The organism is Streptomyces sp. NPDC004732, from assembly GCF_040609235.1.
Taxonomy (GTDB): Bacteria; Actinomycetota; Actinomycetes; order Streptomycetales; family Streptomycetaceae; genus Streptomyces.
This window is the reverse complement of the sequence record NZ_JBEXJR010000024.1, coordinates 38,417-93,743: the sequence shown is the minus strand read 5'-3', so window position 1 is coordinate 93,743 and position 55,327 is coordinate 38,417. Positions and strand designations below refer to the sequence as shown.

49 protein-coding genes and 1 pseudogene (1 of these 50 only partly in view) are annotated in these 55,327 nt (G+C 72.2%); 23 read left to right on the top strand and 27 right to left on the bottom strand.

Annotated features, from left to right (window positions below):
* The 3 genes in view from ABZV77_RS41285 to ABZV77_RS41275 are tightly spaced (each overlapping or abutting the next) and all read right to left on the bottom strand, a layout consistent with a single transcriptional unit that may run on beyond the window.
* A protein-coding gene (locus tag ABZV77_RS41285; protein WP_356268297.1) for an ABC transporter ATP-binding protein crosses the window boundary here: on the bottom strand, window positions 1-188 show its beginning. 532 nt of this gene lie to the left of the window's left edge; 188 of the gene's 720 nt are visible here — the first part of the coding sequence; its start codon is at window positions 186-188; its stop codon lies beyond the left edge, outside the window.
* Window positions 185-1,255, bottom strand: coding sequence for a peptidoglycan-binding protein (locus ABZV77_RS41280; RefSeq protein ID WP_356268295.1), 1,071 nt, complete (start codon window positions 1,253-1,255; stop codon window positions 185-187). The genes ABZV77_RS41285 and ABZV77_RS41280 overlap by 4 nt, the downstream gene beginning before the upstream one ends.
* Window positions 1,252-1,788: a hypothetical protein gene (locus ABZV77_RS41275; protein ID WP_356268293.1), complete on the bottom strand. Its 537-nt coding sequence runs from the start codon at window positions 1,786-1,788 to the stop codon at window positions 1,252-1,254. The genes ABZV77_RS41280 and ABZV77_RS41275 overlap by 4 nt, the downstream gene beginning before the upstream one ends.
* A gap of 138 nt (window positions 1,789-1,926) precedes the next feature.
* On the opposite strand from ABZV77_RS41275, the gene ABZV77_RS41270 reads away from it, so the two are divergent.
* Window positions 1,927-2,595, top strand: a complete 669-nt coding sequence (locus tag ABZV77_RS41270) for a response regulator transcription factor (protein ID WP_356268291.1) — start codon at window positions 1,927-1,929, stop codon at window positions 2,593-2,595.
* Window positions 2,596-2,621: 26 nt separating this feature from the next.
* Window positions 2,622-3,815 (top strand): ATP-binding protein, encoded by a 1,194-nt coding sequence (locus ABZV77_RS41265; RefSeq protein WP_356268315.1) that lies wholly within the window; start codon window positions 2,622-2,624, stop codon window positions 3,813-3,815.
* 49 nt (window positions 3,816-3,864) lie between these two features.
* Here the strand turns inward: ABZV77_RS41265 and ABZV77_RS41260 are convergent, their stop codons facing one another.
* Window positions 3,865-4,629 carry an SIS domain-containing protein gene (locus tag ABZV77_RS41260; RefSeq protein WP_356268289.1) on the bottom strand — a complete coding sequence of 255 codons (765 nt, stop codon included), beginning with the start codon at window positions 4,627-4,629 and terminating at the stop codon, window positions 3,865-3,867.
* 150 nt (window positions 4,630-4,779) lie between these two features.
* Here ABZV77_RS41260 and ABZV77_RS41255 point away from each other — a divergent pair, with 150 nt between their 5' ends.
* Together ABZV77_RS41255 and ABZV77_RS41250 are read left to right on the top strand one after the other, a co-directional pair.
* Window positions 4,780-5,472 carry a metal-dependent transcriptional regulator gene (locus ABZV77_RS41255; protein WP_356268287.1) on the top strand — a complete coding sequence of 231 codons (693 nt, stop codon included), beginning with the start codon at window positions 4,780-4,782 and terminating at the stop codon, window positions 5,470-5,472.
* A 660-nt stretch (window positions 5,473-6,132) separates the two neighbouring features.
* Window positions 6,133-6,996, top strand: coding sequence for an alpha/beta hydrolase (locus ABZV77_RS41250; protein WP_356268285.1), 864 nt, complete (start codon window positions 6,133-6,135; stop codon window positions 6,994-6,996).
* A 156-nt stretch (window positions 6,997-7,152) separates the two neighbouring features.
* On the opposite strand, the gene pdxH is transcribed toward ABZV77_RS41250, so the two are convergent.
* Window positions 7,153-7,788, bottom strand: a complete 636-nt coding sequence (pdxH, locus tag ABZV77_RS41245) for a pyridoxamine 5'-phosphate oxidase (RefSeq protein WP_356268313.1) — start codon at window positions 7,786-7,788, stop codon at window positions 7,153-7,155.
* Window positions 7,789-8,163: 375 nt separating this feature from the next.
* Between pdxH and ABZV77_RS41240 the strand changes: the two genes are divergently transcribed.
* Window positions 8,164-9,264: a citrate synthase 2 gene (locus ABZV77_RS41240; RefSeq protein WP_356268283.1), complete on the top strand. Its 1,101-nt coding sequence runs from the start codon at window positions 8,164-8,166 to the stop codon at window positions 9,262-9,264.
* A 198-nt stretch (window positions 9,265-9,462) separates the two neighbouring features.
* Here the strand turns inward: ABZV77_RS41240 and ABZV77_RS41235 are convergent, their stop codons facing one another.
* From ABZV77_RS41235 to ABZV77_RS41200, 8 genes and pseudogenes are all read right to left on the bottom strand, one after another.
* Window positions 9,463-10,056 carry a TetR/AcrR family transcriptional regulator gene (locus tag ABZV77_RS41235; RefSeq protein ID WP_356268281.1) on the bottom strand — a complete coding sequence of 198 codons (594 nt, stop codon included), beginning with the start codon at window positions 10,054-10,056 and terminating at the stop codon, window positions 9,463-9,465.
* Window positions 10,044-10,778 (bottom strand): enoyl-CoA hydratase family protein, encoded by a 735-nt coding sequence (locus ABZV77_RS41230; RefSeq protein WP_356268279.1) that lies wholly within the window; start codon window positions 10,776-10,778, stop codon window positions 10,044-10,046. The genes ABZV77_RS41235 and ABZV77_RS41230 overlap by 13 nt, the downstream gene beginning before the upstream one ends.
* Before the next feature lie 9 nt (window positions 10,779-10,787).
* The gene (locus tag ABZV77_RS41225) at window positions 10,788-11,978 is read right to left on the bottom strand and encodes an acyl-CoA dehydrogenase family protein (RefSeq protein WP_356268277.1); all 1,191 of its coding nucleotides are present in this window, start codon (window positions 11,976-11,978) and stop codon (window positions 10,788-10,790) included.
* On the bottom strand, window positions 11,975-13,867 hold the full coding sequence (locus tag ABZV77_RS41220) for a biotin carboxylase N-terminal domain-containing protein (RefSeq protein WP_356268275.1): 1,893 nt from the start codon (window positions 13,865-13,867) through the stop codon (window positions 11,975-11,977). The genes ABZV77_RS41225 and ABZV77_RS41220 overlap by 4 nt, the downstream gene beginning before the upstream one ends.
* A 29-nt stretch (window positions 13,868-13,896) precedes the next feature.
* Entirely contained in the window at window positions 13,897-15,501 is a 1,605-nt protein-coding gene (locus ABZV77_RS41215; protein ID WP_356268273.1) for a carboxyl transferase domain-containing protein, read from the bottom strand.
* On the bottom strand, window positions 15,498-17,204 hold the full coding sequence (locus ABZV77_RS41210) for an acyclic terpene utilization AtuA family protein (protein WP_356268271.1): 1,707 nt from the start codon (window positions 17,202-17,204) through the stop codon (window positions 15,498-15,500). The genes ABZV77_RS41215 and ABZV77_RS41210 overlap by 4 nt, the downstream gene beginning before the upstream one ends.
* A 31-nt stretch (window positions 17,205-17,235) precedes the next feature.
* The gene (locus tag ABZV77_RS41205) at window positions 17,236-18,033 is read right to left on the bottom strand and encodes a TIGR03084 family metal-binding protein (RefSeq protein ID WP_356268269.1); all 798 of its coding nucleotides are present in this window, start codon (window positions 18,031-18,033) and stop codon (window positions 17,236-17,238) included.
* Between the two features lie 276 nt (window positions 18,034-18,309).
* Window positions 18,310-19,158: pseudogene (locus ABZV77_RS41200) on the bottom strand (EamA family transporter); the annotation flags it as partial.
* Between the two features lie 241 nt (window positions 19,159-19,399).
* Between ABZV77_RS41200 and ABZV77_RS41195 the strand changes: the two are divergent.
* The gene (locus tag ABZV77_RS41195; protein WP_356268267.1) at window positions 19,400-20,290 is read left to right on the top strand and encodes a LysR family transcriptional regulator; all 891 of its coding nucleotides are present in this window, start codon (window positions 19,400-19,402) and stop codon (window positions 20,288-20,290) included.
* Between the two features lie 14 nt (window positions 20,291-20,304).
* Here the strand turns inward: ABZV77_RS41195 and ABZV77_RS41190 are convergent, their stop codons facing one another.
* The 3 genes from ABZV77_RS41190 to ABZV77_RS41180 all read right to left on the bottom strand — a co-directional run bounded on the left by ABZV77_RS41190 (window position 20,305) and on the right by ABZV77_RS41180 (window position 25,342).
* Window positions 20,305-21,228, bottom strand: coding sequence for a C40 family peptidase (locus ABZV77_RS41190; RefSeq protein WP_356268265.1), 924 nt, complete (start codon window positions 21,226-21,228; stop codon window positions 20,305-20,307).
* Between the two features lie 25 nt (window positions 21,229-21,253).
* Complete coding sequence (locus ABZV77_RS41185) at window positions 21,254-22,489, bottom strand: SPFH domain-containing protein (protein WP_356268263.1); 1,236 nt, start codon at window positions 22,487-22,489, stop codon at window positions 21,254-21,256.
* A 108-nt stretch (window positions 22,490-22,597) separates the two neighbouring features.
* Window positions 22,598-25,342, bottom strand: a complete 2,745-nt coding sequence (locus ABZV77_RS41180; RefSeq protein WP_356268311.1) for an FAD-binding and (Fe-S)-binding domain-containing protein — start codon at window positions 25,340-25,342, stop codon at window positions 22,598-22,600.
* Between the two features lie 319 nt (window positions 25,343-25,661).
* On the opposite strand from ABZV77_RS41180, the gene ABZV77_RS41175 reads away from it, so the two are divergent.
* The 7 genes from ABZV77_RS41175 (at window position 25,662) to serC (ending at window position 32,435) form a co-directional block, all read left to right on the top strand.
* On the top strand, window positions 25,662-27,245 hold the full coding sequence (locus ABZV77_RS41175) for an ATP-binding protein (protein ID WP_356268261.1): 1,584 nt from the start codon (window positions 25,662-25,664) through the stop codon (window positions 27,243-27,245).
* The gene (locus tag ABZV77_RS41170; protein WP_356268258.1) at window positions 27,242-27,688 is read left to right on the top strand and encodes a roadblock/LC7 domain-containing protein; all 447 of its coding nucleotides are present in this window, start codon (window positions 27,242-27,244) and stop codon (window positions 27,686-27,688) included. The genes ABZV77_RS41175 and ABZV77_RS41170 overlap by 4 nt, the downstream gene beginning before the upstream one ends.
* The gene (locus ABZV77_RS41165; RefSeq protein ID WP_356268256.1) at window positions 27,685-28,041 is read left to right on the top strand and encodes a DUF742 domain-containing protein; all 357 of its coding nucleotides are present in this window, start codon (window positions 27,685-27,687) and stop codon (window positions 28,039-28,041) included. Before ABZV77_RS41170 ends, ABZV77_RS41165 begins: the two co-directional genes overlap by 4 nt.
* Window positions 28,022-28,684 (top strand): ATP/GTP-binding protein, encoded by a 663-nt coding sequence (locus tag ABZV77_RS41160; protein ID WP_356268254.1) that lies wholly within the window; start codon window positions 28,022-28,024, stop codon window positions 28,682-28,684. Before ABZV77_RS41165 ends, ABZV77_RS41160 begins: the two co-directional genes overlap by 20 nt.
* On the top strand, window positions 28,681-29,940 hold the full coding sequence (locus tag ABZV77_RS41155; protein WP_356268252.1) for a cytochrome P450: 1,260 nt from the start codon (window positions 28,681-28,683) through the stop codon (window positions 29,938-29,940). The genes ABZV77_RS41160 and ABZV77_RS41155 overlap by 4 nt, the downstream gene beginning before the upstream one ends.
* Window positions 29,937-31,175 (top strand): cytochrome P450, encoded by a 1,239-nt coding sequence (locus ABZV77_RS41150; protein WP_356268250.1) that lies wholly within the window; start codon window positions 29,937-29,939, stop codon window positions 31,173-31,175. The genes ABZV77_RS41155 and ABZV77_RS41150 overlap by 4 nt, the downstream gene beginning before the upstream one ends.
* 141 nt (window positions 31,176-31,316) lie before the next feature.
* Window positions 31,317-32,435, top strand: coding sequence for a phosphoserine transaminase (gene serC, locus ABZV77_RS41145; RefSeq protein WP_356268248.1), 1,119 nt, complete (start codon window positions 31,317-31,319; stop codon window positions 32,433-32,435).
* 80 nt (window positions 32,436-32,515) lie between these two features.
* Here serC and ABZV77_RS41140 read toward each other — a convergent pair whose 3' ends face one another.
* Entirely contained in the window at window positions 32,516-33,385 is an 870-nt protein-coding gene (locus tag ABZV77_RS41140; RefSeq protein ID WP_356268246.1) for an ABC transporter permease, read from the bottom strand.
* Complete coding sequence (locus ABZV77_RS41135; RefSeq protein WP_356268244.1) at window positions 33,382-34,383, bottom strand: ATP-binding cassette domain-containing protein; 1,002 nt, start codon at window positions 34,381-34,383, stop codon at window positions 33,382-33,384. Before ABZV77_RS41135 ends, ABZV77_RS41140 begins: the two co-directional genes overlap by 4 nt.
* A 114-nt stretch (window positions 34,384-34,497) precedes the next feature.
* Between ABZV77_RS41135 and ABZV77_RS41130 the strand changes: the two genes are divergently transcribed.
* Complete coding sequence (locus ABZV77_RS41130; RefSeq protein WP_356268242.1) at window positions 34,498-35,277, top strand: TetR/AcrR family transcriptional regulator; 780 nt, start codon at window positions 34,498-34,500, stop codon at window positions 35,275-35,277.
* Between the two features lie 18 nt (window positions 35,278-35,295).
* Here ABZV77_RS41130 and ABZV77_RS41125 read toward each other — a convergent pair whose 3' ends face one another.
* The gene (locus tag ABZV77_RS41125; protein ID WP_356268240.1) at window positions 35,296-36,306 is read right to left on the bottom strand and encodes a WD40 repeat domain-containing protein; all 1,011 of its coding nucleotides are present in this window, start codon (window positions 36,304-36,306) and stop codon (window positions 35,296-35,298) included.
* A gap of 102 nt (window positions 36,307-36,408) precedes the next feature.
* Between ABZV77_RS41125 and ABZV77_RS41120 the strand changes: the two genes are divergently transcribed.
* Complete coding sequence (locus ABZV77_RS41120) at window positions 36,409-37,113, top strand: GDSL-type esterase/lipase family protein (protein WP_356268238.1); 705 nt, start codon at window positions 36,409-36,411, stop codon at window positions 37,111-37,113.
* On the opposite strand, the gene ABZV77_RS41115 is transcribed toward ABZV77_RS41120, so the two are convergent.
* Entirely contained in the window at window positions 37,094-37,990 is an 897-nt protein-coding gene (locus tag ABZV77_RS41115) for an MBL fold metallo-hydrolase (protein ID WP_356268236.1), read from the bottom strand. The genes ABZV77_RS41120 and ABZV77_RS41115 overlap by 20 nt on opposite strands.
* Before the next feature lie 89 nt (window positions 37,991-38,079).
* Between ABZV77_RS41115 and ABZV77_RS41110 the strand changes: the two genes are divergently transcribed.
* On the top strand, window positions 38,080-39,090 hold the full coding sequence (locus tag ABZV77_RS41110; protein WP_356268234.1) for an AraC family transcriptional regulator: 1,011 nt from the start codon (window positions 38,080-38,082) through the stop codon (window positions 39,088-39,090).
* 47 nt (window positions 39,091-39,137) lie between these two features.
* Entirely contained in the window at window positions 39,138-40,388 is a 1,251-nt protein-coding gene (locus ABZV77_RS41105; protein ID WP_356268232.1) for a DUF418 domain-containing protein, read from the top strand.
* A 17-nt stretch (window positions 40,389-40,405) separates the two neighbouring features.
* Here the strand turns inward: ABZV77_RS41105 and ABZV77_RS41100 are convergent, their stop codons facing one another.
* Window positions 40,406-40,912, bottom strand: coding sequence for a carboxymuconolactone decarboxylase family protein (locus ABZV77_RS41100; protein WP_356268230.1), 507 nt, complete (start codon window positions 40,910-40,912; stop codon window positions 40,406-40,408).
* A gap of 53 nt (window positions 40,913-40,965) precedes the next feature.
* Between ABZV77_RS41100 and ABZV77_RS41095 the strand changes: the two genes are divergently transcribed.
* Window positions 40,966-41,472, top strand: a complete 507-nt coding sequence (locus ABZV77_RS41095) for a MarR family transcriptional regulator (protein ID WP_356268228.1) — start codon at window positions 40,966-40,968, stop codon at window positions 41,470-41,472.
* A gap of 62 nt (window positions 41,473-41,534) precedes the next feature.
* On the top strand, window positions 41,535-42,527 hold the full coding sequence (locus ABZV77_RS41090) for an aldo/keto reductase (RefSeq protein WP_356268226.1): 993 nt from the start codon (window positions 41,535-41,537) through the stop codon (window positions 42,525-42,527).
* Window positions 42,528-42,663: 136 nt separating this feature from the next.
* Here ABZV77_RS41090 and thpR read toward each other — a convergent pair whose 3' ends face one another.
* Window positions 42,664-43,254: an RNA 2',3'-cyclic phosphodiesterase gene (gene thpR, locus ABZV77_RS41085; RefSeq protein ID WP_356268224.1), complete on the bottom strand. Its 591-nt coding sequence runs from the start codon at window positions 43,252-43,254 to the stop codon at window positions 42,664-42,666.
* 41 nt (window positions 43,255-43,295) lie between these two features.
* Here thpR and ABZV77_RS41080 point away from each other — a divergent pair, with 41 nt between their 5' ends.
* The gene (locus tag ABZV77_RS41080; protein WP_356268309.1) at window positions 43,296-43,826 is read left to right on the top strand and encodes a GNAT family N-acetyltransferase; all 531 of its coding nucleotides are present in this window, start codon (window positions 43,296-43,298) and stop codon (window positions 43,824-43,826) included.
* A 53-nt stretch (window positions 43,827-43,879) separates the two neighbouring features.
* Here the strand turns inward: ABZV77_RS41080 and ABZV77_RS41075 are convergent, their stop codons facing one another.
* Together ABZV77_RS41075 and ABZV77_RS41070 are read right to left on the bottom strand one after the other, a co-directional pair.
* Window positions 43,880-45,226 (bottom strand): MFS transporter, encoded by a 1,347-nt coding sequence (locus tag ABZV77_RS41075; RefSeq protein ID WP_356268222.1) that lies wholly within the window; start codon window positions 45,224-45,226, stop codon window positions 43,880-43,882.
* Between the two features lie 74 nt (window positions 45,227-45,300).
* Entirely contained in the window at window positions 45,301-45,738 is a 438-nt protein-coding gene (locus ABZV77_RS41070; protein ID WP_055568427.1) for a MarR family transcriptional regulator, read from the bottom strand.
* Between the two features lie 143 nt (window positions 45,739-45,881).
* On the opposite strand from ABZV77_RS41070, the gene ABZV77_RS41065 reads away from it, so the two are divergent.
* Complete coding sequence (locus ABZV77_RS41065) at window positions 45,882-46,064, top strand: ribbon-helix-helix protein, CopG family (protein WP_079075028.1); 183 nt, start codon at window positions 45,882-45,884, stop codon at window positions 46,062-46,064.
* Between the two features lie 33 nt (window positions 46,065-46,097).
* On the opposite strand, the gene ABZV77_RS41060 is transcribed toward ABZV77_RS41065, so the two are convergent.
* Entirely contained in the window at window positions 46,098-47,552 is a 1,455-nt protein-coding gene (locus ABZV77_RS41060) for an NCS2 family permease (protein ID WP_356268220.1), read from the bottom strand.
* 217 nt (window positions 47,553-47,769) lie between these two features.
* On the opposite strand from ABZV77_RS41060, the gene ABZV77_RS41055 reads away from it, so the two are divergent.
* Both ABZV77_RS41055 and ABZV77_RS41050 read left to right on the top strand, forming a co-directional pair.
* On the top strand, window positions 47,770-48,039 hold the full coding sequence (locus tag ABZV77_RS41055; protein WP_356268218.1) for a DUF2530 domain-containing protein: 270 nt from the start codon (window positions 47,770-47,772) through the stop codon (window positions 48,037-48,039).
* Between the two features lie 95 nt (window positions 48,040-48,134).
* Complete coding sequence (locus ABZV77_RS41050; RefSeq protein ID WP_356268216.1) at window positions 48,135-50,537, top strand: cation-translocating P-type ATPase; 2,403 nt, start codon at window positions 48,135-48,137, stop codon at window positions 50,535-50,537.
* Between the two features lie 25 nt (window positions 50,538-50,562).
* On the opposite strand, the gene ABZV77_RS41045 is transcribed toward ABZV77_RS41050, so the two are convergent.
* Both ABZV77_RS41045 and ABZV77_RS41040 read right to left on the bottom strand, forming a co-directional pair.
* A complete protein-coding gene (locus tag ABZV77_RS41045) occupies window positions 50,563-51,336 on the bottom strand; it encodes a calcium-binding protein (protein ID WP_356268215.1) in 774 nt (257 codons plus the stop codon).
* A 190-nt stretch (window positions 51,337-51,526) separates the two neighbouring features.
* Entirely contained in the window at window positions 51,527-54,799 is a 3,273-nt protein-coding gene (locus tag ABZV77_RS41040; protein WP_356268213.1) for a molecular chaperone Hsp90, read from the bottom strand.
* Window positions 54,800-55,327 lie beyond the last annotated feature (528 nt).

The following is a 55,327-nucleotide window of genomic DNA, read 5'->3' as shown; positions in this document are numbered from 1 at the left end:
GTGCCGACGATGTGCAGGAGGGTCGACTTGCCGGAGCCGGAGGGCCCGACGATGGCGAGGAGTTCACCGGAGCCGACGATCAGGTCGACACCGCGGAGGGCGGCGACCCCGCCCGGGTACTCCTTGGTGACGCCGGACAGTTCGACGACGGTGGGAACCGCGCTGATCGGCGTAGAAGAGTCGTTCATGCCTTCGGCACCCCGACCTTCGCACCCTCCCGCAGCCCCCCGCCGCTCACCTCGACCCTGCCCTGCCCGAACATGCCGAGCTCGACCTTGACGTCACGGGTGCGGCCGCCCTCGACGACCTGGACGCCGAAGCCGCCGCCGGGCAGCGCGAGGAGCGCGTTGACGGGGACGGAGAGGACGTTCTCGCGGGTCTGGCCGGTGAGGTTCACGGTGACCGGCGACTGGTCGAAGCCTTCGACCTTGCCGGGGTCGTCGAAGGTGACGGTGACGGGGATCTTGGGGGTCTTGTCGTTGGGGTCGTCGCCGGGCTTGGCGGTCTTGCCGACGGAGGCGACCTTGCCGTCCACGGTCGCACCGTCCGGGAGCGTGACGGTGACCTTGGTGCCCTTCTTCGCCGAGCCGCCCTCCGCGACGTCGAGTTGGATGCGTACGACCCGTTCGGACCCGGTCGTCGAGAGGACGGGCTTGCCCGGCGCGACCTGGTCGCCGACCGTCGAGCCCGCGGACTTCACGCGGACCGCGGACGGCTGGAAGGAGATCTGGTCGGGGCCGACGCGGCCGGTCTGCTTGCGGTCGTGGGCCTTCTGCCACTGCTTGACCGCGGCCGCGGTGCCGTCGGTGTAGGTGTTGTCGACGGCGAGCCCGGCGCCGTAGCCGAGGGCGACGAGGTTCTCTTCGAGCTGGCGTACGTCGTTGCCCTTGTCGCCCGTCTTCAGCGTGCGGTACATGGGCTCGGTGCCGTACATGAGGCGGACGGGGGTGCCGTTGACCTCGTAGAGCCGCCCGTCGCGCCCGATGGTGGAGCCGGACTCCGCGGACCAGGTGAGCGTGCCGGTCGTACCGGCGTTGACCTTGCGTTCCTTGGCGTAGCCGAGGGTGCCGTCGACCTGGGTGCCGCTGCTGAGTTCGCCGCGCTCGACGGACGCGGTGGCGGGCGGCAGGCCCGCGTCGCGCCGGTGGGAGTCCTGCTCGCCGCCCGCGTCGGCGAGGGCGCTGACGGCTATCCCGCCGCCGGTGACGGCGAGCAGGGCGACGACCGTGGCGACGACGGCGGTGCGGCGCCTCACTTGACGATGCCCTTGCACGCCTCGGCGGCCTTCTCCATCTTCTTGGCCTCGGCACCCTTGGGCATGGGCTGGGCCTGCATGGCGCCGCCGTCGAACTTCGGGTCCGGCATGTTGAAGCCGTTCTTGCGCATGCACTGGGCGTACTTGAGCATCTTGTCCTTGTCGGCCTGCGAGACGCCGCCGCCCTTGGCACCGCCGCCCATGCCGCACTTCTTCATGGCGGCCTCCATCTTCTCCTTGCTCATGTCGCCGCCGATGGTGAGGCCGCGGCTGTCCTCGCCGGACTTCGGCTCGGGCACGTCGAGGCCGTTCTTGCGCAGGCACTCGCGCTCCTTGAACGCCTTGTCGGCGTCCGCGCCCTTGCCGCCGTCGGCGCTGTCCGACGAGCCGGACCCGGAGTCCGAGTCCGAGCCGGACGAGCAGGCTCCGGCGAACAGGGCGAGTGCGGCGAAGGCCGACGCGAAGGCCACTGAGCGGGTACGGGCGGTCGGGCGGGTAGGACGGGTCGTGCGGGTCGGACGGGCGGTACTCATTCGGCTTCCCCTTCACATGCGGCGTGCGTGACGCTGTGGCGTGCGTGACGCGCTCAGGCTGGCGGGGAGCGGGGTTTCGTTTCTCTCAACGGAGACGCTTACACCGGCGAAAGGTCACTCTCGGGTACACAGGGCGGCATGCGCGTACTGCTGGTGGAGGACGAGGAATTCCTGGCCGAGATGATCGCCGACGGGCTGCGCCGTGCCGCGCTCGCCGTCGACGTCGCCGCCGACGGCCTCACCGCGCTGCGGAAACTGCAGCTCGGCGAGTACGACGTGCTGATCCTCGACCGCGATCTGCCGGGCGTGCACGGCGACGAGGTGTGCCGCAGGGTCGTCGAGCAGCGCCTGCTGACCCGGGTCCTGATGCTGACCGCGTCGGGCACGGTGCGTGACCGCGTGGCGGGTCTGGGGCTCGGCGCGGACGACTATCTGACCAAGCCGTTCGCGTACGACGAGTTGCTGGCCCGCGTCCTCGCCCTCGGCCGCCGTGCCCGGCCCGCGCTGCCGCCGGTGATCGAACGGGCCGGTCTCGTCCTGGACACCGCACGCCGCCAGGCCAGCAGGGACGGGCGGCATCTGGCGCTGTCCCGCAAGGAGTTCGCGGTCCTGGAGGCCCTGCTGCGGGCGGACGGCGCGGTGGTCAGCGGCGAGGATCTGATCGAACAGGTCTGGGAGGAGGACACCAGCTACCGCACCAACGCGGTCCGCGTCACCCTCTCCAAGCTCCGCGCGAAGCTGGGCGAGCCGCCGGTGGTGGAGACGGTGCCGGGGGCCGGATACCGGATCGCGGGGCGGTCCCTGTGAGCGGGCGGGCACCTCTGCGCATGCGGATGAGCAGCGAGCGGGCCCGGCTGACCTCGCTGTACGGCGGGCTGCTGGTGCTGGCGGGGGCGCTGCTCACCGGGCTCGTGTACCTGCTCGTGCAGCAGGGGCTGTATACGTCGATCAGCTCGGCGGTGACCACCGCGGTGCCCCGGGATCCGCGCCCGCCGTGGCGGTCCGTGCCGACTCCGGCCGCGTCGGCGGTGCCCGCCCGGCGGATCGAGGGCGTGCCGCTGAACCTCGACGAGGGCCTCGCCGTCACGAAGATCAGCGATCTGGCGGGCGAGGCCGCGCTCAACCGCCTGCTGACCGTCTCGGTGATCGTCTTCACCGTGTACGCCGTCCTGTCGATCGCCCTCGCCTGGTGGATGGCGGGCCGGGTGCTGCGCCCGGTCGCGGTGATCACCGGCATGGCGCGACGGCTCTCGGGGGCCAATCTGCACGAGCGGATCGCGCTGGACGCGCCGCCGGGCGAGCTGAAGCACCTCGCGGACACCTTCGACGAGATGCTGGACCGGATAGAGCGGCTGGTCGGCGCGCAGCAGCGGTTCGCGGCCAACGCGGCGCACGAGCTGCGCACGCCGCTGGCCGTGCAGCGGGCGGCCGCCGAGATCGGGCTCGCGGGGAGCCCGGACGCGGACCGGGTGGCGATGATCCGTACGAAGCTGATCGCCGTCGCCGACGACAGCGAGCACCTCGTCGAGGGGCTGCTGCTGCTCGCCGACTCGGAGCAGGGCCTGGAGCGGCGCGAGCCCGTCGCGGTGGACGTCCTGGCGCACGCCGTCGCGGAAGGCCTCGCGGAGGAGGCGGCCGGTCGCGGGGTCGCCGTGTCCGTGCGGGCCGAACCGCTGACCGTGGAGGGCGACGGCGTACTGCTCGACCGGCTGGTGCACAACCTGGTGGCGAACGCGGTGCGCTACAACGTCGAGGACGGCCGGGTGGCCGTGCGCACCTCGTCGGACGGCTTCCTGGAGGTGGCGAACACCGGCCCCGAGGTCCCCGCAGACACGGTCCCGCAGCTCTTCGAGCCCTTCCGGCGGCTGCAGGAGCGTACGCATGCGAAGGGCGAGGGGGCGGGCCTGGGCCTGTCGATCGTGTCGGCGATCGCGCGGGCGCACGGGGCGGAGGTGACGGCGGAGGCGAACGGGGCAGGCGGGGGACTTACGGTCCGCGTCGCCTTCGCCCGGGAACCGGCCGCGTGAGACGGGAACCGGCCGCGTGAGGCACTCAGTGCCGGTAGCCGTCGGAAGATCAGTGCCGGTAGAAGATCCGGTCCCCGTACTCCTGGAAGACCCGCCCGTTCCAGTCGTGCCCGCCGTCCACGTTCCCCGACCGCAGGAGGGGCGGCTGGATGCCGCGCTCGGCGAGCTTCTCGATCGCCGCGGCCGTCATCGCCTGCATCAGCGCATTGGTGACGACGCTCGACGCGGGCCCGAACGGAGCATCGACGCCGTCGAGGGAGAGCTCCGCGTCACCGACCGCGATCTTGGAGTCGACCACCACGTCGCAGTGGTCCTTCAGGAAGGTGCCCGAGACGTGCCGGGAGCGCGTCTCCGTCGCGTACGCCACCGATGTCACGCCGATGACCTTCAGGCCGAGGGCGCGGGCGTTCATGGCCATCTCCACCGGCAGCGAGTTCCGCCCGGAGAGCGAGATGATCACCAGTACGTCGCCGGGGCGGGCGGGCGAGGAGTCGAGGACGGCGCCCGCGAGGCCGTCGACCCGCTCCAGGGCGGAGCCCAGCGTGGCGGGCATCACGTCCACGCCGACCACTCCGGGCACGGCGAGGAGGTTGACGAGGGCGAGGCCGCCCGCGCGGTAGACGACATCCTGCGCGGCGAGGGAGGAGTGCCCGGCGCCGAAGGCGAAGAGCCGCCCGCCGGACTCGACGGCGTCGGCGAGCAGCGTGCCCGCGTCGGCCACGCTCCCGGATTCCTCGTCGCGGACCTTCTGGAGCAGTCCGATCGCGGCGTCGAAGTACCGACCTGCTGTTTTGCTCTCGCTCTTCGAGCTCATTCGCATCACGTTGCGGTCTGGACCAGCGCCCTGTCAACACCGTCTCAGGCCGGTACTGGGCGGGAATTCCACCGGCGCGGCACGGTTGTCAGTGGTATGCGTCAGAATTGAGGGCAGGGCCAGCGCACGAGCGAATTCTGAGGGGCACCCATGTCGGGGCTGATTGACACCACTGAGATGTATTTGCGCACCATCCTCGAGCTGGAGGAGGAAGGTGTGGTCCCCATGCGCGCCCGGATCGCGGAGCGGCTCGACCAGAGCGGACCGACCGTGAGCCAGACCGTGGCGCGCATGGAGCGCGACGGCCTGGTGGCGGTCGCGAGCGACCGTCACCTGGAGCTCACCGAGGAGGGCCGCCGCCTGGCCACGCGCGTGATGCGCAAGCACCGCCTGGCGGAGTGCCTGCTCGTCGACGTGATCGGGCTGGAGTGGGAGCAGGTGCACGCCGAGGCGTGCCGCTGGGAGCACGTGATGAGCGAGGCGGTGGAGCGCCGCGTCCTGGAGCTCCTGCGCCATCCCACCGAGTCTCCGTACGGCAACCCGATCCCGGGCCTGGAGGAGCTGGGCGAGAAGGACGGCGCGGACCCGTTCCTGGACGAGGGCATGGTCTCCCTGACGGAGCTCGACCCGGGCTCCGAGGGCAAGACGGTCGTGGTGCGCCGCATCGGCGAGCCGATCCAGACGGACGCCCAGCTGATGTACACACTGCGGCGGGCCGGTGTGCAGCCGGGCTCCGTGGTGAGCGTGACGGAGTCCGCGGGCGGCGTCCTGGTGGGGAGCAGCGGCGAGGCCGCCGAGCTGACCGCCGACGTCGCGTCGCACGTCTTCGTCGCCAAGCGCTGAACCGGGGCGGTTCGGCGCGCCACCGGGCGCGTTCGGCGTACTGAGGTCAACTCCCGTTGCTGGAGGGGAAGTTGACGGGTCTTCGCGATCTCTGTGAGTTCTTGCGGAGTCCAAGATTCAGTGTGCGGAATCGCAGCGGCCGAGCGTTTTGCGTGCCAGGCTGTCGCGAGAGGCATATGACCTGAGGACTCTCGATCATGTCGGCGCCAGGTCTGGCCCGACGGCCGGGGAGGGGGCTGGAGGATGTGCCCGTCCGGTGAGCGCGAACGCCCGCCCGGCGAGCGCCTGAGCGCGCCCCGCTGCCGGGCCGGACGAGGCGCCGGACAAGGCGCCGGACAAGGCGCCGGACAAGGCGCCGGACAAGGCGCCGGACAAGGCGAGGGCCCCGGCGCTCAAGAGCGCCGGGGCCTGTCCTCCCCTGTGCTGACCCGGAGCCCCGAGCTCCCAGGGTCATTCCCCACGGGCCGGTTTCCCCGAGCGGCCCGCCTCCCGATGAAGATCTCCCCTCGGCCGCGGCGGTCAATCCTTGAGCGTGGTCACCCGAACGAGGGGTGTTACCGGCGAACCGGCCGCTTTCGAAAACAGGTTCGATAGCGTGCGGGGGTGTGGAGCAGGACCAGGCGTGAAACCCGGGCGGAACCAAGGGGGGTGCCAGGAATCATGGTGCGGCGCATCGACGTGACGGGCGCGGGCGGCGTACGCCTCGCCGCCTGGGAGTACGCCGACCCTCCCAAGCTCAGGGAGGCCGAGGGATCCTCCGGAGGGGTGCTGTTACTGCACGGCCTGATGGGCCGCGCCTCCCACTGGACGGGCACCGCCCGCTGGCTGTCCGAGCGGCACCGCGCGGTCGCCCTCGACCAGCGCGGCCACGGCAGGAGCGAGAAGCCCGCCGACGGCCCCTACAGCCGCGATGCCTACGTGGACGACGCCGAGGCCGCCCTCGTCCAGCTCGACCTCGCGCCCGCCGTCCTCATCGGCCACTCCATGGGCGCGCTCACCGCCTGGCAGCTCGCCGCGCGCCGCCCCGATCTCGTCCGCGGCCTGATCATCTGCGACATGCGGGCCTCCGCGCTCGGCGCCGCCTCCCAGCGCGAGTGGGAGGACTGGTTCAAGTCCTGGCCCGTGCCGTTCGCGACACTTGCCGACGTGCGCAAGTGGTTCGGCGAGGACGACCCCTGGGTGGAGCGCCCCAACCCCGCGCGCGGGGAGTTCTTCGCGGAGGTGATGGCGGAGGGCCCCGACGGCTGGCGGCCCGTCTTCGACCGCGACCAGATGCTCCGTTCCCGCGAGACGTGGGTGCACGACGCGCACTGGGAGGAGCTGATCCAGGTCCGCTGCCCCGCGCTCGTCGTGCGCGGCCAGGACGGCGAGCTCGGCCGGGCCGAGTCCCAGGAGATGGTCCGCGTCCTGCCCCGCGGGGAGTACGCGGAGGTGGCCGACGCGGGGCACCTTGTGCACTATGACCAGCCGGCGGCGTGGCGGGCCGCCGTCGAACCGTTTCTGGACGGGGTCCTTACGGGGTAGCTGCGCCTTGCTCGGGCGGCGTCGAATCGTGGCCTTCGGCCTACTCGTCCTCAATCGCCGGACGGGCTCAAACGGTCCTGCCTGAGCCGGACGGGCTCAAACGGTCCTGCCCGCGCCGGACAGAATCAAAAGGTCCCGTCTGCGCCGGAACAGGATCTAAGGGCTCAGGCGTTCCACCCGCCAGCCCTGGCCCGCCTCCTCACGCACGTACCTCAAGCGGTCGTGCAAGCGGTCCGCTCTGCCCTGCCAGAATTCGACCGATTGCGGGCGGACCCGGAAGCCGCCCCAGTGCGGGGGGACCGGGACCTGTTCGCCCTCGGGGTAGCGCGCCGCCAGGTCGGCGTACGCGCGGTCGAGTTCCGCGCGTGAGGTGAGCACGGAGGACTGGGCGCTGGCCCAGGCGCCCAGTTGGGAGCCGTGCGGGCGGGTGCGGAAGTAGGCGACCGTCTCCTCGCGGCCGACGCGCTCCGCCGTGCCCGAGACGATCACCTGGCGGGCCACCGCGTGCCACGGGAAGAGCAGCGAGACGTACGGGTTGGTGTCGAGCTCACGGGCCTTGCGGGACTCGTAGTTGGTGAAGAAGACGAAGCCCCGCTCGTCGAAGCCCTTCAGGAGCACCGTGCGGGAGCTGGGGCGGCCCGCCGCGTCGGCCGTGGAGACGACCATGGCGTTCGGCTCGTGGACGGCGTCCCCGTCGCGCGCCGCCTCCTTGAACCAGAGCGCGAACTGGTCCATGGGCGCGGCCGGCAGCTCGGTTTCGGACAGCCCGCCGGTGGCGTACTGCTCACGCATCTCAGCCGGTTCCGGAAGAGGGGCACTGGAGTCGGTCACGCGGTCATCTTGCCGTATTTGCCACGGCCACAGGGGCTTCCGAAGGGGCGCACCGGCCCCCGGAGAGGTGACGTGTGGCACTGAGTGCCGCATTCCATCGCCAAAGGTGGCACCAACAGATATCGTCCTGCTGCCGCATCGGTTGGGTGACCACCAGCCTCACGGGGCATCACCGGGAAGACCGTTCCGGACCGCGAGTCGCCGGATTCGCCGCACATCGGCGGACACGACCGTGGAACCGGACCGGAAACGCCCACTTTTGACACATGGTCATGAGCTGATCGCAACCCCGTCTCTCGCAACCATCATGTCGAACCCATCTTGAGGAGCCGCCTGATGTCCGACTTCGTACCTGGCCTTGAAGGAGTCGTCGCGTTCGAGACGGAGATCGCCGAACCGGACAAGGAAGGCGGCGCGCTCCGCTACCGCGGCGTCGACATCGAGGACCTGGTCGGCCACGTCTCCTTCGGAAACGTGTGGGGCCTGCTCGTCGACGGCGCCTTCAACCCCGGTCTGCCGCCCGCCGAGCCGTTCCCGATCCCGGTGCACTCCGGCGACATCCGCGTCGACGTCCAGTCCGCCCTCGCCATGCTCGCGCCCGTCTGGGGCCTGCGGCCGCTGCTCGACATCAGCGAGGAGCGCGCCCGCGAGGACCTGGCGCGGGCCGCCGTCATGGCGCTCTCCTACGTTGCCCAGTCGGCCCGCGGACAGGGCCTGCCGATGGTCCCGCAGCGGGAGATCGACAAGGCGGGGACGGTCGTCGAGCGGTTCATGAAGCGGTGGCGCGGGGAGCCCGACCCCAAGCACGTGCAGGCCGTCGACGCGTACTGGACGTCGGCCGCCGAGCACGGCATGAACGCCTCCACGTTCACCGCCCGTGTCATCGCCTCCACCGGCGCGGACGTGGCGGCGGCGCTGAGCGGGGCCGTGGGCGCGATGTCCGGCCCGCTGCACGGCGGCGCCCCGTCCCGGGTCCTCGGCATGATCGAGGAGATCGAGCGCACGGGTGACGCGGTGGCGTACGTGAAGCAGGCGCTGGACAAGGGCGAGCGGCTGATGGGCTTCGGGCACCGGGTGTACCGGGCCGAGGACCCGCGGGCCCGGGTGCTCCGCCGTACCGCCCGTGAGCTGGGGGCGCCGCGCTTCGAGGTCGCGGAGGCGCTGGAGAAGGCGGCCCTCGACGAGCTGCACGCCCGTCGGCCCGACCGCGTCCTCGCCACGAATGTGGAGTTCTGGGCGGCGATCGTGCTCGACTTCGCGGAGGTACCGGCGCACATGTTCACGTCGATGTTCACGTGTGCGCGGACCGCGGGGTGGTCGGCGCACATCCTCGAGCAGAAGCGGACGGGCCGCCTCGTCCGGCCCTCGGCCCGCTACACCGGCCCCGGCAGCCGGTCTCCGCAGGCGATCGAGGGCTTCGACGAGATCGCCCGCTGAGGCCTGGCCTCCGGCGGTCATCTCCCCAACCCCGCCCCTTCCCGAATATTGCGGCTCCGCCGCCCGGGGCTCGGTCGATCGCGCTCCGCGCTCGTCCTCAAACGCCGGACGGGCTGGAAAATCCAGCCCCTCCGGCGTTTGAGGAGCGGGGTCTGGGGCGGAGCCCCAGCTTCGGGAAGGGGCGGGATCGGGGAAGACTCAGGCCTCCAGCGACGACTCCACCAGTGCCGTCCACTGGGCCACCACCCGCTCCCGCCGCGCCCCGTCGTCCGTCAGCAGGTTCGCCAGGCCCAGGCCGCGGGCCATGTCCAGGAGGCCCTGGATGGTTTCGCGGACTCCGGGGACGGACTCGTCGGCGTCCAACAGTTCCACCGCGATGCGGTGCGTCTCGCGGCCCACGCGGGATTCCAGTTCCGTGACCCGGGAGCCCAGCGCGGGCTCGTTCGACGCGGCCACCCACAGGTGGAGCGCCGCACGGAAGAGCGGGCCCGTGTAGAGGTCGACGAGGGCGGCGACCACGGAGGCCCGGTCCTGCGCGGGCAGGGCGCGCAACGCGGTCGAGCGCTGCTCGGCGACGTACTCCACGGCCGCCGTGAACAGGTCCTCCCGGGTGGGGAAGTGGTGCTGCGCCGCGCCCCGCGAGACACCCGCCCGCTCGGCGACCACCGAGACCGTCGAGCCCGCCCAGCCGTGTTCGGCAAGGCAGGACACGGCGGCCTCCAGGAGTTTCTGCCGGGTCGCGCGGCTGCGGTCCTGCTTGGGTGCCCGGTCGGCGGCGGTCACAGCACCCATGGGCGCTCCCGTCGTTCGAGGAACGCCGTCATCCCCTCGCGCGCCTCGGCGGAGCCGAAGAGCCGCGCGGACAGGGCCGTGAGGGCGTCCGATTGGTCGTCGAATGCGTCGAGCACCCTAGCCGTGAGCAGCTTCTTCGTCTCGGCCAGGGCGCCCGGCGCCGCCGCGCGGAGCCCGTCGAGGAGAGGTGACAGAGCCGCGTCGACGTCCGTACCGGACACCGTGACCAGGCCGATCCGCGCCGCCTCCGCCGCGTCGAAGCGCTCCCCCGTGAGGTAGTAGCGGGAGGCCGCGCCCGGATCGAGGCGGGGCAGGAGGGGGAGGGAGATCACGGCGGGGGCCACGCCTATGTGCACCTCCGTGAACGCGAAGGACGAGGCAGGACCTGCGGCCGCCAGGTCGCAGGCGCCGAGCAGCCCGAGCCCGCCCGCCCGCACATGGCCGTCCACCCGCGCGACGACCGGCTTGGGCAGCGCCACGAGCTGCCGGAGCAGCGCGACGAACGCGGCGGGGTCGGGCGGCGCCTTCAGGTCGGCGCCCGAGCAGAACGTCGTGCCGGTGTGGGTGAGCAGGACGGCGCGGGTGTCGCCGTCCTCACCGAGGTCGGCCAGCGCCTCGGCGAGGGCCTTCACCAGGTCCGCCGAGAGCGCGTTCCGCCGCTCGGGCGTGGACAAAGTGACGGTGGTGATGCCGCGGGACGGTGAGGAGACGGAGAGGCTCATGGGGGCTCCTCAGTAGGACTTGGGCAGGCCCAGGGTCTGGTGCGAGACGTAGTTGAGGATCATTTCCCGGCTCACCGGGGCGATCCGCGCCACGCGTGACGCGACGATCATCGAGGCGAGGCCGAACTCCTTGGTCAGGCCGTTGCCGCCCAGCGTGTGCACGGACTGGTCGACGGCCTTCACACAGGCGTCGGCGGCGGCGAGCTTGGCCATGTTGGCGGCCTCGCCCGCGCCGACGTCGTCGCCCTCGTCGTAGAGCCTGGCGGCCTTCTGCATCATCAGGCGGGCCAGTTCGAGCTCGACGTGGGACTGGGCGAGGGGGTGCGCGATGGCCTGGTGGGCGCCGATCGGGGCCTTCCACACGCTGCGTTCCTTGGCGTACTCGACGGCGCGGGACAGCGCGTACCGGCCCATGCCGAGCGCGAACGCGGCCGTCATGATGCGCTCGGGGTTGAGCCCCGCGAAGAGCTGGAGCAGCCCCGCGTCCTCGTCGCCGACGAGCGCGTCCGCGGGCAGCCGCACGTCGTCGAGGACGAGCTCGAACTGCTTCTCCGCGGCCTGGAGTTCCATCTCGATCTGACGGCGCTCGAAGCCGGGGGCGTCGCGCGGGACGATGAACAGGCACGGCTTGAGGCTGCCGGTGCGGGCGTCCGACGTGCGACCCACGATGAGCGTCGCGTCGGCGATGTCGACGCCTGAGATGAAGACCTTGCGGCCGGTCAGCAGCCAGTCGCCGGAGTCCGGGTCGCGGCGGGCCGTGGTGGTGATGCGGTGCGAGTTGGAGCCCGCGTCGGGCTCGGTGATCCCGAACGCCATGGTGCGGGTGCCGTCGGCGAGGCCCGGCAGCCAGGTGCGCTTCTGCTCCTCGGTGCCGAAGCGGGCGATGACGGTGCCGCAGATCGCGGGCGAGACGACCATCATGAGCAGCGGACACCCGGCTGCCCCCAACTCCTCGAGGACTATGGAGAGTTCCGCGATGCCGCCGCCCCCTCCCCCGTACTCCTCGGGCAGGTTCACGCCCAGATAGCCGAGCTTGGCGGCGTCCGCCCACAGCTCGTCGGGGTGGCCGCCGCTGCCCGCGACCTTGGCGAGGTAGTCGCGGCCGTACCGGCGTCCGAGCGCGGCGACGGCGGCCCGCAGGGCCTGGTGCTCTTCGGTTTCGAGGACGGTGCTGCGAGCGGTGCTGCGAACAGTGCTCATGAGGCTTCTTCCTCTGGGGCGGCGGCCGGGGCATCGGCCTGGACGACGGCGAGCAGCGCGCCGACCTCGACCTGGCGGCCGGGCACGGCGTGCAGGGCGGTGAGCGTTCCGGAGGCGGGGGCGCAGATGCGGTGCTCCATCTTCATCGCCTCCAGCCAGACGAGCGGCTGCCCGGCCGTGACCTGCTGCCCCTCGGCGATCCCCGCGGCGACGCGCACGACGGTGCCGGGCATCGGGGCGAGCAGGGAGCCGGGCGCGCGGCGGGTGGTGGGCTCGGGGAGCAGGGGCAGCGGGGTGAGGGAGGTGTCCCCCTCGGGCGTGCCGACGTGCACGCGCTCCCCGTACCGGGAGACGGTGAACTGCCGTCGTACGCCGTCCACTTCGAGGACGACGAGTCCGGCGCTCACACTGATCACGGTCACCCCGTCGGCGGCCGGGCCCTGCCGGGTGTGGTGGTAGCGGACCTCGTGCTCGGTGCCGTCGGGCTCGGTGCGGTAGCGCTTGAGGTGGGGCTGCGAGCGGAGGTTGCGCCAGCCGCCGAACCGGGAGCGGCCGTGCGCGTCGGCGAGGGCCGCGGCCAGCGGTGCGTGCGGGTCGGGCGCGGCGGCCGTGAGCGAGGCGGTGTGCCGGTCGTAGAAGCCGGTGTCCATGCGGGCCGCGGTGAACTCCGGGTGCCGCAGGGAGCGTACGAGCAGATCGCGGTTGGTGACGGGGCCGTGCACGGCGGCGCGTTCCAGGGCGCCCGCCAGCTTGCGGAGCGCCTCGGCGCGCGTCGGGGCGTACGCGACGGCCTTGGCGAGCATCGCGTCGTAGTGCACGCCGATGGTGTCGCCCGCGGCGTATCCGGTGTCCAGGCGCACCGCGCCGGGTACGTCGATGCGGTGCAGGGTGCCGGTCTGCGGGGCCCAGTCGGCGGCGGGGTCCTCGGCGTAGAGGCGGGCCTCGACGGCGTGTCCGTGGGCGGCCGGAGGATCCTTCTCCAGGGCGAGTCCTTCGGCGATCCGAATCTGCAGCGCCACGAGGTCGAGCCCGAACACGGCCTCGGTGACCGGGTGTTCGACCTGCAGCCGGGTGTTCATCTCCAGGAAGTGCGCCCGCCCTCCCGCCACCAGGAACTCGACGGTGCCCGCGCCGCGGTAGTCGGTGACGCGCGCGGCGCGCACGGCCTGCGCGTGCAGTTCGTCGACGAGTTCCGGCGCGAGGCCCGGGGCCGGTGACTCCTCGATGACCTTCTGGTGTCTGCGCTGGAGGCTGCAGTCGCGGGTGCCGAGCGGCCAGACCGTGCCGTGCGCGTCGGCCATGATCTGCACCTCGACGTGCCGCCCGCCCTCGACGTACGGCTCGACGAACACCTCACCGTCCCCGAAGGCACTGGCGGCCTCCGCACGGGCGGCCGCCAACTCCTCTTCCAGCAGCGCCAGTTCACGTACGACACGCATGCCGCGCCCGCCGCCGCCCGCCGCCGCCTTCACGAGGACGGGCAGGTCGGCCTCGGTGACGTCCCCGAGCGGCTCGACGCCCATCAGCTCCTTGGCGCGCGTCTTGGACGCCATCGCCTCGATCGCCTCGGGGGGCGGCCCGATCCAGCCGAGGCCCGCGTCCAGGACGGCGCGTGCGAAGCCCGCGTTCTCGGAGAGGAAGCCGTAGCCGGGGTGGATCGCGTCGGCGCCCGCGGCCTGGGCGGCCTTCACGACGAGGTCGCCGCGCAGGTACGTGTCCGAGGGCGCGGACCCCGGCAGCCGGACCGCCGTGTCGGCCTCGCGCACGTGCAGGGCGTCCGCGTCGGCGTCGGAGTACACGGCGACGGTGGCGATGCCGAGCTCGCGGCAGGTGCGGAAGACGCGGCAGGCGATCTCGCCCCGGTTGGCCACCAACAGGGAAGTAATCATGGGGAGTTCCTCAAGAGTCATGGGAGCCCTCACATCCGGAAGACGCCGAAGCCGCCGCGCGCGCCCTCGTAGGGGGCGGTGTGGATCGCGGAGAGGCAGAGACCGAGGACCGTGCGGGTGTCGCGCGGGTCGATGACCCCGTCGTCGTAGAGCCGCCCGGACAGGAACATCGGCAGCGACTCCGCCTCGATCTGCTGCTCCACCATGGCGCGCAGCCCGGCGTCCGCCTCGTCGTCGTAGGGCTGCCCCTTGGCGGCGGCGGACGCGCGGGCGACGATCGACAGGACGCCCGCGAGCTGCTGCGGTCCCATGACCGCGGACTTGGCGCTGGGCCAGGCGAAGAGGAAGCGGGGGTCGTAGGCGCGCCCGCACATGCCGTAGTGCCCGGCGCCGTAGCTGGCCCCCATGAGCACGGAGAGGTGCGGCACCCGCGAGTTGCTGACCGCGTTGATCATCATCGCGCCGTGCTTGATGATGCCGCCCTGCTCGTACTCCTTGCCGACCATGTAGCCGGTGGTGTTGTGCAGGAAGAGCAGCGGGATGTCGCGCTGGTTCGCCAGCTGGATGAACTGGGCGGCCTTCTGCGACTCCTCGCTGAAGAGAACGCCCTGCGCGTTGGCGAGGACGCCGACGGGGTAGCCGTGCAGGGTGGCCCACCCGGTGACGAGCGAGCTCCCGTACAGCGGCTTGAACTCGTCGAAGTCGGAGCCGTCGACGATGCGGGCGATGACCTCGCGCGGATCGAAGGGCTTCTTCAGATCGCCGGGGACGATGCCGAGGAGCTCGTCCTCGTCGTACTTGGGCTCCGCCACGGACACCGGGTCCGGATCGGCGTACTCCTTGCGCCAGTTGAGGCGGGAGACGACGCGGCGGGCCTGGCGCAGCGCGTCCCGCTCGTCCTCGGCTAGGTAGTCGGCGAGGCCGGAGGTGCGGGCGTGCATCTCGGCGCCGCCCAGCGACTCGTCGTCGCTCTCCTCGCCGGTCGCCATCTTCACCAGGGGCGGGCCGCCGAGGAAGACCTTCGCGCGCTCCTTGACCATGATCACGTGGTCGCTCATGCCGGGCACGTAGGCGCCGCCCGCGGTGGAGTTCCCGAAGACGACGGCGATGGTCGGGATCCCGGCCGCCGAGGACTGCGTGAGGTGTTTGAAGAGGGCGCCGCCCGGGATGAAGATCTCCTTCTGGGAGGGCAGGTCGGCGCCCCCTGACTCCACGAGGTGGATGGACGGCAGCCGGTTGGCGTGCCCGATCTCGTGCGCCCGGAAGGCCTTCTTCAGCGTCCAGGGGTTGGAGGCACCGCCCCTGACGGTCGGGTCATTGGCGGTGATCAGGCACTCCACGCCCTCGACGACGCCGATGCCGGTGACCATGGAGGCGCCGACGGGGTAGTCGCTGCCCCAGGCGGCGAGCGGCGACAGTTCGAGGAACGGCGTGTCCGGGTCGAGGAGCAGCTCGATGCGCTCCCTGGCGAGGAGTTTGCCGCGCTTGCGGTGCCGGGCGACGTACTTCTCGCCGCCGCCCGCGAGCGCCTTGCCCTGCTCGGTGCCGAGCTCTGCGAGCCGGTCCAGCATGGCCTGTCGGTGCTCGGCGTACTCGGCGCCCGATGGGTCGAGCGCGGAGGCGAGGACGGTCACAGGAGTACCTCCGGTATGTCCAGGTGGCGGGCGCGCAGCCACTCCCCGAGGCCCTTGGCCTGCGGGTCGAAGCGGGCCTGCGCGGCCACGCCCTCGCCGAGCAGCCCCTCGACGACGAAGTTCAGGGCGCGCAGGTTGGGCAGGTCGTGGCGTGCGACGCGCAGGTGGGCGGCCTCCGGCAGGAGTTCGCGCAGCCGCTCGACGGTGAGCTCGTGGGCGAGCCACCGCCAGGCGTCGTCGGACCGCACCCATACGCCGACGTTGGCGTCGCCGCCCTTGTCGCCGCTGCGGGCCCCGGCAATGAGGCCGAGGGGGGCGCGGCGGGTGGGGCCGGGCGGGAGGGGCGGGGGCAGGGGTGCGGGGTGCGGGTCTTCGAGTACGCGGGTGTCGGCGCCGTGAGCGACGGCTCTGCGCTCCCCGTCGGGCAGCACGGCCACGTGCTCGACGGTCCCGCGCTCGACGTACGCCGCCTCGAAGACCCCGTACGGCGAACCCTTTCCGGGCGGGGCCGTCACGTGGAAGCCGGGGTAGCTGGCGAGGGCGAGCTCGATCGCGGCGCCGCTGAGGGTGCGGCCCACCGTGTCCGCGTCGGTGTCCCGTACGACGAGCCGGAGCAGGGCGCTGGCGCTCTCCTCCGTGGGGGCGTCGGCGCGGTCGGTGCGGGCCAGCTCCCAGCGGACGTCGGCGGGGCGGGACTTGGCGCGGTCGAGGGCGTCCTCGATCTGGGCGCGGGCGAGGGCCGCCTTCGCCTCGATGTCGAGTCCGGTGAGGACGAAGACGACTTCGTTGCGGAAGCCGCCGAGGCGGTTGAGGCCCACCTTGAGGGTCGGGGGCGGCGCCTCGCCGCGCACCCCGTCGATGCGGACGCGGTCGGGTCCTTCCTGGGTGAGGACGACCGTGTCGAGGCGGGCGGTGACGTCCGGGCCCGCGTACCGGGCGCCCTGCGTCTCGTACAGGAGCTGCGCGGTCACCGTGCCGACGTCGACGAAGCCGCCGGTGCCGTCGTGCTTGGTGATGACGGACGAGCCGTCCTCGTGGATCTCGGCGAGGGGGTAGCCCGGGTGCCGCAGGGCGTCGGGCCCCCGCCCGTGCTCGGCGAAGAAGGCGTAGTTGCCGCCGGTCGCCTGGGAGCCGCACTCCAGCACGTGCCCGGCGACGACGGCTCCCGCGAGCCTGTCGTACGCGTCGGGGGCCCAGCCGAAGTGGGCCGCGGCGGGCCCGGTGACCAGGGCCGCGTCGGTGACGCGTCCGGTGACGACGATGTCGGCGCCCGCGTCCAGGCACGCGGCGATCCCGGCGCCGCCGAGGTAGGCGTTGGCGGTGAGGGCGCCGGGGAAGCGGGCGCCGAGGTCGTCGCCCTCGACGTGCGCGATGCGCAGCCCGCCGAGCCCGAGCCGGTCCGCCAGCTCCCGCACGGCGCCCGCGAGCCCGGCCGGGTTGAGCCCGCCCGCGTTGGCGACGATGCGGACGCCCCGCTCCTGGGCGAGCCCCAGGCACTCCTCCAGCTGCCGCAGGAAGGTCTTGGCGTAGCCGCGCGAGGGGTCCTTGAGCCGGTCGCGGCCGAGGATGAGCAGGGTGAGCTCGGCGAGGTAGTCACCGGTGAGGACGTCGAGGGGGCCGCCGGTGAGCATCTCGCGCATCGCGTCGAAGCGGTCGCCGTAGAAGCCGGAGGCGTTGCCGATGCGCAGGGGGCGTACGGTCACTTTCCGCCTCCCGCCGTCAGGAAGTCGCAGGTCACCGGTGACCCCCCTGGGCCGCCCGCCCCGCGCCGGGCGGTCCCGCGAAGGCCTGGGCGATGTCGAGCCAGCGGTCGGCGTCGGGGCCCTCGGCGCGTACGGCGAGGTCGGCCCGGTGCGCGCGCTGGGTGACGAGCAGGCAGAAGTCGAGGCCGGGCCCCGTCACGCGCTGGGCGGCGTCCTCGGGGCCGTACGCCCACACATCCCCCGTGACCGGCGAGGTCAGCTCGACCCGGAACTCCTCGCCCGGAGCGCTCAGTCCACGTACCGCAAAGGCGAAGTCACGCGCCCGCACCCCGATCCGTGCCACGTGCCGCAACCGGTCGGTCGCGCCCCGCGCCACACCGAGCGCGTCGGCCACGTCCTGGCCGTGCGCCCAGGTCTCCATGAGCCGTGCCGTCGCCATGGACGGGACGGCCATGGGCGGCCCGTACCAGGGCAGGCGCGCACCGGCCGGGGCCTCGCGCAGGGCCCGCCACAGCTCGTCACGGCCGGTCCGCCAGCGGGCGAGCAGCTCGCCGGGCGGCAGCGCGGCGCCCTCCGCCGCGCCCTCGTCGACGAACGAGCCGGGTGCCGCCACCGCCTTCTCGACCTCGGCGGCGAACGCGTCCGGGTCGGTGGCGGCGAGCAGCGCGGCCCGGTCCGTCCAGGTCAGGTGCGCGATCTGGTGGGCGACGGTCCAGCCGGGCGCGGGTGTCGCAAGGGACCACCTCTCCCGGCTCAACTCCGCGACAAGGCCGTCGAGTTCCTCGCTCTCGCTGCGCAGGTCGTCGAGCACGGGCAGGGCATCGGACACGGAACGCTCCCCTCGGGGGCACGACAGTGCCTGGGAGCATGGCAGCGCTCGCAGAAACAAGCAAGCGTGCTTGCATTACTTTCCGGAGCGCGCCGAAGACTCCGTGAGCGCCTCGACATCGGCGCCCGCGGCGGGCCCCGCGCCCATCTCCACGATCGGATTCACACCCGCCTCCGCGACGGGACCCGTCTCCGAAGCCGCCCCATCAACTTCCTCATCGGCCGCCTGACCAGCAGAACCCGCAACCGCCCCCGCAGCCGGATCCGCCTTCGCCCGCCGCCCCACCTGCGTCCGCACCGCCCCCATGCTCGCCGCGATGACCAGCGCGATCGCCAGCGCCTCGACGACGGACAGGGCCTGGCTCAGGATGAGGAACCCGGCGATGGACGCGATGGCCGGTTCCAGGCTCATCAGGATCGCGAAGGTGTGCGCGGGCAGCCGCCGCAGCGCGAGGAGTTCGAGGGTGTACGGCAGCACGGACGACATCACCGCGACGGCCGCGCCCAGCGCCAGCGTGCCCGGCTCGATCAGCTTCGACCCGGCCACGGCGATCCCGAGCGGCATGAACAGCACCGCCGCGACCACCATCGCGAGGGCCAGGCCGTCGGCCTGCGGGAAGCGCCGCCCGGTGCGCGCGCTGAAGAGGATGTACGTCGCCCACATGGCGCCCGCGCCGAGGGCGTAGGCGACACCGACCGGGTCGAGGCCGTCGAAGCCGCCTCCGCCGCCGAGCAGGAAGACGCCGCACAGGGCGAGCCCGGCCCAGATCAGGTTCACGGCGCGGCGCGAGGCGAGCACGGAGAGCGCGAGCGGTCCGAGCACTTCGAGGGTCACGGCGGGACCCATGGGGATACGGGCGACGGACTGGTAGAAGAGCCCGTTCATGCCCGCCATCGCCACGCCGAACGCCACGACCGTGCCCCAGTCGGCGCGCGAATACCCCCGCACCTTCGGCCGGCACACGACGAGCAGCACGAGCGCGGCGAAGGCGAGCCGCAGCGCCACGATGCCGACGGCGCCGACCCTCGGCATCACGCTCACGGCGACCGCGCCGCCGAACTGCACGGAGATCCCGCCCGCGAGGACGAGTCCGACGGGGCCGAGTGCGCCGATGCGGCCGCGGATGCCCGCCGTCCCCCCAGGGGTCGCCGCGGGTGTTGCCTGGTCGCTGCGGGAGACGTCCACGGGCGAGCCTTCCCCTTACTCCGGAGTTCAAGGTGCTGGACTCACTCGTCCAAGGTAATGCACTAGGACAGGATTGTGGGGCCCTTTTACTGCTGTACGCAACCCACGTCCACATATCGAAGCTACGGCGCCCGGCACGGCTTGTGAAATGCCGATTGCGCTCCCGTTATGCTCCGCGGACATGACCGATCCGACCAGGCCGACCAGGAACTCCGTCGAGCTGCGCCACCTGCGCTGTTTCCTCGCCGTCGCCGAGGAGGGCAGCGTCACCCGCGCCGCCGCCCGCCTCCGCATCACCCAGCCCGCCGTGTCCCGCACGCTCGCCGCCCTGGAGGACGAGCTCGGCTCGCGCCTGGTGGACCGCTCCACCCATCACCTGCGGCTCACCGCGGTGGGCCGCGCCTTCCGCGACAAGGCGGCGGTCGCCGTCGCCGCCTTCGAGGACGCGCTGGACGCGGGCCGATCGGTGCACCGTCCGCTGCGGCTCGGGCACGCCTGGTCGGCGGCGGGCCCGTACACGACGCCCCTGCTGCGCCGCTGGCGCGAGACGCACCCCGACGTCCCCCTGGAACTGCTCCGCATCGACGACCGCACGGCGGGCCTCGCCCGGGGCGCGGTCGACGCGGCGCTGCTCCGGGGGCCCGTCGGTACCCCGGGCCTGGTCACGGAGCTCCTCCACACGGAGGCGCGGGTGGCCGCCGTCCCCGCCGACAGCGCGCTGGCCTCCCGCGCCCGGCTGGACCTCGCGGACCTGAGGGACCGCACGATCGCCCTCAACACGGTGTCCGGCACCACCACCGCGGACCTGTGGCCCGCCGACGCGCGCCCCACCGCGATGATCACCGTCGCCAACACGGACGACTGGCTGGCCGCGATCGCCGCGTCCCGCGCGGTCGGCGTGACCACCACCGCGACGGCGGACCTGCACCCGCACCCCGGGGTCGCCTACGTCCCCCTGCCCGACGCTCCCCGCGTCCCCGTGCTCCTGGCCCGCCGCCACGGCCCGCCGAGCCACCCCGCCCTGGACGACCTGTGCGCTCTCGTGCGCGCGGTCACGGGCCAGGACCAGTAGCCCCGGGACCCTGCCTAGCGGACCCGCCCGTACATGTTCGGGTTGTACCAGCTGAAGGACGAGACCCGGACGTTCTTGCCGGGGCGCGGCGCCTCCAGGTACTGGCCGCCGCCCAGGTAGATCGCCACGTGGTGGATGCCGGACGAGCTGCCGTTGCTGCTCCAGAACACCAGGTCACCACGGCGCAGCTGGCCCCGCGAGATGGGCTGCGTGGCGCGGTACTGGGCGTCGGCGACGCGGGGCAGGGCGACGCCCGCCTGCCGGTAGGCCGCCAGCACCAGACCCGAACAGTCCCACCCGTGCGGGCCGTTGCCGCCCCAGACGTAGGGGTCGCCGAGGTGCCTCATGGCGTACGAGATGGCGGCCTCGGTGCCGTGGCGGCTGGGAGTGCCGGAGCCGGTGGAGGGCTTGGTGGAGGGACGGGTCGAGGGCCGTGCCGAGGTCCCCGCGGCGCCGGATCCCGAACGGCCCGTGTAGCGCTCGTACTTGTCCTGATGGCTGGTCCAGTACCAGTGCCCGGCCTTCCGGTACCAGTAGACGCGGTCGGTGGCGTCCCAGCCCTGGCGGCCGCGGAAGACGGGCTCGGCCGACGTGGACCTGCGCGGACCGGTGGACGCGCCCTTGCCCTTCGAGGCCGCGGTGCCCTTGCCGCCGCGCGCCACGTACTTGTCGTAGTGCGACGTCCACCGCCACCAGCCGGTCGCGTCCTTGTACCAGTACTTGGAGCCGTCCCAGCCCGCGTGGCTCGGCGCGGGTTCGGCCGAGGCCGTCCCGGCGGCGGCGCCCACCAGCACGGCCGCGCCGACCGCGGCCACGACGGCTCCGCGCACGCTGCCGCAGTGCTGCTGCCCGGCGCGGCCCGGGGCCTGCGGCGCCCCGGTGCAGTGTCCGCACCCGCAGTCGGCGGGTATCTCTTCGGTGAATCGGGGAGTCTGCACTTGGGGCCCTCTCGTTCCGTACGGCTCAGTGGGTGTCGACGGCGTTCCCCCGCGCCGTGTAGAAGGCCACGGTCAAGTCCTTGACCAGGGCCTTCCGTTCGTAGTCGTCGAGTTCGACGAGTCCCCGTTCGGTGAGTCTGCGGACCGTGTCGTCCACGGCGTCGAGCACCGACGTCAGCACGCTGTCCCGGTGCCTGGCGTCGATGGCGGCGATCCGGCGGCGCTGCATCGCCGCGGCCACGTCCGGTGCGTACTCCACGCGGGTGGGCCGGGCGGAGAACACCTCGATGCCGACGGCCCTGCACTCCGCGGCGAGGGCGGCGGTGAGCGCGGAGCCGACGGCCTCGGCGTCCCGCAGGGTCGGCGCGTCGTCGGCGGGCTCGCGGAAGGAGTCCGCGGGCAGCCGCGACGCGACGCGCACGGTCCCCGCCTCCACCTGCTCGCGCAGGTAGGCGAGGTGGTCGTCGACGGTGAGGAGGGCCCGCGCCGCGTCCTTGACCTGCCACACCACCAGGACGACCACGCGGAGTTCCACGCCGTGCGCGTCGACCGCCGTGATCGGCTCGCTCCGCCAGTGCCGCAGCCGTACGTCGACGCGCCTGCGCAGCATCAGCGGGCTGATCCACATCAGCCCGGTGCGGCGCACGACGCCCCGGTACCGCCCGAAGAGCGAGAGGATCCAGGCGCTGCCGACCCGCCCGCGGGTGAGCCCGCCGAGCGCGAGGAGGACGACGACACCGCAGCCGTCGACGGCCGCCCACCGGGCCGCGCCGAGCCCGTGCCCGGTCCGCTCGGGCAGCCGCAGCAACTCCGTGACGCGGGTGGGCAGCAGCCCGCCGGACCACACGATCCAGCCCGCGCCGCCGACGGCGAGGAGCGTCACGAGCAGCGCCCACCAGCCGGAGCACGCGGGCCCGCGCCGCTCGACGAGCTCCCGGTCGGGCCGGGGCACCGCCCCGGACACCAGTCGCGCACTCTTCGCCGCGCCGCCCTCGGCGACGGAAACGTCCGCCGCCACCTTCTTCTTCTGCTGCTGCACCTTCGGCAGTTCGGCGGTATCGCCCCGGAAGAGCAGATCCATCGGTATGGAGTCGCGCCGGTTGCGCACGACGAGTTCCCGGAGCAGGTCGTCCCCGTCCCGCACGGCGGGCCGGTCGAGTCCGGCGGGCTTCTTCGACGCGCTGGGCTCCGCCGGTGCGCCGAGCTCCTCCAGTGCCCCAGCCCCCTCCGGCGCTGCGGGTTCCTTCGGCTCTTCCGGCACGGCGGCACACCAGACTTCTCGCGGGCGCAGCAGAGCTGACGCCTCAACAGATGATCATGAACCATGCCGATCCTGCCTCAACCGGACACCGTTCCGCCGCCGCAAAGGTCACCTGTCACCGGGACTTTGGTCCCGGCCGCGGCGGCTCGCGATGCCCTCCGCGAGGACCTCCGCCAGGTGGCGGCCCCGCACCCCGGCCAGTTGCGTCAGCTGGGTCCGGCAGGAGAAGCCGTCGGCCAGCACCACCGCGTCCGTGTCGGCCTGCGCCACCGCGGGCAGCAACTGCTCCTCGGCGCAGGCCTTCGAGACGTCGTAGTGGCCCCGCTCGAAACCGAAGTTCCCGGCGAGCCCGCAGCAGCCCCCGCTCAACTCGCCGGTCAGGCCCGCCTTCGCCCGCAGGCGCCGCTCCGCCGCGTCGCCGAGGACCGCGTGCTGGTGGCAGTGGGTCTGGCCGACGGCGGGGCGGTCGACGTGCGGGGGCCGCCACTGCGGAGCCAGCTCCTCGACCGCCTGCGCGAACGTGCGGACCGACGCGGCGAGCCGGGCCGCGCGCGGGTCGTCGCCGAGCAGTTCGGCCAGGTCGGTCCGGAGCGCCGCGGCGCAGCTCGGCTCCAGGACGACGACCGGTGTTCCGGCGTCCAGGAGCGGCTCCATCCGGTCCAGGGTGGCGCGCAGCACCGCGCGGGCGTGGTCGAGTTGCCCCGTCGACACGTACGTCAGTCCGCAGCAAACCCCACGCGGCGGCACCGCGACGGTGAGTCCGGCGTCCTCAAGTACCGCTACCGCGGCTCGCCCCACCCCGGGCGAGAGGTGGTCGGTGAAGGTGTCGGGCCAGAGCACGAGATCAGGGCGCCCCGTGCCCCTCGGCCGCCTCCGCCACCACTGCCGGAACGTCCGCGGCGCCACCTCCGGCACCGCCCGCTCCGCAGCGATCCCGCCGACCCGCTTGCCGAGCGCGGCCAGCGGGCGGACGCGAGCCAGGGCGTTGACGAGGCCGGCCGTGCGGGTCGCCGCCACCGCCCGCAGCCAGCGCGGCAGCCAGCCCATCGTGTAGTGGGCGGCGGGCCTGCGCCGCCCTTCGTAGTGGTGGTGCAGGAACTCCGCCTTGTACGTGGCCATGTCGACGCCCACCGGGCAGTCCGAGCGGCAGCCCTTGCAGGAGAGGCAGAGGTCGAGCGCGTCCTTGACCTCGGTCGAGCGCCAGCCGTCGGTCACCACCTCACCGGCGAGCATCTCGTGCAGCAGCCGGGCGCGGCCGCGCGTGGAGTGCTCCTCCTCGCCCGTGACGCGGAAGGACGGACACATCACGCCGGTCGGTGAGCCCGGCGACGACGTACGGCACTTGGCGACGCCCACGCACCGCCTGACCGCCGCCGAGAAGTCGCCGCCGTCGTGCGGATAACCGAAGACCACGTCGACCGGTTCGCGGGGCAGGGGCGCGAAGCGCAGGTCGGCGTCGAGGGGCGCGGGCCGCACGAGCATGCCGGGGTTGAGCAGGTCTGCCGGGTCCCAGACGTCCTTCACGCGCTCGAAGAGGCCGACGAGTTCGGGACCGTACATCTTCGGCAGGAGCTCCGCGCGGGCCTGCCCGTCACCGTGTTCGCCGGAGAGCGAGCCGCCGTGCGCGACGACGAGCTCCGCGAGCTCCTCGGAGAAGCCGCGGAAGCGGGCGACGCCCTCACGGGTGAGGAGGTCGAAGTCGATGCGCACGTGGATGCAGCCGTCCCCGAAGTGCCCGTACGGAGTGCCGCGCAGGTCGTGGTCCGTGAGCAGCGCCCTGAAGTCCCTGAGATAGCCGCCGAGCCGGGCGGGCGGCACCGCGCAGTCCTCCCAGCCCGGCCAGGCCTCGCTGCCGTCCGCCATGCGCGTCGCCGTGCCGCTGGCGTCCTCCCGTACGCGCCACAGCGCCCGCTGCCCCGCCGGGTCGTCGACGACCACGGCGTCGAGGACGTCGGCCGCCCGCACGATCGCCTCCGCACGCGCGCGTGCCTCGGCCTGGCTCGCGCCGCCCGTCTCCACGAAGAGCCAGGCACCGCCCTTGGGCAGGCCGCTCTTCTGCGAGGGCTCGCGCACGAGGTCGGCGGCCATGCCCTCGACGGTCAGCGGGCCGTGCGGGAGCAGTCCGGCCGCGGCTTCGGCGGCCGCGCTCTCGTCGCTGTAGCCGAGCACGGCGAGCGCCCGCGCGCGGGGCGCTTCGACGAGGCGTACATCGGCTTCGGTGAGGACGCCGAGCGTGCCTTCCGAGCCGCAGAAGGCGCGTGCGAGGTCCGCGCCGTTCTCGGGGAGCAGCGCGTCCAGGGCGTATCCGGAGATGCGGCGTGGCAGGTCGGGGAAGCCGGTGCGCAGAAGTGCCAGGTCGCCGTCGACCAGGGCGCGCAGGCCCGCCGGGGCGACGCCCCAGCCCCCCGGTACCAGACGCCGGAGTGCACCCGTGCCGTCGACGACCGACAGGGCGGCGACGTTGTCGGCGGTGGTGCCCCAGGCGACCGAGTGCGAGCCGCAGGAGTTGTTGCCGATCATGCCGCCGAGGGTGCAGCGGCTGTGGGTGGAGGGGTCGGGGCCGAAGGTGAGGCCGTGCGGGGCGGCGGCGGAGCGCAGGTCGTCCAGGACGACGCCCGGCTGGACGACGGCGGTCCGTTCCCCGGGGTCGAGGGAGACGATGCGGTTCATGTGGCGGGTGAAGTCGAGGACGACGCCGACTCCCGTGGCCTGTCCGGCGATCGAGGTGCCCGCGCCGCGGGGCACCACCGGCACGTCGTGCTCGCGGCAGACCGCGAGGGCCGCGGCCACGTCGTCGGCGTCGCGCGGGGCGACCACCGCGGCGGGCACGCGACGGTAGTTGGAGGCGTCCATGGTGTGCAGGGCGCGTGCGGTGACGGAGAAGTCCACGTCACCGCGCACACCGGCGCGCAGACCGCGCGCGAACGCATCCGGATCGGACGGCCCCCGCCCCGCCCATGCCTGGTCTCCCCGGTTCCGCGTCGGGCCGCCGTGACCGTCGTCGAGATCGCTCATACAGCCCAGGATGCCTCCGCAGACACCCCTCCCTGCCACCCCGCCTCACCCGTTTTTTCACGATCCGGACGGGAAGATTCCCAACTCGGTCACTAACTCTCCTATAGTGATCCCGACTTGAGCAGAGTGTGTCGCTTCCGATCTAGGACCCCGATTGATGACCGCGCCAACCCCCCTAGCGCGCCCCGGGACGGAGCAACCTCCGCTGCGCCCGACCGCGCTCGTCCTGCTGGCCAGTGCCCTGGTCACCGCGGCACTCACCGGAGCCGCCGTCGCCCTCGCGCCCGGCTCCGTACGGACCCCCCTGGCCTGGGGATCCGGCGCCGCGTCCCTCGCACTGACCGCCGCCGTAACACTCACGTTCCACTCCATACGTGCCAACGCCCTGCTGCGCCGCCGCGTCGAGGCCGTCCAGCAGGACGCCGGACGGCTCGTACAGGAACAGGCAGCACGCACCCAGGAGTTCACCCGAGAGCGTTCGGCCCTCACCGAACACTTCGTCCGTGAGCGGAACGAACTGACCATGCGCGCCCGCGCCGCCGAGTCCGAACGGGCCGCCGCCCTCGCCGCCAGCGCCAACGCCGCGGGCCGCATGCAGGCCCTGGCCACCGGCATGCTCGCCGACCTGCGCGAGATGGAGGGCAGGCACGCGGACGAGGACGTCCTCACCGACCTCCTCCACCTCGACCACCGCACCGCACAGGCGGGCCGCATCGCCGACTCCGTCGCGGTGCTCACCGGCGCCCGCTCGGGCCGCCGCTGGGCCAGGCCCATCGTCATGGAGTCGATCCTGCGCGGCGCGATGGGCCGCATCGGCGGCTACCAGCGCGTGCGCGTCCACTCGGCCAGCGAGGTCGCCGTGGCGGGCCACGCCGCCGAGGGCGTCATGCACGCCCTCGCGGAACTCCTCGACAACGCTGCCAACTTCTCGCCGCCCACCTCCGAAGTACACGTGTACATCGAGGAGGTCGCGGCGGGCGTCATCGTCTCCGTCGAGGACAGCGGCCTGGTGATGGGCGCCGTGCAGCAGCGCCGCGCCGAGCAGGCCGTGTCCGGCGAGACCAAGGGCCTCAGCGGCCTGTCCGGCACGCGGCTCGGACTAGCGGTGGTCGGCAGGCTGGCCCGCAAGCACGGCCTGACGGTGTCGTTCCGCCCGTCGGCACGAGGCGGCACGGGCGTACTCCTCCTGATACCCCAGGAACTACTCTCGCGCCCTTCGGAAACGACTCCGAGGCCCCCCGAAAAGACCACCACCAAGGCCACCGTCACCGCGCCCCCCGACTCGCCGTCACCCGCGAGCGCACCGGAGGGGCCGCGGGGGGATGTGCGCACGGAGCACCGAGCCAACCCTGACGCCCAGGAACTTCCGACGCGGCGCAGGGATGGCGAGTACGTACATCCCCCCGCGGCCCCGCACCCACAAACAACCGGTCAGGGCACCCAAGCCGCCCACGCAGCCCACGCAGCCCAAGAAGCCCAAGCCACCGAAGACGCCCCAGCCGAGACCCCCCTCCCCAAGCGCCCCCGAGGCCGCACCCTCGCCGCAGCCGAACGGTCCCGCGCAGACAGCGACACGGGAGAGACCAGGCGCCCCCGCCCCGCCACCGCCGCAAGCACCGCGGCCCGCTTCAGCAGCTTCCGCCAGGCCGTCCGCGCCACGCCCTCCGAGGACCCCGAGCACTCCAAGGACGCGGCCGCCCCCGCAACACCCCCGCACCCGGAAGGCGAAACCCCCCGATGACCACCGGCACCACCCCCGGCACCACCACCGACGCCAAGCTCACCTGGCTGCTGGAAGGCCTCCTGGAGCGCACCCCCGGCGCCCGGCACGCCCTCGTGCTCTCCCGTGACGGCCTGAAGCTGTGCCGCACCCCCGAGCTCTCCGTCGACCAGGCCGACCAGCTCGCCGCGATAGCCGCGGGCATCCAGTCCCTGTCGCACGGCGCGTCCGCCGAGTTCGGCGACGGCAGCGGCGGGGTCCGCTCGGCGATGGCGGAGTTCTACGGCGGCATCCTCTTCATCGTCGAGGCGGGCGAGGGCGCGCACCTCGCGGTCATCGCCGCCGAGGACGCCGACGCGGGCCTCGTCGGCCACACCATGAGCGAGCTGGTCGAGCAGCTCGGCGAGCACCTGCGCGCCGAGCCCCGCGCCGACGACGGCCCCCGCACCCTGCCCGCCTCATGAGCCGCCCCGGCCGGGACGACTCCCCCGACCGGCTGTACACCCTCACCGGTGGACGCAGCCGGTCGGCGCCCGACGCACCCTTCGACCTGGTGACCCTGATCGTCGCCGAGTCCGGCCCGGTCCCCGGCATGCAGTCGGAGCACGCCGCGATCCTGCGTCTGTGCCACCTGCCGACCGCCATGGTGGAGATCGCCGCCGAACTCGGCCTGCCGGTGAGCATCACCCGCATCATGCTGTCCGACCTGCTGGACGCGGGCCGGATCAGCGCCCGCCACCCGCGCGCGGCGGCAGGCCACAGCCTTCCCGACCCCGACATCCTGGAGCAGGTGCTCGTTGGACTCCGCAATCTCTGAACGCAGCGCTACCGGGGCCACCCGAAGGGAACTGACCGCCACCGCCGACAACGGCCTGAAGATCGTCGTGGTCGGCGGCTTCGGGGTCGGCAAGACGACACTGGTCCGCTCGGTCAGCGAGATCCGTCCCCTCAACACCGAGGAGACGATGACGCAGGCCGGGCAGGGCATCGACGAGACGGGCGGCCTCGAAGGCCTGGGCGGCAAGACGTCCACGACCGTCGCCTTCGACTTCGGCCGCATCACGCTCGACGCGCACAACATCCTCTATCTGTTCGGCGCGCCCGGCCAGGAACGCTTCTGGTTCCTGTGGGACCGCCTCTTCTCCGGCACGCTCGGCGCGGTCGTCCTCGTCGACACCCGCCGCCTGGAGGACTCCTGGTACGCGATCGACCGCCTGGAGCACCACGGCACGCCGTTCATCGTGGCCCGCAACGACTTCGGCGGCTCCGGGCACACCCCCGAGCAGCTGCGCGAGGCGCTCGACCTCGACCCCGGCGTGCCGCTCGTCGACTGCGACGCCCGCTCGCGGGAGTCCAGCAAGGACGTGCTGATCACGCTCGTCGAACACCTCCAGTCGCTGTACGCCGCGCAGCGCCACGCCGCCCCGCGCCAAGCCGCCCCTCAGGAGAACGCCCAGTGACCTGCCCCGTGACCGGCGCCGGCGCGCCCGTACCGCTCTCCGGACCGCGGTTCGCCGCCGAACCCACCCAGCTGTACCGGGAGATGCGCCGCGACCACGGCCCCGTCGCCCCCGTCCTGCTCGATGGCGGCATACCGGCCTGGCTGGTGCTCGGCTACCGCGAACTGCACCAGGTCACCGGCGACCCGGTCCTCTACAGCCGCGACTCCGAGCTGTGGAACCAGTGGCCGGACATCCCCGCCGACTGGCCGCTGCTCCCGATGATCGGCCACAAGCAGCCGTCGATCCTCTACACGGTCGGCGAGCGGCACACCCGGCGCGCCGCGATGATCGCGCACGCCCTCGAGGCGATCGACCCCTTCGAACTCAGGGCGCATGCCGAGAAGTTCGCGGACGAGCTGATCGACCGCTTCTGCGGCAAGGGGACCACGGAGATCGTCGCCGAGTACGCGATGCTGCTCCCGGTCCGCGTCCTCGCCCGCATCTACGGCTTCTCCGACGAGGAGGGCCCCGGCCTCGTCACCGCCATGAACGACATGATCGACGGCCGCGAGCGGGCCCTCGCGGGCCAGCAGCACCTGGGCGGTTCGATGATGCGGCTCATCGCCGACAAGCACGCGGAGCCGGGCCAGGACGTCGCCTCGTACATGCTGGAGGCCCAACTCACCGAAGAGGGCTCCGACTTCACCGACGAGGAGATCGCCCAGGACCTCATGGTGATGATGGCCGCGGGCCACCAGCCGAGCGCCGACTGGATCGGCAACTCGCTGCGCCTGATGCTCACCGACGACCGCTTCGCCGCGTCCCTGTTCGGCGGCAGGCACAGCGTCGCGGAGGCCATGAACGAGGTCCTGTGGGAGGACACCCCCACCCAGAACGTCGCGGGCCGCTGGGCCTCGCGCGACACCCAGCTCGGCGGGCGCCGCATCAACTCCGGTGACCTGCTCCTCCTCGGTCTCGCCGCCGCCAACGCCGACCCGCAGGTCCGCACCGACGGCTCCGCCCTGACCGGCGGCAACAGCGCCCACTTCTCCTTCGGCCACGGCGAGCACCGCTGTCCCTTCCCCGCGCAGGAGGTCGCCGAGGTCATCGCACGGACCGGCATCGAGGTCCTCCTCGACCGGCTGCCCGACCTCGACCTCGCGGTACCGGCCGACGCCCTGACGCGCCGCCCTTCGCCGTGGCTGCGCGGCCTGACCGACCTGCCGGTGAGCTTCACCCCGACCCCGACCTCAGCCTTTGGAGAACTCAGATGACGCGCATCGCCCTGGATCCGTTCGTCACCGACCTCGACGGCGAGAGCGCACGGCTGCGCGCGGCGGGCCCGCTCGCCGAGGCGGAGCTGCCGGGCGGCGTGCCGGTGTGGGCGGTCACGCACCACGCCGAGGCCCGGCAACTCCTCACCGACAAGCGCCTGGTGAAGGACATCAACGTCTGGGGCGCATGGCAGCGCGGTGAGATCCCCGCGGACTGGCCGCTGATCGGCCTGGCCAACCCCGGCCGCTCCATGCTGACGGTCGACGGCGAGGAGCACCGCAGGATGCGCACCCTGGTCGCGCAGGCGCTGACGCCGCGGCGGGTGGAGCGGATGCGGGAGCGCATAGCGGAACTGACGGAAGGCCTCCTGAACAAACTCCCCGACGACTCCGCAGCCGACGACTCCGCAGCCGTCGACTCCTCGGTCGTCGACCTGAAGGCGGAGTTCGCCTACCCCCTCCCCATGTACGTCATCAGTGACCTGATGGGCATCGACGAGGCGGACCACCCGCGCCTGAAGGTCCTCTTCGACAAGTTCTTCTCCACGCAGACGCCCCCGGAGGAGGTCGTGGCGACGCTCGGCGAGCTCGCCGGGATGATGGGCAAGGTCGTCGCGGCCCGTCGCACGGAGCCCGGCGACGACCTGACGAGCGCGCTGATCCAGGCGTCCGAGGACGGCGACCACCTCACGGACGAGGAGATCGTCTCCACGCTCCAGCTGATGGTCGCGGCGGGCCACGAGACGACGATCTCCCTCATCGTCAACGCGGTCGTGAACCTCTCCGCCCACCCCGAGCAGCTCGCGCTCGTCCGCTCCGGGCAGGTCGGCTGGGACGCGGTGATCGAGGAGACCCTGCGCCACTCCACCCCCACTTCGCACGTCCTGATCCGCTTCGCCGCGGAGGACGTCCCCGTCGGGGACAAGGTGATCCCCAAGGGTGACGCGCTGATCGTGTCGTACGGCGCGATAGGCCGCGACGAGCAGGCGCACGGCCCCACGGCGGACGCGTTCGACATCACGCGCACGTCGCCGACCCGCCACATCTCGTTCGGCCACGGCCCGCACGTGTGCCCCGGCGCGGCGCTCTCCCGCCTGGAGGCGGGCGTCGCCCTCCCGGCGCTGTACGCCCGCTTCCCCGCCCTGACCCTGGCGGTCCCGCACTCGGAACTCCGCAACAAGCCGGTGGTAACGCAGAACGACTTGTTCGAGCTGCCGGTGCGGCTCCGCGGCTAGCGCCGCGAAGTTCCAGCCCTCCGGCGAAGTTTCCAGCCCCTCCGGCGATTGAGGAGCGGGGTCCGGGGCGGAGCCCCGCGGCCTGGTCTCAGTCGCCGGACTGGTCAAGGCCCCGGGGCCAGAAGCCGCTAGGCTCACCCCGTGGCTGAGATCCAGATTCCCGCTGACATGAAGCCCGCCGACGGCCGTTTCGGCGCGGGCCCCTCCAAGGTGCGTACGGAGGCGCTGGACGCCCTGGCCGCCACCGGCACTTCCCTGCTCGGTACGTCCCACCGCCAGGCCCCGGTCAAGAACCTGGTCGGCCGCGTGCGCGAGGGCATCAACTCCCTCTTCTCCCTCCCCGAGGGGTACGAGGTGATCCTCGGCAACGGCGGCTCCACCGCGTTCTGGGACGTGGCGACGCACGGCCTGATCGAGAACAGGTCGCAGCACCTCACGTTCGGCGAGTTCTCCTCGAAGTTCGCGAAGGCGGCGAAGCTCGCCCCGTGGCTGGCCGAGCCGACCGTGATCTCCTCGGACCCGGGCACGCACCCGGACCCGAAGGCGGAGGCGGGCGTCGACGTCTACGCCTACACGCACAACGAGACCTCGACCGGCGTCGCGGCCCCGATCAAGCGCGTCGCGGGCGCCGACTCCGGCTCCCTCGTCCTGGTGGACGCGACGTCCGGCGCGGGCGGCCTGCCCGTCGACATCGCCGAGACGGACGTCTACTACTTCGCCCCGCAGAAGTCCTTCGCCTCCGACGGCGGCCTGTGGCTCGCGGCGTTCTCCCCGGCGGCGATCGAGCGCGCCGAGCGGATCCACGCGTCCGGCCGCCACGTCCCGGAGTTCTTCTCGCTCCCCACGGCGATCGACAACTCCCGCAAGAACCAGACGTACAACACCCCCGCGCTCTCCACACTCTTCCTGCTCGCCGAGCAGCTGGACTGGATGAACTCCCAGGGCGGCCTGGAGTTCACGACGGGCCGCACGGCCGCGTCCTCGCGCACGCTGTACGGCTGGGCCGAGGAGTCCAAGTACGCGACCCCGTTCGTCACGGACCCGGCCAAGCGCTCGCAGGTCATCGGCACGATCGACTTCACGGACGAGATCGACGCCGCCGCGATCGCCAAGGCACTGCGCGCCAACGGCATCGTGGACACGGAGCCGTACCGCAAACTGGGCCGCAACCAGCTGCGCGTGGCCATGTTCCCGGCGATCGACCCGGCGGACATCGAGGCGTTGACCCAGTGCATCGACTACGTGATCGAACGCCTCTGATGCCTCGCTGTGCGACCGGCCGCGGGTTCGTCGTGGCTGGTCGCGCAGTTCCCCGCGCCCCTTATGGGGCGCCCCGAGCCTCAGCGGCTCAGCTGCTTGAACCTCCGTACCGCAAGCGGCAGGAAGACCAGCGAAAGCACCACCGGCCACACCACCGCCATCAGCACCGCGTTCTGCTCCACCCAGGTGGCGCCGCCCGCGCCGGGGTTGCCGAAGAGTTCGCGGGTGGCCGTGCCCGTCGACGAGACGGGGTTCCATGCGGCGACCGGGGCCAGCCAGTCCGGCATCAGGGACGGTGCCACGAAGACGCTGGAGATCATCGTGAACGGGAACGCGATCGCGTAGAGGCCGCCCGCCGCCTCCGGGGTCGGTACGACCAGGCCCAGGTACACGCCCACCCAGATCAGGCTGAAGCGCAGGAGCAGCAGCAGGCCGAAGGCGAGCAGGGTGTCGGGGAGGCCCGCGCTGGAGCGCCAGCCGATGGCGAGGGCCGTGAGTGCGAGGATCGTCAGTTCGGCGCAGGCCACGACGAGGTCGGCGAGGCCGCGGCCCGATGCGACGGCGGAGGGGGCCATGGGCATCGAGCGGAAGCGGTCGATGACGCCCTTCGTGGAGTCGGTGACGACGCCCATCGCCGTGTTCATGAAACCGAAGGCCATGGTCATCACGAACATGCCGGGCATCAGGAACTGCTTGTAGTCGCCGTCCTCGCCGCCGCCGGGCACCTTCATCGCCTCGCCGAAGACGAAGCCGTACAGCAGCACGCTGATGATGGGGAAGCCCAGCTGCCAGGCGATGGTGATGGGCTGGCACAGGAAGTGCGTCAGGTAGCGGCGGGTGACGTTCCAGCCGTCGGCGAGGGCCCAGAAGAGGCGGCCCCGGGACTCCTGCCCGATGTCGGTGCCGGTGCCGGTGCTGGTGGAGCGGGGGGTGACCGTGCCTGTGCTCATGCCGCCGCCTCCTGCTTCGCGCCCTGAGTGGTCCCGGCGGGCTCCGGTGTCTCGCCCGTGAGTCTGAGGAACACGTCGTCCAGGCTCGGCCTGCGCAGCCCGATGTCCTCGACCGCGACGCCCCTGTCCCGCAGCGTCCTCGCCACGTCCGTCAGCGCGCCCACGCGATCCGTCACGGCGCCCTGCACGCGGCGCTCCAGGTCCACGGTCAGCGGTTCGCCGTCGCAGACGCGGGACACGGCCTCGACGGCCGCGGGCAGGTCGGCGTGGTCGCGCACCACGACGTCCAGGTGGCTGCCGCCCACCGTGCTCTTCAGGCCCTCGGGGGTGTCGTCGGCGATGGCACGGCCGCGGTCGATGACGGTGATGCGGGAGGCGAGCCGGTCGGCCTCCTCCATGTACTGGGTGGTGAGCAGCACGGTCGTGCCGCCCGCCACCAACTCCCTTATCGTGTCCCACACTTCGAAGCGGCTGCGCGGGTCCAGGCCGGTGGTCGGCTCGTCCAGGAAGAGGACGGCGGGCGCGAGGATCATCGAGGCGGCGAGGTCGAGCCTGCGCCGCATGCCGCCGCTGTACTGTCCCGCACTCTTCTCCGCCGCGTCCTCCAGGTGGAACTGCTCCAGGAGTTCCCGCGCGCGCCGCTCCGCGCGCCTGGCGCCCAGGTGGAAGAGGCGGCCGAACATCTCCAGGTTCTGCCGACCGGTGAGGATCTCGTCGACCGCCGCCTCCTGACCGGTGAGGCCGATGCGGCCGCGGACCAGCTCGGGCTCGCGCGCCACGTCGGCGCCCGCGACCTCGGCACGGCCGCCGTCGAGCCGGACGAGCGTGGCGAGGATCCGCACGGCCGTGGTCTTGCCCGCACCGTTGGGCCCGAGGAGTCCGTGCACCGTGCCTTGCTCGACGTGCAGGTCGAAGCCGTCCAGGGCGTACTTCTCCCCGTACCGCTTCGTCAGTCCTTCGGCCCGCACCGCCGGACCGTTCCCGTTGGTCGGATGCATCGACTGTCCCTTCTCGCGCCATCTGGGTACGCCGTACCCAATTGAGAGTACACCGTACCCAGTTCTACGAGTACGCCGTACTCAATTTCGTGGCCTGCGATTAGGCTGAGCGCCATGACGAGCACGAACGGCAGCGACGACCGGCGCACCGGCAGCGACATCACCCGCAGCCTGGAACTGCTCTGGGGCGAGGGCGGGCGCCCGGCCCGGGGCCCCAAGCCGGGGCTCACGCTGGACCGGATCGTCACCGAGGCCGTGCGGCTCGCGGACGCCGAGGGCCTCGCGGCCGTCTCCATGCGGCGCCTGTCCACGGAGCTCGGCACCGGCACGATGTCCCTGTACCGGTACGTCCCCGGCAAGGGCGACCTGGTCGACCTGATGCTGGACCGCGTCTTCGCGCCGCCGGAGGAGGACGAGCCCTGGACCGGCGGCTGGCGCGAGGGCGTCGAGGAGCACGCGCGCCAGACCCTCGTGCTCCACCGCCGCCACCCGTGGCTGCTCCACGTCAACCAGGCCCGCCCGGTGCTCGGCCCCGGCACCGTCGGCAGCCTGGACCGCACGCTGTCCCGGATCAGAACGATGGGCCTGACCGACCCCGAGCTGGTCGGCGTGATCGTGATGACGGAGGGGTACGTCACCGGGGTCGCCCGCACCCAGGCGCACGAGGCGGAGGCGGTGACCAAGAGCGGTCTGTCGGAGGAGGCGTTCTGGGAGGCCCAGGCGCCGACCCTGGACAGGATCATGACGAGCGGCCGCTACCCGACCCTCGCGGGCCTCTCCGAGGACGCGTTCGGCTGGGACTTCGACCACTTCGAGTTCGGCCTGCAGCGCCTCCTCGACGGCCTGGACGTCCTGGTCGCCCAGCGCGCCGCCCAACGCGCCGCCCAGGGCTGAGATCCCGGGCGCGCGCGGCTACTTGCCGCCGCCGCGCCTCCCCAGCCGCCTGAAGCCGAACACGGCGAGCAGCACCGCCCCCACGACGATCGCCCCTGTCTTGAGGCCCCCCTCGGCCCCGGCGTCCCCGCCGCCGTCACCGGACCCCGCACCGCCCGCCGAGGAGCCGGAGCCGCCCCCGGCCCCGCCCGGCGCCTCCACCGGCTTGACCTCGCTCTGCGCGCCCTCGGTGCCGTACATCAGCGTGGTCCCGTCGAGCGTGTACGTCACGGACTCCCCCTGCCGCTGCAGCGGCACGCTCAGCCGCCCCTTGCGCTGCGGCTTCTTGCCCTCGCCCTGCCACGCGTACCAGATGCCGCCGAAGTACCCGCGCAGCGCGAGCTGTCTGCCGTCGGGCGAGAAGGCGCCGTCGGTCACCCACAGGTCGACCTCGGAGATCCGCTTGAAGACGTTCGTCCCCGACGCGGACATCCGCTCCGGGCTCTCGTACAGCCCGCCGCCGTCCTCGTTCTTGCTGACGATGTAGATCCGGCCGGTCTTCGGATGCACCATCAGCGCCTCCGCGTCCCGCGCCCCGTCCGCGTACTTGACCACGTACTGCGTGGCGCGGACCGTCTGGTCCTTCAGGGTCTTGGGCTCGGGCAGCTTGTAGACCCAGACGTTCGGCCAGGTGCCGTTGAGGTTGTCGCCGATGTCGCCGACGTAGATGTTCCCGTCGCTGCCGACCGAGATCGCCTCGACGTCGCGCGGCGCGCCCACGCCGGTCATCGTGACGGTGGCGACGGTCTCGCCCGTCTTCGAGTCGACCGCGTACAGGTAGGCGCCCTTGTCCTGGTCGTTGTGCGTCCAGTAGATGCCGGGGTGGGCGCGGGACGCGGCGAGGCCGCTGGACTCGACGATCCGCGGGTCCTTGATCGTGAACCCGTCGTGATCGTCGGCCGCCGCGGGGGCGGCGGGCACGGCCACGGCGAAGGCGAAGGCCAGCACGGCACCGGCAAGGACAGACGGAACAGCCCGAAGCGAACGCATGGGGCCAAGCGTGCCACCTGCCCCCGCGCACCGACCGCCGGGGCACGGAGCGTGCTCAGCCTCACATCGCAGGCCGGGGCCCGGATCCGGGATGATGACCGGATGCTCAGGTTCATGTTCGTCGGCGACTCCATGACGATCGGGAGCGCCGGTGAACACACCTGGCGCCACCGCATGTGGCGACACCTGTGCGACACCCTCGGCCCCGAGGGCGTCGCCGTGGTCGGCCCGCGCACCGCCCTCCACGACAAGGCGGCGGGAGAACCCCTCTCCCACGCGTACGCCGACGCGTCCCCGGACTTCCCCCGCAACCACCTCGCGGGCTGGGGCGAGGGCTGGCTGCACCTGGCCCCGCAGATCTCCGGCGCGCTGACCCGCGATCCCGCCGACGTCCTGCTCGTCTCCCTCGGCCTCATCGACCTCGGCTTCTACACGAACGCGGAGCAGACCGCGGAGAACGTCCGCGCCTTCGTCACGGCGGCCCGCACGGCGAACCCGCACGTCCGGATGGTGCTGCTGCCCGTCATCCCGAACGTCCGGGCCGAGTCCGACGCCCCGTTCGCCGCGGAGGTCGACCGCTTCAACGTGCTCCTGGCGAAGGCGGTGGCGGACCTGGACACGCCCCGCTCCCCGCTCCTGCTTGCCTCGCGCCCGCCGTCGTACGACATCCACCTCGACACGTACGACGGCACGCACCCGAACGCGAGCGGCGAGCACAAACTGGCGTCGGCCTTCGCGGACGCCCTGTCCCAGGCGTGGGGCATCGGCGGCCCCTACGCGGGGACGCTCATGACGCCCACCGGCTGATCCCGAACTTCCCTCCCTCGCGCCGCACTTCCACCGCGCCGGTACCGGCGAAGTGCGCCGGGACGACCAGCTCCCCCTCGTCGGCGGCCCGCCCGAGCACCCGGACGCGCGACGCGGCGGCCTCCTTCGGGTCCTCGCAGAACTCACTGCTGCAGCACGGTTCGAGGATCTGCACCGGGAGGTGCAGCAGATCACCGACGAAGACGGCGCGGTCGGTGCCGGAGTGCAGCCGCAGCACGGACGAGCCGGGGGTGTGTCCTGGCGCGGACTCCAGGGTGAGGTGGGAGTCGATGCGGTGCGTGCCCTCCCACAGCACGGCCTGACCTGCCTGTACGACGGGCGCGATGCTGTCCGCGAAGCCGTAGCGGTTGTCCACGCGGACGGCGTCGCCGCGGTCGGGGCCGAAGAAGGCGTGGTCGGCGGCGGGGATGAGGTAGGTGGCGTTGGGGAAGGTGGGGACCCAACTGCCGCCCACGTTGTGTGTGTTCCACCCGATGTGGTCGCCGTGCAGGTGGGTGTTGACGACGACGTCGACGTCCTCGGGCCGCACCCCTGCGGCGGCGAGCCGGTCGAGGTAGTCGGTGTCGAGGTGCTCGAAGGGGGGCACACCGGGCCGCTCCCTGCCGTTGCCTATGCCCGTGTCGACGAGGACGGTCCTGCCCTCGCTCCTGAGCACCCAGGTCTGCATGAGCGCGATGGCGTCGCCGCTGCCCGGGTCCCAGTGGTCGGGCACGAGCCACTCCTCGTTGTCGCGCCACACCTCGTCGGGCACCTCGGGCACGACCATCTGCGCCGCGAGCGGGAACCTCTCGACTTCGACGACGCGGCTGACCTCGACGTCACCCAACACAATCTTCTGACCGCTGAATTCGCTCATGGGTTCACCGTAGGGAGGATGAAACGAGTGCCTCAATGCCCGCTCACCTCAATCAGATACGCATACGTCTCACGCAGTAGACTCCCGCCATGGATGTGGTCAGTGATGCGATCTCGGCGGCGCGGGTCGGACAGCCCGCCTCCAACCGGGTCAGGGTGTCCGGCTCCTGGTGCAGCAGGATCCCCTCGTACGACGGAATGGGCTTCCGCGTGCTCCTGGAGGGGAGTTGCTGGCTGCTGCCCGACGACGGCAGCGCACCGTTCATGCTCGCGGCGGGCGACGTGGTGCTGCTGCCGCGCGGCACCGGGCACATCCTCGCGGACTCCCCCGCGGACGGCCCCACCGTGGAGCGCGCGGTCCCCTTCGACCTCTGGCTGGACTCGCACGCCCTGCCGGTGACGCACGACGGACCGACCACACTCGCCCCGGCACTCCCCGATTCCCCCGACTCCCCCAACTCCCCCGGTTCCGCCGTCGAGATGCTCTGCGGCAAGTACCACCTGGACCGCGGCCACGCCCACCCACTGCTCGACGAGATCCCCGACATCGTCCACCTGCCCCGCCGGGCGGGCCGCCACCCCGAGCTACAGGCCGCGATCGACCTGCTCGGCAGGGAGGCGGGCGCGGCACGCTGCGGCGCGGACGTCGCCGTGCCCAGCCTCCTGGACCTGCTCCTGGTCTACATGGTGCGCGCCTGGCTCGCGGAGTCCCTGGCCGACGACCACTGCACGGCCCGCTGGCCCACCGCGCTCGGCGACCCGGTGGTCGCCAAGGCCCTGCGCTTCCTGCACGAGGCGCCCGAAGCGCCGTGGAGCAACGAGGAGCTGGCGTCCCGCACCGGCGTCTCCCGCGCCACCCTCGCCCGCCGCTTCACCTCACTGGTGGGCCGCGCCCCCATGGCGTATCTGACCTGGTGGCGCATGTCCCGCGCGGCCACACTGCTGCGCGACTCGACGGCGTCCCTGGACACGGTGGCCCGCCAGGTCGGTTACAGCTCCCCCTACGCCCTCTCCCACGCCTTCACCCGCACGTTCGGCACGACACCGGGCCGGTACCGGACCGCCTCCCCCGACAAGCACACTTTCGTCGGCGCCCCCTAGCCGGAAGACGGACGCCCGCCCCACCCCCGGCTCCATACCGTCCAGACATGACGGTCGAGATCACTGCGCACAACCCGGCGACGCCCGCCCCGCCCCCCGGCGCCCGGGCCCTCGCCCCGGACCTGGCCCGGGGCCTGATGCTGCTGCTCATCGTGCTGTCCAACACCGCCTTCCACCTCTGGAAGGCGGAGCACGGGCCCTCCGGATGGCAGCCCGTGGACGGCGGAGCGCTCGACCACGCCGTGCAGTTCACGATGATCACCACCCTCGACATGCGGGTGTACCCGCTCTTCGCGTTCCTCTTCGGGTACGGGATGACGCAGCTCTTCCTGCGCCGCACCGCCGCGGGAGCCTCCGCGCGCGACACCGTCGCCGTCCTGCGGCGACGCAGCCTCTGCCTGGTCGTCATCGGGCTCGCGCACGCCACCCTCCTCATGGCGGGCGACATCGTCGGCTACTACGGGCTGCTGAGCCTCGCCCTCGGCTGGCTCTTCCTGCGGCGCGGCGACCGGGCGCTGAAGTGGTGGATCGGGATCGGTGCCGCGCTGCTGCTCTTCGGGGCCCTCCAGCCCGTCGTGTCCGCCTGGCTGAACGGCGAGCTGGGGTCGCTCGGGGACGCCGGGGCCGAGCCCGGCGCGGACGCCTATGCGGCGGACGACCCGAGCTGGCTGAGCTCCGCGGGCACGCGTGCCGAGAGCGGGCTCTTCGTCACCTTCCTCGCCGCACCGCTCTCCCTCGTCGGCGGCGGGTTCACCATCTTCCTGCTCGGGTTCTGGGCCGCGCGCCGCCGGATCCTGGAGGAGCCGGGCCGCCACCTCCCGCTGCTGCGCCGCACGGCCGTCATCGGCATCGCGATCGGCTGGCTCGGGGCGCTGCCCGCGGCCCTCGCGCACATCGGCGCCCTCGACGTACCGGACGACGCGCAGAGCGAGTCCGGGGCGCTCGGCCTGCTGCGCGACATCACCGGGAACGCCGCCGGCCTCGGCTACGTCGCCGCGATCGCGCTGTTCGCGCACTGGTGGGTGCGGCGCCCGGCCCGGCGCGGCACGCGGGCGGTCACCGCACTCTCCGCCGTCGGCAAGCGCTCCCTCTCCTGCTACCTCACCCACTCCCTCCTCTTCGCCCCGATCCTCGCCGCCTGGGGCCTCGGCCTCGGCGCGCACCTGACCAGCGCGACGATGGCACTCGTCGCGGCCGCGGTGTGGCTGGTGACGGTGGCGGGGGCGTACGCGCTGGAGCGGGCGGGGCGGCGGGGGCCGGTCGAGGTGGTGCTGCGGCGCGTGATGTACGGGAAGTGAGGTGTCGGAGGGTGGCCTCACGCCGCCCTGGTCAGGCGGTTCGCGAGCGTCGACATCGTGTACGTGCCGATGCCCAGGACGACTTCGAGGGCGTTGCGTTCGGTGTGGCCGTGGGCGAGGAAGTCCTTGATGTCGTCGTCGGGCACGCCGCCCGCCGTCGCGAGGACGGCGAGGGTGAAGCGGCGGACCGCTTCCAGGCGTTCGTCGTCCAGCGGGCGCTGCTCGCGCAGGGCGCTCACCAGCTCCGTCCCCGCGCCCAGCTTGCGCAGCTTGCCGGTGTGCAGGGTGACGCAGAGGTGGCAGTCGTTGCGGACGGCGACGGTCATGACGACGACCTCGCGGGCGACGGGGTCGAGGGTCGTCCGGTCGAAGGCGGCGGTCATCTCCAGGAAGCCGTTGAGGAGTTCGGGCGACTCGGCGAGCCGCGCCACCGCGTCCGGCACCTGCCCGAAGGCGGCGGCGGTGCGCTCCATCGCGGCGCGCGAGGCGGGCGGTGCGGTGTCCAGTGTGTGCTCGGCAAACATCGGTACCCCCTGCGGACCCGCGCCGTCGTGCGGCGGCGCACTCCGGCCCTAAAATGGACAACATGGTTGACGACAAAAAGGTAAACCAGGTTGACGATACTGGCAAGGGATACGAGCTCCCCCTGCTCCTCTTCGCCGGTTTCCGCACCCTCATCGACCGCCTGCACGCCGAACTCGCCCGCCAAGGCCACCCCGACGTCCGCCCCGCCCACGGGTTCGCCATGCAGGCCATCGGGTCGAACGGCGCCACCGCAAGCGAGGTCGGGCGCCGCCTCGGCGTCTCCAAGCAGGCCGCGGGCAAGACGGTCGACCGCCTGATCGCCCTCGGCTACGCGGCCCGCACCGACGACCCCGCCGACGCCCGCCGCAAACTCGTCCGCCTCACCCCGCACGGCATCGACGCGCTCCGCCGCTCGGCGGCGATCTTCGACGAGCTGCGGGCGGAGTGGGCGCGGCGGATCGGCGTACGACAGCTGACGGCCATGGAGGACGACCTGCGCGCGGTCGTCCCGCAGGAGGCGTTCCGGCTGGACGCGGCGGGCTGGCTGGGCGGCTCGTGACGGCCCCGGCCCACAGAAACCCCCTTGCCTAGAGTCCACTTCACCCCCTTGGCTTGATCCCCATGAAGTACACGCAGCTGGGACGCACAGGGCTCAAGGTCAGCCGGCTCACGCTCGGCACCATGAACTTCGGGCCGCTCACCAACGAACCCGACAGCCACACGCTCATGGACGCCGCGCTCGACGCGGGCCTCAACTTCTTCGACACCGCCAACACGTACGGGCAGAGCGTGGGCAGGGGCCGCACCGAGGAGATCCTCGGCACCTGGTTCACGCAGGGCGGCGGCCGCCGCGACAAGGTGGTGCTCGCCACCAAGGTGTACGGGAGCATGGCCCCACACGGGGAGGAGGCCTGGCCCAACCACGACCGGCTCTCCGCGCTCAGCATCCGCCGTGCCGTCGAGGCGAGCCTCAAGCGGCTGCAGACCGACCACATCGACCTCTACCAGTTCCACCACATCGACCGGCAGACGCCGTTCGAGGAGATCTGGCAGGCCGTCGACGTCCTGGTGCAGCAGGGCAAGATCCTCTACGCGGGGTCGTCCAACTTCCCCGGCTACAAGATCGCCCAGGCCAACGAGACCGCGCGGCGCCTCGGCAGCTACGGCCTCGTCAGCGAGCAGTGCCTCTACAACCTCGCCGCCCGCGACGCCGAGATGGAGGTCATCCCGGCCGCGCAGGACTACGGCCTCGGCGTCATCCCGTGGTCGCCGCTGCACGGCGGCCTGCTCGGCGGTGTGCTGAAGAAGGAGGGCGAGGGCTCGCGCCGCACCGGCGGCCGCGCCGCCGTGGAGCTCGCGAAGCCGGAGGTCCGCGCGCAGGTCCAGGCGTACGAGGACCTGCTCGACAAGCACGGTCTGGAGCCCGGCGAGGTCGCGCTGGCCTGGCTGCTGTCCCGGCCCGGCATCACCGGGCCGATCGTCGGCCCGCGCACGGCGGGGCAGCTCGAATCCGCACTGCGCGCGGTCGAGCTCGAACTGTCCGGAGAGGTCCTCGACGCCCTGGACGAGATCTTCCCCGGCCCCGGCCCGTCGCCGGAGTCCTTCGCCTGGTGATCCCCTGAGGGAGGTGTGCGGGGCGGTCCGCGTCGGCTAATTGCCGAACGCGGCCGCCAGCGCCACCACGACGAACATCAGCACGAGCACACCGGCCATGATCCGGTTTCTGGTCTTCGGGTCCACACCGTCGAGGTTAACCGGCGCCGCCCGGCACCCGGACGCCGCCTCCCAGTACCCAGCGCCCGACCGCCTCGTACCGCGGCCGCTCCCCCGGCACCCCGCTGCGCGGCAGATTGCTGCGTACGAGCGTCAGCTCGCCCACCGTCCACGCGGTGCCCTCGAAGGCGGCGAGCGCGTCGACGTACGGGCCGAGACCCGTCTCGCCGCCACCGCGCGCCAGCGTCAGGTGGGGGCGGTAGTGCCGGTGCTCCTCCATCGTCACGCCCGCCTTGCGCGCCGCCGCGTCCGCCCGCTGCGCGAGGAGCCGCAGTGCCTGGACGTCGCCCGTGGCGCCCGCCCACAGCGCCCGCTCCCCGAAGTGTCCGCCGCCGCGCAGGGCGAGGGAGAACGGCGGCGTGCGGTGCGCGGCGCGCTCCAGGCGTGCGGCGAGGTCCGGCACCGTCGCCTCGTCGACCTCGGCCATGAAGGCGAGGGTGAAGTGCCAGCTGTCGCGGGCCGTCCAGCGGAGCGCGTCGGCGCCGGGCAGGGCCTGCAACGCACCTGCCGCGGCGGCCAGTTCGGAGGTCGCGGAGTCCGGCGGGAGGACCGCGGCGAAGAGTCTCATGGGGGTGACGCTAGCCTCCCTGCATGAATCACTCCGAACCCATGAGGACCACTGAGCCCATAGACATCAGGCCGGGCGGGGCCGACGACATCCCCGCGGTCATCGCGCTCTTCGACGGGGCCGTGGAGTGGCTCGTCGCCCGCGGCCGCACCGGGCAGTGGGGCACCAAGCCCTGGTCGGCCAACCCGAAGGCCGTCGCGATGGTCGAGAAGTACCTGACGACGGGCCAGCCGTGGATCGCGGAGATCGGCGGCGAGGTCGCGGGGACCCTGACGCTGACGGACGGGCCCGGCGGCGACATCATCCCGGCGGCCGACGAACCCGAGCGGTACGTCCACCTGCTCGCCGCCGACCACCGCCGCCACGCGGGCCGCGGCGTGGGCCGCACCCTCCTCGCGCACGCCGTCGAGGAGACCCGCAGACAGGGTGTCGGGCTGCTGCGGGTCGACTGCTACCGGAGCGAGGACCGGGCGCTCGTCGCGTACTACGAGAGCAACGGCTTCACCGCCACGGAGCCCTTCACGGGCCCGGACGGCAGCTGGCCCGGCCAGGTACTCGCACAGCGAGTCTGACCGGGCCGGGCACAGGGCGCAGGGCACAGGGCGCGGCAGCACACCGCGCGGCCTCACGCCGCGGCGGCCAGCTCCCGCTCCCGCGGCACGAACTGCACGTGCTGACGGCCGCGGCGGAGATCCACCTTCAGCCGCAGGTTCGCCGCACGTGCCAGCATCAGGCCGACACCGGCCGCGGCGAGTGCGCAGACCAGACCGCCGACGGCCATGCTGATCCGGACGCCGTAGGCATCGGCGAGCCAGCCGAAGAGCGGGCCGCCGAGCGGCGTGCCGCCGGTGAAGACCATCATGAACAGCGACATGACACGGCCCCGCATCTCCGGGTCCGTGGCCATCTGGACCGAGGAGTTGGCGGTGACGTTCACCGTCAGGCCGAGGATGCCGATCGGCACGATCAGCGCGACGAACATCCACAGCTCGGGCGCGAACGCCGCCACGACCTGCAGCACGCCGAAGGCGATGGCCGCCCCGGCGAGGAGCCGCAGGCGCGAGGTGCCGCGGCGGGCCGCAAGCAGCGCACCGGCCAGTGAGCCGATCGCCATCAGGGTGTTGAACAGCCCGTACATCCCCACGCCGCCGTGGAAGATGTCGTCCGCGAAGGCGCTCAGCCAGATCGGGAAGTTGAAGCCGAAGGTGCCGATGAAGCCGACGAGGACGATCGGCCAGATCAGCTCGGGGTTCTTCGACACATAGGTGAGGCCCTCCCTCAGCTGCCCCTTGCCGCGCGGCTTGCGCGGGGTGTGGTGCAGCTCGGCGGTGCGCATCAGCATGAGGCCGGTGAGCGGCGCGAGGAAGGACAGGCCGTTGGCGAGGAACGCCCAGCCGGGTCCGACGGCGGCGGTCAGCGCGCTCGCCACGGCGGGGCCGATGAGGCGCGCGGACTGGAAGTTGGCGGAGTTCAGCGAGACGGCGTTGCGGACCTGGTCGGGTCCCACCATCTCGGACACGAACGACTGCCGCGTCGGGTTGTCGACGACGGTGACGAGGCCGGTGAAGAAGGCTGCGAAGTAGACGTGCCAGACCTGGACGTGCCCGCTGAGCGTCAGTGCCGCGAGGAAGAGCCCGCTGAGGCTCATCGCGCCCTGGGTGAGGAAGAGCAGGTTGCGCTTGGCGAACCGGTCGGCGATCACGCCGCCGTACAGGCCGAAGAGCAGCATCGGCAGGAACTGCATGGCCGTGGTGATACCGACGGCCGCGGAGGATCCGGTGAGGCTCAGCACCAGCCAGTCCTGGGTGATGCGGGCCATCCAGGTGCCGGTGTTCGAGACGACCGCGCCGGTCGCGAAGAGCCGGTAGTTGCGGATCTTCAGCGAGCTGAACATCGAGGTCTTGTGGGGGCGGACGGTTGAGTCGAGGGCGGTTGGTGCGGGGGCGGAGTCTGCTCCGGATCCCGTACTCAAAGTGGGTTCGCCTCCTTGGCGTACGTACGGCTCCCGCCGCCGGGCGGCGGGAGTGCCCGCGGGGTGCCGCGGGACTACAGGTGCGCGAGCTTTTCCAGCACGGGAGCGGCGGCGCGGAGCCGCGCCCACTCGTCCTCGTCGAGGTCCTGGGCCAGACCGGCGAGCCAGGCGTTCCGCTTGCGGCGGCTCTCTTCGAGCATGGCCTCGGCGGTCTCGGTCTGGGTCACCACCTTCTGGCGGCGGTCCTCGGGGTGCGGCTCGAGCCGGACAAGACCCTTGGCTTCGAGCAGGGCCACGATGCGGGTCATCGACGGCGGCTGCACGTGCTCCTTGCGGGCGAGCTCGCCCGGGGTGGCGGAGCCGCAGCGGGCGAGGGTGCCGAGCACCGACATTTCGGTGGGGCTCAGCGACTCGTCGACACGCTGGTGCTTGAGTCGACGGGACAGGCGCATCACAGCGGAGCGCAGGGCGTTCACGGCGACGGCATCGTCACCATGGGAGAGGTCCGGCATGTTTGTTAGCGTAACTCATTACCCAAGCTAAGGACCACTCGGATTCCCTGATGGGCGACACCGAACCATTTCGTCACCCGAATGAGTGAGGTGACTCCGGAAAGTGACGCACCGGCCGCGGGGGGCCGTGGACCCTGTCAGGCATGGGATCGCCAGTGCTCAGCCTGCGCATAGACGGTGAGCTGCTCGACCGGCTCCGACAGCACGCGGCCAAAAGAGGAATGAGCGTCCAGGACTATGTGGTCCGGACGCTCATTCGGGACGACTTCGACGAGCGCTTCAAGGCGTCCGTCGAGGAGACAGAGAAGTTCTACGGGGCGGCTTGAGCGCCCCGTCGGCGGCTGAACCGCGGCGGAGCCTCAGGTGAGGTTCAGCGCAGGCATCAGGTAGTAGAAGGCGAACACCGCCGACACCGCGTACATCGCGACCGGCACCTCGCGCCCGCGCCCCGCCGCGAGCCGCAGCACCGTGAAGGTGATGAAGCCCATGCCGATGCCGTTCGTGATCGAGTACGTGAACGGCATCATCAGCATCGTGACGAACGCGGGGATCGCGATCGTGTAGTCCGCCCAGTCGATCTGCCCGATGGACCCGGACAGGATCAGGAAGCCGACCGCGAGCAGCGCGGGCGTGGCGGCCTGGGACGGGACCATCGTGGCGATCGGCGTGAGGAAGAGCGCGACGGCGAAGAGCCCGCCGGTGACGACGTTCGCGAAGCCCGTGCGGGCGCCCTCGCCGACGCCCGCCGTGGACTCCACGAAGCAGGTGGTGGCGGAGGCGGACGAGGCGCCACCGGCGGCGACGGCGATGCCGTCGACGAAGAGCACCTTGTTGATGCCGGGCATGTTGCCGTTGGCGTCCGTCAGCTTCGCCTCGTCGCCGATGCCCATGATCGTGCCCATCGCGTCGAAGAAGCACGAGAGCAGCACGGTGAAGACGAAGAGGACGCCGGTCAGTACGCCGACCTTCTCGAAGCCGCCGAACAGGCTGATCTCGCCGACGAGCCCGAAGTCCGGCGTCGAGACGGGGTTGCCGGGCCACTCGGGGCTGGTCAGGCCCCAGGAGGCGCTGTCGAGCCCGGCGGCGGCGTGGATGATCATCGCGACGACCGTCATGACGACGATGCTGAGCAGGATCGCGCCCGGCACCTTGCGTACGAGGAGCGCGAGGGTGAGCAGCACGCCGAGCACGAAGACGAGGACGGGCCAGCCGTTGAGGTGGCCGTCGCCGCCGAGCTGCAGCGGGACGGTGGTGTGCGCGGCGTCCGGGATGCGCGAGACGAAACCGGCGTCGACGAGGCCGATCAGCATGATGAAGAGGCCGATGCCGATCGCGATGCCCTTGCGCAGGCCCAGCGGCACGGCGCTCATCACGCGCTCCCGCAGTCCGGTCGCGACCAGCAGCATCACCACGAAGCCCGCGAGGACGACCATGCCCATCGCGTCGGGCCAGGACATCCGGGGCGCGAGCTGGAGGGCGACGACGGTGTTCACGCCGAGCCCCGCGGCGAGCGCGATCGGGACGTTGCCGATGACGCCCATGAGGAGCGTGGTGAAGGCCGCGGTCAGCACGGTCGCGGTGACCAGCTGCTTGTTGTCGAGCTGGTGCCCGTACATGTCCTTCGCGCTGCCCAGGATGATCGGGTTCAGCACGACGATGTAGGCCATCGCGAAGAAGGTGGCGAAACCGCCGCGGACTTCCCTGGCCAGGGTCGAGCCGCGCTCCGAGATCTTGAAGAACGCGTCGAGGCCGTTCAGCGGGGCTTTCGGCGGCTCTTTACGGGCATCGACCGGGGCGCTGGCCGAGGAAGACATGGAAAACCTCATGACCTGTGAATGAAGAAGGTGACGAGCCGAGTTTCGCGAACTTGTACCTTCATACGAAAGCAATCGGCCATTAACGAGCGGTTTCAGTATGAATACATGAAGCAGAAATCGCTATCTCCGCGCGTAGACCCCTGCGGAGCAACGGGCGTACGGGCGCCGGGCAACGGGTGTACGAGCCGCCGACCCCGCCTCGTAAGCTGTACCCATGGCGAAGTGGACCCCCAAGCACGAGGCGCCGGAGCCCCTGGAGGGCCCCGTGGTCTCCACCATCACAGGTGGCACGATCCTCTGGTTCGTCCTCTTCCTGGTCCAGCTGCCGTTCTACGGCTGGTTCGACGACCGCGACGCGACCTGGTGGGTGTGGACCTGCCTGGCCGGTGCGGGTCTCGGCCTCATCGGGATCTGGTACGTACGCAAGCGCGACGCCGCGATCAAGAGGTCGAAGGTCACTTCCGGGGATCCCCAGCCGCAGTAGTCCGTACAACCACGGGACGGTGCACGTCCTACCCTGGTCGGATCTTTGGGGCATTCAAGGGGTGAAGCCGCAGGACCGCCCTTACCGTCGAATGCATGACGCATATCGACGCGGGCGCCGAGCTCGACCCGGTCCACCCGGTGCCACCCCCCAACGGGCGGGCCACCGGCCTGACCACCGCCGAGGTGGCCGAGCGAGTCGCACGCGGCGAGGTCAACGACGTACCGGTCCGCAGCTCACGCTCCCTGAGCGAGATCGTCCGGGCCAACGTCTTCACGCGCTTCAACGCGATCATCGGCGTGCTCTGGGTGATCATGCTGTTCGTCGCGCCGATACAGGACAGCCTCTTCGGCTTCGTCATCGTCGCCAACACCGGCATCGGCATCATCCAGGAGTGGCGCGCCAAGAAGACGCTGGACAGCCTCGCCGTCATCGGCGAGGCCAAACCCACCGTGCGGCGCGACGGGCAGGCCGCCGAGATCTCCACCTCCGAGATCGTCCTCGGCGACCTCGTCGAAGTGGGCCCCGGCGACAAGATCCCGGTGGACGGCGAGGCCGTCGAGACCGACAGCCTGGAGGTCGACGAGTCGCTCCTGACCGGTGAGGCCGACCCCGTCATCAAGAAGCCCGGCGACGCGATGATGTCGGGCTCGTTCGTGGTCGCGGGCGGCGGCGCCTTCACCGCCACCAAGGTCGGCCGCGAGGCGTATGCCGCGCAGCTCGCCGAGGAGGCCAGCCGCTTCACCCTCGTCCACTCCGAGCTGCGCACCGGCATCTCCACGATCCTCAAGTACGTGACGTGGCTGATGATCCCGACCTCCATCGGTCTGGTCATCTCCCAGCTCGTCGTCAAGGACGACAACTTCAAGGAGTCCATCGCGTACACGGTGGGCGGGATCGTCCCCATGATCCCGGAGGGGCTCGTCCTCCTCACCTCCGTGGCCTTCGCGATCGGCGTGATCCGGCTCGGCCGCAAACAGTGCCTCGTCCAGGAACTCCCCGCCATCGAGGGCCTCGCCCGCGTCGACACGGTCTGCCTCGACAAGACCGGCACCCTCACCGAGGGCGGCATGGACGTCACCGAGCTGCGCCCGCTTGGCGGCGCCGACGAGACGTACGTGCGCAAGGTCCTCGGCGCCCTCGGCGAGTCCGACCCCCGGCCGAACGCCTCGCTCCAGGCGATCATCGACGCCTACCCCGACAGCGAGGAGTGGCGCTGCACGGAGTCGCTGCCCTTCTCCTCCGCCCGCAAGTACAGCGGCGCCTCCTTCGGCGAGGGTGACGGCGCCACGTCGACGTGGCTGCTCGGCGCCCCCGACGTGCTCCTGCCCGACGGCGATCCGTCGCTCGCCGAGATCGAGGACCTCAACCGGCAGGGCCTGCGCGTCCTGCTCCTCGCCCGCGCGGCCGTCGACCTCGACGACCCCGCCGTGGCGTCCGGGGCGAAGGCCACCGCCCTGGTCGTCCTGGAACAGCGACTGCGGCCCGACGCCGCCGACACCCTGCGCTACTTCGAGGAGCAGGACGTCGCCGCCAAGGTCATCTCCGGCGACAACGCCGTCTCGGTGAGCGCCGTCGCGGGCAAACTCGGCCTGCCGGGCGCGGAGAACACCGTGGACGCGCGCCGACTGCCCACCGAGCAGGACGAGATGGCGCAGGCCCTCGACGACAACTCCGTCTTCGGCCGCGTCACCCCGCAGCAGAAGCGCGACATGGTGGGCGCCCTCCAGTCACGCGGCCACACGGTCGCGATGACGGGCGACGGCGTGAACGACGTACTGGCCCTCAAGGACGCCGACATCGGCGTCTCGATGGGCTCCGGCTCCGAGGCGACCCGGGCGGTCGCCCAGATCGTGCTCCTCAACAACAGCTTCGCGACGCTGCCCTCCGTCGTCGCCGAGGGCCGCCGCGTCATCGGCAACATCACGCGCGTCGCCACGCTGTTCCTGGTGAAGACCGTCTACTCGGTGATCATCGCGCTGCTCGTCGTCTGCTCGCAGGTCGAGTACATCTTCCTGCCCCGCCACCTGACGCTGCTCTCCACGCTCACCATCGGCGTCCCCGCCTTCTTCCTCGCGCTCGCCCCCAACAAGGAGCGCGCGAAACCGCACTTCGTCCGCAGGGTCATGCGGTACGCGATCCCGGGCGGCGTCGTCGCGGGTGTCGCCACGTTCGTGACGTACCTCCTGGCCCGGCACCACTACGACGGCGCGGGCGCGCGGGAAGCCGAGACCAGCGCGGCGACCCTGGCGCTGTTCCTGATCGCCATGTGGGTCCTCGCCATCATCGCCCGCCCCTACACGTGGTGGCGGATCGGCCTCATCGGCGCGATGGGTCTCGGCTTCCTGTTCGTGCTGACCGTGCCCTGGCTCCAGGACTTCTTCCAGCTGAAGCTGGTGGGCACGACGATGCCGTGGGCGGCGGTCGCCATCGCGGCGGTGGCCTCACTCGTGATCGAGGTCATCTACCGGTGGGTGGACCGCCGCTTCCCGGCGTAGGGGTCGGTCCGGGGCTGCCGCGGTCCTAGCGGACGTCGACGAAGTCGCTCGTCGACGTCACGGCCGGGGTCGTGGACGTACCGGCGAAGACGTAACGGAAGTAGCCGTCGGCGGAGGCCTTCACCGTGGTCTTCAGGTTGCCCTTGGTGTCGGACTTGACCGTCTTGAGCGTCGTGTAGCTGCTGGCGCCCTTCTTCTTGTACTGCAGCTGCACGGACTGCTTGGTGTAGCCCGCGTACTTCAGGGTGTCCCAGTTGGCGCGGGTGAGGGCGCCGGTGACCGTGAGGGTCTTGCCCTTCTTGATGGGCTCCGGGGAGGCGTTGGTGGTGAGGCGGGCGGCGCGCTGGATGCGGGCGTCCGCCTTGAGGTACTCCTCGCGGTGCTTGTCGCCGTTGTTGTTCACCGCGGTGGCGAACACGTTCCACTTGGTGGCGTGGGCGTTGCGGAGGTCCTGCGGGTAGGCGATGACCGTGTCGGTGCAGGTCGTCGTGGTGGCGTTCACTTCCACGCACTTGGGGTCGAAGACGATGGGCTTGATGACCTCGGTGGACGTGTTGAAGTCCGGGCCGAACCACAGGAAGCCGCTGATGCCTCGCACGCCCGCCGGGTCGGTGGCGGTGATGGAGAGCTTGAACTCCTTCCTCGCGGTGGTGCCGATCACGACGTCCTTGCCGCCGTTGACGCTCGCCTTCGTGATCTTGATGTCAGCCGGGGCGTCAGCGGCCTGGGCGGCCGGGACGGCGAGTGCGGAAAGGGCCAGGGTGCCGGACAGTGCGGCCACGGTGGCACGGATGCGCATGTGTTTCCCCAGGTGGAGAAGGGGACCCGCGGAGCGTGACGCGGTCACGCGGGTCCCAAGTGATCTAGGAGTCTGTTGACTCGGAAGATCAGACATTCGACAGGGGTGGCTGGTTGTACGCGATGTGAAGAACATATGACCACGGCACATCAGCCAACCCCGCTCCCTCCCCCGGAAGGAGGGCCACCCCTCAGTCGAACCAGCGGTCCCGCGCCAGCTCCTCGGTCCGCGACGGGTCCTCCAGGAGCGCCGCCACCTCGAAGCGCCGCGGCCACTGCCCCGCCGCCCAGGCGAGCCCGGCCGCGACGCCCTCCAGGGTCGCCGCGTGCACCGTGCCGTCCGGCGTACGGCGCCAGTCCAGCTCCACGCCGCCCGCGACCAGTTCGTCGTACTCGACGTACGTCTCCGGGGTCGCCGACCCGAGCAGGATCCGCACCGACTCCGGCACCGCGTGCTCGACGCCCTCCCCCGCGGGCTCCACGGCCGCCGTCTCGCTCAGCCGCCGCACCTGGAACAGCTCCGCCAGATCCGCCGCCCTGCGCGGCTGCACCGGCAGCAGCGCCACACCACCGGCCAGCGGCAGCAGATCGGGGGCGTCCGCGACCACCGCGTCCGCCGCGTCGACCACCACGACCTCACCGTCCACCACCGCGCGCAGCTCGTCCGGGAGCGTCACCTGATCCGGGTCGAGATCGGCCAGCGCCCCGTACAGCGCATGCAACTGCGCCGCGGAAACGGTCCTCTCCGGGTCCGCGAGGCGGTCGAGCAGCTCGGCCGCGCCGCCCGGCTCCTCCAGCAGTGCGCCGAGGGAGGTCCGCACCCCCAGCGCCCGCAGTACCTGCTCGTCCCCAAAACCGGACGCGTCCGCCGCGTCGTACAGACCGACAAGGAGCGGATCACCGCCCTCCGCCCGCAGCCCGGCGGGACGGCGGCCGTCGAGCACCGGGTGCCCGCGCAGCCACCACGCCGTGTACGAACGGACCGTCTCCGTCGTCCCGTCCGGCAGCAGCACCCGCAACGGCTGCGTCAGCGCGTCCCGCAACGGCGGACGCGACAGCATCGCCAGCGCCTGCGGCCAGCAGTCGTCGTCGACCAGGTCGAGATCCCGCACGGCGACGATCTCGGTCGCCACCGGCGGCACCGGGGTGTCGGGCAGCCGGTCGAGCACGTCCTCGCACCACACGTCCACGGCATCGAGCAGACCCGCGTCGTCCGGCTCGGGGAAGTCGCCCTCGCGGGGCTCCAGTTCATCGGGGTCGAGAACGACGTCGGTGGTGCGTACGAGAGCGAAGGTGGCGAGCACACCGCATGCGGCGAGCGGCTGCTCACCCCAGCGGTCGGCCAGCTCCTGGTCCGTGAGCGCGAGTTCGTCGTCCCGCATGACCTGCGCGAAGTCGCTGCCGGGCAGCACGAGCTCACCGGCCGGGGCGAGCTCGCCGTCCTCGTCGGGCAGCGCGAGCGCGGCCAGCCACGGCTCGTCGCCCGGCGCGAGGTTCGCGTCCCGTACGAGAGCGAGCACGACGTCCGCCAACTCCTCGGCGTCCAGCGCATCCTCGTCCCACGTGTCGTCGTCGAGCGACGCGGCGACGGCGGCACGGACCTGCGGCGTGGTGAGGACGGCGCGGGGCGTGGCGGGCAGCGCGCCGAGCTTCTCCAGCAGCGGGTGGGCGGCATCCGGGTGGGCGATCTTCAGCCCGAGGCGGGCGAGGGAGGCGGGGTCGACGGCGCGGCCGGGCCCGTCGGCGGGGGTGGGGAGCAGGACCTGGCGGGGGCCGATGGTGGTGCGCGCGGCGCGCCCGCCGGAACCTACCCCGCTCTCGCGGTCCGGACCCTCATGACCCAAGCCCTCTTGGCCCAAGCCCTCTTGGCCCGGGTCTTCACGAACCATGTCCTCATAACCCGGCGAAGGCGTCGGCCCGCCCGCCAGCGGCACCGGCAGCCCCGAGAGGCGGTCCGGGTCGACCCCGGCCAGCGTGTCGTACAGCCGCCGCCACCAGCCGGGCATCCGCTCCAGACCCGCGAGCCGGTCCACCGCCTCCGTCAGCGCGATCCGCGCCACGCCCAGCGTGCGCAGCTCGGCGCGGCGCTCCAGGCCCGCGGGCAGCAGACAGGGCAGCACCTCGGCGAGGACACGGACCGTGTCGGCACCCGCGCCCTCCACGACCTCCGCGTCGCGGGGCCGCAGCGCCTCCGGCAGTTCGTCCTCGTCGTCCTTGGCGCGGGGCAGCGCGGGCGGCAGGAAGGCGGTACGGGGCAGCCGGTCCAGGATGCCCTGCCGCAGCGCGCCGTCCAGCTCGCTCTTGCCGAGCGGCCCCGGCACGAGGGAGATGATCCCCTCGGTGACCGGCCGCCAGTCGGCGAGCAGTTCGACGTACGCGTCCGCGGCCCGCTCCACCAGGAAGTCGGTCAACGGCCCCGGGGCGGCATGCCGCCGCGCGGTGTCCAGCGGGAACGAGGCGATGAGCAACGCCGGTACGCCCAGCGGCTCGTCGCTCGGCGTCGGCGCGTGCACGACGGGGCTGGTGCGCGGCCGCTCCGGAGCGCCGTCGCGGCCCGTGGGCACGGCCCAGGTGACCGACCAGTGCGGGCGCAGCCGCTCCTCGACGGGCCGGTCCTTCAGGAGGTCGGCAGCGAGCGGTCCCTGCCTGCTGACGGTACGCCAGCGGGTGGTGCCGTCGCGGCTGTCCTCGATCACGGTGTACGGGGCCTCGGTACGGCGACGCAGCGTGCGCGTGGTCCCGTCCGGGGTCCGGATGCTGACCTCCGCAAGCCCCGGCAGGGCGAGGAGCAGCGCGTCGTCGACCCCGTCGAGCAGCCGGGCGACCAGGTCCTCCGCGGCGGCGTCGCGCAGCGGCAGGATGACGACCGTGTCGTAGCCGTCGGGGGCGGTGCCCTCGGCGGCGAAGGGGAGGCGGAGCAGCGGCACGTGGCCGTCCCGCCGCCGTACCTCGTCCCCGAGGCCCGGGCTGAACCTGGCGGTCTCCGCGGCCAGTTCCCGCGCCTCGGACAGCGACCAGCGGACGCCGCCGGTGCGGCCGACGACCGCGGGCTCGTCGGAGACGGCGAGCACGGCGGCGAAGCCGACGCCGAAGCGGCCCACGGCGTCGGTGGCCGTGGCCGTGCTGCTCGGCTCCCGCTTCGCGGAGGCGCGGAGGGTGGAGAGGGACTCGACCCCGGTGGCGTCGAGCGGAGCACCGCTGTTGGCCGCGGCGAGGACTCCGCCGTGCAGCGTCAACGCCAGTCGGCCCGGAACGCCCGCGCGGGCGGCGGCGTCCGAGGCGTTCTGGGCGAGCTCCACGACGAGGCGGTCGCGGTAGCCGCCGAGGGCGAGGTCTTCCTCGGCGTTGGCGTCCTCGCGGAAACGGGACGGGGCCGCCGCCCATGCGTCGAGTACTCCGCGGCGGAGGCGGGCGGTGCCGAAGGGATCCGTACCCTCGGCCGCCGGCCGCACGGTCTTGCTCACGGTCGACTGTCTCCTCTGGGGGTGGGCAGGTGGCGACGTGCCTTGTGCCTTGCGGGCGAACGGTATCGCGCCCTCTCCTTGAGGGAGGCCATCGTCTCCGCTCCGCGGCGGGGGCGGGGGTGCGGCGCCCTGCTTCGCCGCTCCGCGGCGGGGCCAGAGTGGACTCCCCGCACCTAGGCAGTCGGGGCGCTACGCCGCTCCGCGGCTTGGACGGGACTTCCCTCCACCAGCACCGCCAAGTCCCCCTGCTACGCCGCTCCGCGGCGATTCCCCCACCCACCCGCCCGTTTACCCCGCACCGTCAGGTGAACGTGCAGCACTCCGCCGCTCCGCGGCGGGGCGAGAGTGGACTCCCCGCACCAAGGCAGTCGGGGCGCTACGCCGCTCCGCGGCTTGGACGGGACTTCCCTCCACCAGCACCGCCAAGTCCCCCTGCTACGCCGCTCCGCGGCGATTCCCCCACCCACCCGCCCGTTCACCCCGCACCACCGAGTGAACGTGCAGCACTCCGCCGCTCCGCGGCGGGGC

What these genes read in the sequence shown, in the direction of transcription:
- ABZV77_RS41275 (WP_356268293.1), bottom strand. Translation starts at nt 1,788, where the DNA reads ATGAGTACCGCCCGTCCGACCCGCACGACCCGTCCTACCCGCCCGACC.
- ABZV77_RS41270 (WP_356268291.1), top strand. Translation starts at nt 1,927, where the DNA reads ATGCGCGTACTGCTGGTGGAGGACGAGGAATTCCTGGCCGAGATGATC.
- ABZV77_RS41265 (WP_356268315.1), top strand. Translation starts at nt 2,622, where the DNA reads ATGAGCAGCGAGCGGGCCCGGCTGACCTCGCTGTACGGCGGGCTGCTG.
- ABZV77_RS41260 (WP_356268289.1), bottom strand. Translation starts at nt 4,629, where the DNA reads ATGAGCTCGAAGAGCGAGAGCAAAACAGCAGGTCGGTACTTCGACGCC.
- ABZV77_RS41255 (WP_356268287.1), top strand. Translation starts at nt 4,780, where the DNA reads ATGTCGGGGCTGATTGACACCACTGAGATGTATTTGCGCACCATCCTC.
- ABZV77_RS41250 (WP_356268285.1), top strand. Translation starts at nt 6,133, where the DNA reads ATGGTGCGGCGCATCGACGTGACGGGCGCGGGCGGCGTACGCCTCGCC.
- pdxH (WP_356268313.1), bottom strand. Translation starts at nt 7,788, where the DNA reads ATGCGTGAGCAGTACGCCACCGGCGGGCTGTCCGAAACCGAGCTGCCG.
- ABZV77_RS41240 (WP_356268283.1), top strand. Translation starts at nt 8,164, where the DNA reads ATGTCCGACTTCGTACCTGGCCTTGAAGGAGTCGTCGCGTTCGAGACG.
- ABZV77_RS41235 (WP_356268281.1), bottom strand. Translation starts at nt 10,056, where the DNA reads ATGGGTGCTGTGACCGCCGCCGACCGGGCACCCAAGCAGGACCGCAGC.
- ABZV77_RS41230 (WP_356268279.1), bottom strand. Translation starts at nt 10,778, where the DNA reads ATGAGCCTCTCCGTCTCCTCACCGTCCCGCGGCATCACCACCGTCACT.
- ABZV77_RS41225 (WP_356268277.1), bottom strand. Translation starts at nt 11,978, where the DNA reads ATGAGCACTGTTCGCAGCACCGCTCGCAGCACCGTCCTCGAAACCGAA.
- ABZV77_RS41220 (WP_356268275.1), bottom strand. Translation starts at nt 13,867, where the DNA reads ATGATTACTTCCCTGTTGGTGGCCAACCGGGGCGAGATCGCCTGCCGC.
- ABZV77_RS41195 (WP_356268267.1), top strand. Translation starts at nt 19,400, where the DNA reads ATGACCGATCCGACCAGGCCGACCAGGAACTCCGTCGAGCTGCGCCAC.
- ABZV77_RS41180 (WP_356268311.1), bottom strand. Translation starts at nt 25,342, where the DNA reads ATGGACGCCTCCAACTACCGTCGCGTGCCCGCCGCGGTGGTCGCCCCG.
- ABZV77_RS41175 (WP_356268261.1), top strand. Translation starts at nt 25,662, where the DNA reads ATGACCGCGCCAACCCCCCTAGCGCGCCCCGGGACGGAGCAACCTCCG.
- ABZV77_RS41170 (WP_356268258.1), top strand. Translation starts at nt 27,242, where the DNA reads ATGACCACCGGCACCACCCCCGGCACCACCACCGACGCCAAGCTCACC.
- ABZV77_RS41165 (WP_356268256.1), top strand. Translation starts at nt 27,685, where the DNA reads ATGAGCCGCCCCGGCCGGGACGACTCCCCCGACCGGCTGTACACCCTC.
- ABZV77_RS41150 (WP_356268250.1), top strand. Translation starts at nt 29,937, where the DNA reads ATGACGCGCATCGCCCTGGATCCGTTCGTCACCGACCTCGACGGCGAG.
- ABZV77_RS41140 (WP_356268246.1), bottom strand. Translation starts at nt 33,385, where the DNA reads ATGAGCACAGGCACGGTCACCCCCCGCTCCACCAGCACCGGCACCGGC.
- ABZV77_RS41135 (WP_356268244.1), bottom strand. Translation starts at nt 34,383, where the DNA reads ATGCATCCGACCAACGGGAACGGTCCGGCGGTGCGGGCCGAAGGACTG.
- ABZV77_RS41130 (WP_356268242.1), top strand. Translation starts at nt 34,498, where the DNA reads ATGACGAGCACGAACGGCAGCGACGACCGGCGCACCGGCAGCGACATC.
- ABZV77_RS41125 (WP_356268240.1), bottom strand. Translation starts at nt 36,306, where the DNA reads ATGCGTTCGCTTCGGGCTGTTCCGTCTGTCCTTGCCGGTGCCGTGCTG.
- ABZV77_RS41120 (WP_356268238.1), top strand. Translation starts at nt 36,409, where the DNA reads ATGCTCAGGTTCATGTTCGTCGGCGACTCCATGACGATCGGGAGCGCC.
- ABZV77_RS41115 (WP_356268236.1), bottom strand. Translation starts at nt 37,990, where the DNA reads ATGAGCGAATTCAGCGGTCAGAAGATTGTGTTGGGTGACGTCGAGGTC.
- ABZV77_RS41110 (WP_356268234.1), top strand. Translation starts at nt 38,080, where the DNA reads ATGGATGTGGTCAGTGATGCGATCTCGGCGGCGCGGGTCGGACAGCCC.
- ABZV77_RS41105 (WP_356268232.1), top strand. Translation starts at nt 39,138, where the DNA reads ATGACGGTCGAGATCACTGCGCACAACCCGGCGACGCCCGCCCCGCCC.
- ABZV77_RS41100 (WP_356268230.1), bottom strand. Translation starts at nt 40,912, where the DNA reads ATGTTTGCCGAGCACACACTGGACACCGCACCGCCCGCCTCGCGCGCC.
- ABZV77_RS41095 (WP_356268228.1), top strand. Translation starts at nt 40,966, where the DNA reads ATGGACAACATGGTTGACGACAAAAAGGTAAACCAGGTTGACGATACT.
- ABZV77_RS41090 (WP_356268226.1), top strand. Translation starts at nt 41,535, where the DNA reads ATGAAGTACACGCAGCTGGGACGCACAGGGCTCAAGGTCAGCCGGCTC.
- thpR (WP_356268224.1), bottom strand. Translation starts at nt 43,254, where the DNA reads ATGAGACTCTTCGCCGCGGTCCTCCCGCCGGACTCCGCGACCTCCGAA.
- ABZV77_RS41080 (WP_356268309.1), top strand. Translation starts at nt 43,296, where the DNA reads ATGAGGACCACTGAGCCCATAGACATCAGGCCGGGCGGGGCCGACGAC.
- ABZV77_RS41070 (WP_055568427.1), bottom strand. Translation starts at nt 45,738, where the DNA reads ATGCCGGACCTCTCCCATGGTGACGATGCCGTCGCCGTGAACGCCCTG.
- ABZV77_RS41065 (WP_079075028.1), top strand. Translation starts at nt 45,882, where the DNA reads ATGGGATCGCCAGTGCTCAGCCTGCGCATAGACGGTGAGCTGCTCGAC.
- ABZV77_RS41060 (WP_356268220.1), bottom strand. Translation starts at nt 47,552, where the DNA reads ATGTCTTCCTCGGCCAGCGCCCCGGTCGATGCCCGTAAAGAGCCGCCG.
- ABZV77_RS41055 (WP_356268218.1), top strand. Translation starts at nt 47,770, where the DNA reads ATGGCGAAGTGGACCCCCAAGCACGAGGCGCCGGAGCCCCTGGAGGGC.
- ABZV77_RS41050 (WP_356268216.1), top strand. Translation starts at nt 48,135, where the DNA reads ATGACGCATATCGACGCGGGCGCCGAGCTCGACCCGGTCCACCCGGTG.
- ABZV77_RS41045 (WP_356268215.1), bottom strand. Translation starts at nt 51,336, where the DNA reads ATGCGCATCCGTGCCACCGTGGCCGCACTGTCCGGCACCCTGGCCCTT.